The sequence below is a fragment of the Microbacterium sp. NPDC056569 genome (assembly GCF_042793475.1).
GTDB lineage: Bacteria > Actinomycetota > Actinomycetes > Actinomycetales > Microbacteriaceae > Microbacterium.
This window is the reverse complement of the sequence record NZ_JBHTUV010000004.1, coordinates 221599-276305: the sequence shown is the minus strand read 5'-3', so window position 1 is coordinate 276305 and position 54707 is coordinate 221599. Positions and strand designations below refer to the sequence as shown.

The 54707-nt window shown below is 72.2% G+C and carries 56 protein-coding genes and 1 pseudogene (2 of these 57 only partly in view); 28 read left to right on the top strand and 29 right to left on the bottom strand.

Annotated features, from left to right (window positions below; all coding sequences use genetic code 11):
• Positions 1-373 carry the 5' portion of a DUF427 domain-containing protein gene (locus ACFQ7C_RS07320; RefSeq protein WP_378898845.1) on the bottom strand. 122 nt of this gene lie to the left of the window's left edge, so 373 of the gene's 495 nt are visible here — the first part of the coding sequence; its start codon is at positions 371-373; its stop codon lies off the left edge, out of view.
• 127 nt (positions 374-500) lie between these two features.
• Here ACFQ7C_RS07320 and ACFQ7C_RS07315 point away from each other — a divergent pair, with 127 nt between their 5' ends.
• Positions 501-1109 carry a flavodoxin family protein gene (locus ACFQ7C_RS07315; protein WP_378898844.1) on the top strand — a complete coding sequence of 203 codons (609 nt, stop codon included), beginning with the start codon at positions 501-503 and terminating at the stop codon, positions 1107-1109.
• 13 nt (positions 1110-1122) lie between these two features.
• On the opposite strand, the gene ACFQ7C_RS07310 is transcribed toward ACFQ7C_RS07315, so the two are convergent.
• Positions 1123-2541, bottom strand: coding sequence for a dihydrolipoyl dehydrogenase family protein (locus ACFQ7C_RS07310; protein WP_378898843.1), 1419 nt, complete (start codon positions 2539-2541; stop codon positions 1123-1125).
• 152 nt (positions 2542-2693) lie between these two features.
• Here ACFQ7C_RS07310 and ACFQ7C_RS07305 point away from each other — a divergent pair, with 152 nt between their 5' ends.
• From ACFQ7C_RS07305 to ACFQ7C_RS07280, 6 genes are all read left to right on the top strand, one after another.
• Positions 2694-3518: an ABC transporter ATP-binding protein gene (locus tag ACFQ7C_RS07305; RefSeq protein WP_378898842.1), complete on the top strand. Its 825-nt coding sequence runs from the start codon at positions 2694-2696 to the stop codon at positions 3516-3518.
• Positions 3515-4186: an ABC transporter permease gene (locus ACFQ7C_RS07300; protein ID WP_378898841.1), complete on the top strand. Its 672-nt coding sequence runs from the start codon at positions 3515-3517 to the stop codon at positions 4184-4186. The genes ACFQ7C_RS07305 and ACFQ7C_RS07300 overlap by 4 nt, the downstream gene beginning before the upstream one ends.
• On the top strand, positions 4183-4908 hold the full coding sequence (locus ACFQ7C_RS07295) for an ABC transporter permease (protein ID WP_378898840.1): 726 nt from the start codon (positions 4183-4185) through the stop codon (positions 4906-4908). Before ACFQ7C_RS07300 ends, ACFQ7C_RS07295 begins: the two co-directional genes overlap by 4 nt.
• A gap of 27 nt (positions 4909-4935) precedes the next feature.
• Positions 4936-5847, top strand: coding sequence for an ABC transporter substrate-binding protein (locus ACFQ7C_RS07290; RefSeq protein WP_378898839.1), 912 nt, complete (start codon positions 4936-4938; stop codon positions 5845-5847).
• A gap of 156 nt (positions 5848-6003) precedes the next feature.
• Positions 6004-7443, top strand: coding sequence for a hypothetical protein (locus tag ACFQ7C_RS07285; RefSeq protein WP_378898838.1), 1440 nt, complete (start codon positions 6004-6006; stop codon positions 7441-7443).
• Positions 7444-7484: 41 nt separating this feature from the next.
• Positions 7485-7784 carry a hypothetical protein gene (locus ACFQ7C_RS07280; protein ID WP_378898837.1) on the top strand — a complete coding sequence of 100 codons (300 nt, stop codon included), beginning with the start codon at positions 7485-7487 and terminating at the stop codon, positions 7782-7784.
• A 12-nt stretch (positions 7785-7796) separates the two neighbouring features.
• Here ACFQ7C_RS07280 and ACFQ7C_RS07275 read toward each other — a convergent pair whose 3' ends face one another.
• Positions 7797-8198, bottom strand: coding sequence for a DUF3054 domain-containing protein (locus ACFQ7C_RS07275; protein ID WP_378898836.1), 402 nt, complete (start codon positions 8196-8198; stop codon positions 7797-7799).
• On the bottom strand, positions 8195-8938 hold the full coding sequence (locus ACFQ7C_RS07270; protein ID WP_378898835.1) for a sulfurtransferase: 744 nt from the start codon (positions 8936-8938) through the stop codon (positions 8195-8197). Before ACFQ7C_RS07270 ends, ACFQ7C_RS07275 begins: the two co-directional genes overlap by 4 nt.
• A gap of 193 nt (positions 8939-9131) precedes the next feature.
• Here ACFQ7C_RS07270 and ACFQ7C_RS07265 point away from each other — a divergent pair, with 193 nt between their 5' ends.
• Positions 9132-9356 (top strand): hypothetical protein, encoded by a 225-nt coding sequence (locus tag ACFQ7C_RS07265; protein WP_378898834.1) that lies wholly within the window; start codon positions 9132-9134, stop codon positions 9354-9356.
• Between the two features lie 54 nt (positions 9357-9410).
• Here the strand turns inward: ACFQ7C_RS07265 and ACFQ7C_RS07260 are convergent, their stop codons facing one another.
• Together ACFQ7C_RS07260 and ACFQ7C_RS07255 are read right to left on the bottom strand one after the other, a co-directional pair.
• The gene (locus ACFQ7C_RS07260; protein ID WP_378898833.1) at positions 9411-10346 is read right to left on the bottom strand and encodes an SDR family oxidoreductase; all 936 of its coding nucleotides are present in this window, start codon (positions 10344-10346) and stop codon (positions 9411-9413) included.
• A gap of 144 nt (positions 10347-10490) precedes the next feature.
• Complete coding sequence (locus ACFQ7C_RS07255; RefSeq protein WP_378898832.1) at positions 10491-11894, bottom strand: amidase; 1404 nt, start codon at positions 11892-11894, stop codon at positions 10491-10493.
• Positions 11895-12211: 317 nt separating this feature from the next.
• Between ACFQ7C_RS07255 and ACFQ7C_RS07250 the strand changes: the two genes are divergently transcribed.
• Together ACFQ7C_RS07250 and ACFQ7C_RS07245 are read left to right on the top strand one after the other, a co-directional pair.
• A complete protein-coding gene (locus ACFQ7C_RS07250) occupies positions 12212-12583 on the top strand; it encodes a hypothetical protein (RefSeq protein ID WP_378898831.1) in 372 nt (123 codons plus the stop codon).
• Positions 12584-12642: 59 nt separating this feature from the next.
• The gene (locus ACFQ7C_RS07245; RefSeq protein WP_378898830.1) at positions 12643-13251 is read left to right on the top strand and encodes an ArsR family transcriptional regulator; all 609 of its coding nucleotides are present in this window, start codon (positions 12643-12645) and stop codon (positions 13249-13251) included.
• A gap of 21 nt (positions 13252-13272) precedes the next feature.
• Here ACFQ7C_RS07245 and fdhD read toward each other — a convergent pair whose 3' ends face one another.
• Both fdhD and moaA read right to left on the bottom strand, forming a co-directional pair.
• On the bottom strand, positions 13273-14187 hold the full coding sequence (gene fdhD / locus ACFQ7C_RS07240; RefSeq protein ID WP_378898829.1) for a formate dehydrogenase accessory sulfurtransferase FdhD: 915 nt from the start codon (positions 14185-14187) through the stop codon (positions 13273-13275).
• A 1-nt stretch (position 14188) separates the two neighbouring features.
• Positions 14189-15283 (bottom strand): GTP 3',8-cyclase MoaA, encoded by a 1095-nt coding sequence (moaA, locus tag ACFQ7C_RS07235; RefSeq protein WP_378898828.1) that lies wholly within the window; start codon positions 15281-15283, stop codon positions 14189-14191.
• A gap of 227 nt (positions 15284-15510) precedes the next feature.
• Here moaA and ACFQ7C_RS07230 point away from each other — a divergent pair, with 227 nt between their 5' ends.
• Positions 15511-16956, top strand: a complete 1446-nt coding sequence (locus tag ACFQ7C_RS07230) for a cytochrome ubiquinol oxidase subunit I (protein ID WP_378898827.1) — start codon at positions 15511-15513, stop codon at positions 16954-16956.
• A gap of 18 nt (positions 16957-16974) precedes the next feature.
• Entirely contained in the window at positions 16975-18009 is a 1035-nt protein-coding gene (cydB, locus tag ACFQ7C_RS07225; protein ID WP_378898826.1) for a cytochrome d ubiquinol oxidase subunit II, read from the top strand.
• Positions 18010-18057: 48 nt separating this feature from the next.
• Here cydB and ACFQ7C_RS07220 read toward each other — a convergent pair whose 3' ends face one another.
• Positions 18058-18759: an alpha/beta fold hydrolase gene (locus ACFQ7C_RS07220; RefSeq protein ID WP_378898825.1), complete on the bottom strand. Its 702-nt coding sequence runs from the start codon at positions 18757-18759 to the stop codon at positions 18058-18060.
• Positions 18760-18777: 18 nt separating this feature from the next.
• Positions 18778-19347 carry a hypothetical protein gene (locus ACFQ7C_RS07215; RefSeq protein WP_378898824.1) on the bottom strand — a complete coding sequence of 190 codons (570 nt, stop codon included), beginning with the start codon at positions 19345-19347 and terminating at the stop codon, positions 18778-18780.
• Between the two features lie 89 nt (positions 19348-19436).
• Here ACFQ7C_RS07215 and cydD point away from each other — a divergent pair, with 89 nt between their 5' ends.
• From cydD to ACFQ7C_RS07200, 3 genes are all read left to right on the top strand, one after another.
• Positions 19437-21140 (top strand): thiol reductant ABC exporter subunit CydD, encoded by a 1704-nt coding sequence (gene cydD, locus ACFQ7C_RS07210; protein WP_378898823.1) that lies wholly within the window; start codon positions 19437-19439, stop codon positions 21138-21140.
• Positions 21141-21253: 113 nt separating this feature from the next.
• Positions 21254-22885, top strand: a complete 1632-nt coding sequence (cydC, locus tag ACFQ7C_RS07205) for a thiol reductant ABC exporter subunit CydC (RefSeq protein WP_378898869.1) — start codon at positions 21254-21256, stop codon at positions 22883-22885.
• A gap of 37 nt (positions 22886-22922) precedes the next feature.
• A complete protein-coding gene (locus ACFQ7C_RS07200) occupies positions 22923-23867 on the top strand; it encodes a capsular polysaccharide synthesis protein (RefSeq protein ID WP_378898822.1) in 945 nt (314 codons plus the stop codon).
• 6 nt (positions 23868-23873) lie between these two features.
• Here ACFQ7C_RS07200 and ACFQ7C_RS07195 read toward each other — a convergent pair whose 3' ends face one another.
• The 6 genes from ACFQ7C_RS07195 to ACFQ7C_RS07170 all read right to left on the bottom strand — a co-directional run bounded on the left by ACFQ7C_RS07195 (position 23874) and on the right by ACFQ7C_RS07170 (position 29382).
• Positions 23874-25433: an SDR family oxidoreductase gene (locus tag ACFQ7C_RS07195; protein WP_378898821.1), complete on the bottom strand. Its 1560-nt coding sequence runs from the start codon at positions 25431-25433 to the stop codon at positions 23874-23876.
• A gap of 77 nt (positions 25434-25510) precedes the next feature.
• Positions 25511-26122 (bottom strand): GNAT family N-acetyltransferase, encoded by a 612-nt coding sequence (locus tag ACFQ7C_RS07190; RefSeq protein ID WP_378898820.1) that lies wholly within the window; start codon positions 26120-26122, stop codon positions 25511-25513.
• A gap of 147 nt (positions 26123-26269) precedes the next feature.
• Positions 26270-27358, bottom strand: a complete 1089-nt coding sequence (locus ACFQ7C_RS07185) for a sulfate/molybdate ABC transporter ATP-binding protein (protein ID WP_378898819.1) — start codon at positions 27356-27358, stop codon at positions 26270-26272.
• Entirely contained in the window at positions 27355-28185 is an 831-nt protein-coding gene (locus ACFQ7C_RS07180; RefSeq protein WP_378898818.1) for an ABC transporter permease, read from the bottom strand. Before ACFQ7C_RS07180 ends, ACFQ7C_RS07185 begins: the two co-directional genes overlap by 4 nt.
• Positions 28182-28988, bottom strand: a complete 807-nt coding sequence (gene modA, locus ACFQ7C_RS07175; protein ID WP_378898817.1) for a molybdate ABC transporter substrate-binding protein — start codon at positions 28986-28988, stop codon at positions 28182-28184. Before modA ends, ACFQ7C_RS07180 begins: the two co-directional genes overlap by 4 nt.
• 1 nt (position 28989) lies before the next feature.
• Positions 28990-29382: a molybdopterin-binding protein gene (locus ACFQ7C_RS07170; RefSeq protein ID WP_378898816.1), complete on the bottom strand. Its 393-nt coding sequence runs from the start codon at positions 29380-29382 to the stop codon at positions 28990-28992.
• A gap of 178 nt (positions 29383-29560) precedes the next feature.
• Between ACFQ7C_RS07170 and ACFQ7C_RS07165 the strand changes: the two genes are divergently transcribed.
• Positions 29561-30418, top strand: a complete 858-nt coding sequence (locus tag ACFQ7C_RS07165) for an NmrA/HSCARG family protein (RefSeq protein WP_378898815.1) — start codon at positions 29561-29563, stop codon at positions 30416-30418.
• Positions 30419-30555: 137 nt separating this feature from the next.
• Here the strand turns inward: ACFQ7C_RS07165 and ACFQ7C_RS07160 are convergent, their stop codons facing one another.
• Complete coding sequence (locus ACFQ7C_RS07160) at positions 30556-31470, bottom strand: alpha/beta hydrolase (protein WP_378898814.1); 915 nt, start codon at positions 31468-31470, stop codon at positions 30556-30558.
• Positions 31471-31647: 177 nt separating this feature from the next.
• Between ACFQ7C_RS07160 and ACFQ7C_RS07155 the strand changes: the two genes are divergently transcribed.
• From ACFQ7C_RS07155 to ACFQ7C_RS07130, 6 genes are read left to right on the top strand one after another with little or no spacing between them, the layout of a single operon-like run.
• On the top strand, positions 31648-32790 hold the full coding sequence (locus ACFQ7C_RS07155) for a ThiF family adenylyltransferase (protein WP_378898813.1): 1143 nt from the start codon (positions 31648-31650) through the stop codon (positions 32788-32790).
• Positions 32787-34031, top strand: a complete 1245-nt coding sequence (gene glp, locus ACFQ7C_RS07150) for a gephyrin-like molybdotransferase Glp (RefSeq protein ID WP_378898812.1) — start codon at positions 32787-32789, stop codon at positions 34029-34031. The genes ACFQ7C_RS07155 and glp overlap by 4 nt, the downstream gene beginning before the upstream one ends.
• Positions 34028-34519 (top strand): cyclic pyranopterin monophosphate synthase MoaC, encoded by a 492-nt coding sequence (gene moaC / locus ACFQ7C_RS07145; protein WP_378898811.1) that lies wholly within the window; start codon positions 34028-34030, stop codon positions 34517-34519. The genes glp and moaC overlap by 4 nt, the downstream gene beginning before the upstream one ends.
• A complete protein-coding gene (locus ACFQ7C_RS07140; RefSeq protein WP_378898810.1) occupies positions 34516-35151 on the top strand; it encodes a molybdenum cofactor guanylyltransferase in 636 nt (211 codons plus the stop codon). The genes moaC and ACFQ7C_RS07140 overlap by 4 nt, the downstream gene beginning before the upstream one ends.
• A complete protein-coding gene (locus tag ACFQ7C_RS07135) occupies positions 35148-35417 on the top strand; it encodes a DUF6457 domain-containing protein (protein ID WP_378898809.1) in 270 nt (89 codons plus the stop codon). The genes ACFQ7C_RS07140 and ACFQ7C_RS07135 overlap by 4 nt, the downstream gene beginning before the upstream one ends.
• Positions 35417-35650 carry a MoaD/ThiS family protein gene (locus ACFQ7C_RS07130; RefSeq protein ID WP_378898808.1) on the top strand — a complete coding sequence of 78 codons (234 nt, stop codon included), beginning with the start codon at positions 35417-35419 and terminating at the stop codon, positions 35648-35650. Before ACFQ7C_RS07135 ends, ACFQ7C_RS07130 begins: the two co-directional genes overlap by 1 nt.
• Positions 35651-35867: 217 nt before the next feature.
• On the opposite strand, the gene ACFQ7C_RS07125 is transcribed toward ACFQ7C_RS07130, so the two are convergent.
• The 7 genes from ACFQ7C_RS07125 to ACFQ7C_RS07095 form a co-directional block, all read right to left on the bottom strand.
• Positions 35868-36308, bottom strand: a complete 441-nt coding sequence (locus ACFQ7C_RS07125; RefSeq protein ID WP_378898807.1) for a molybdenum cofactor biosynthesis protein MoaE — start codon at positions 36306-36308, stop codon at positions 35868-35870.
• Positions 36308-36787 (bottom strand): molybdenum cofactor biosynthesis protein B, encoded by a 480-nt coding sequence (locus ACFQ7C_RS07120; RefSeq protein ID WP_378898806.1) that lies wholly within the window; start codon positions 36785-36787, stop codon positions 36308-36310. The genes ACFQ7C_RS07125 and ACFQ7C_RS07120 overlap by 1 nt, the downstream gene beginning before the upstream one ends.
• Before the next feature lie 28 nt (positions 36788-36815).
• Positions 36816-39284 carry an FdhF/YdeP family oxidoreductase gene (locus tag ACFQ7C_RS07115; protein ID WP_378898805.1) on the bottom strand — a complete coding sequence of 823 codons (2469 nt, stop codon included), beginning with the start codon at positions 39282-39284 and terminating at the stop codon, positions 36816-36818.
• A 170-nt stretch (positions 39285-39454) separates the two neighbouring features.
• Positions 39455-39982: a signal peptidase I gene (lepB, locus tag ACFQ7C_RS07110; protein WP_378898804.1), complete on the bottom strand. Its 528-nt coding sequence runs from the start codon at positions 39980-39982 to the stop codon at positions 39455-39457.
• A gap of 119 nt (positions 39983-40101) precedes the next feature.
• A complete protein-coding gene (locus tag ACFQ7C_RS07105) occupies positions 40102-40788 on the bottom strand; it encodes a DUF305 domain-containing protein (protein WP_378898803.1) in 687 nt (228 codons plus the stop codon).
• A gap of 96 nt (positions 40789-40884) precedes the next feature.
• Complete coding sequence (locus tag ACFQ7C_RS07100) at positions 40885-42786, bottom strand: hypothetical protein (RefSeq protein ID WP_378898802.1); 1902 nt, start codon at positions 42784-42786, stop codon at positions 40885-40887.
• A 17-nt stretch (positions 42787-42803) separates the two neighbouring features.
• On the bottom strand, positions 42804-43646 hold the full coding sequence (locus ACFQ7C_RS07095) for a hypothetical protein (protein WP_378898801.1): 843 nt from the start codon (positions 43644-43646) through the stop codon (positions 42804-42806).
• Between the two features lie 251 nt (positions 43647-43897).
• On the opposite strand from ACFQ7C_RS07095, the gene ACFQ7C_RS07090 reads away from it, so the two are divergent.
• Both ACFQ7C_RS07090 and ACFQ7C_RS07085 read left to right on the top strand, forming a co-directional pair.
• Positions 43898-45337 carry an APC family permease gene (locus ACFQ7C_RS07090; protein ID WP_378898800.1) on the top strand — a complete coding sequence of 480 codons (1440 nt, stop codon included), beginning with the start codon at positions 43898-43900 and terminating at the stop codon, positions 45335-45337.
• Positions 45334-46080 (top strand): IclR family transcriptional regulator, encoded by a 747-nt coding sequence (locus ACFQ7C_RS07085; RefSeq protein WP_378898799.1) that lies wholly within the window; start codon positions 45334-45336, stop codon positions 46078-46080. The genes ACFQ7C_RS07090 and ACFQ7C_RS07085 overlap by 4 nt, the downstream gene beginning before the upstream one ends.
• 145 nt (positions 46081-46225) lie before the next feature.
• On the opposite strand, the gene ACFQ7C_RS07080 is transcribed toward ACFQ7C_RS07085, so the two are convergent.
• From ACFQ7C_RS07080 to ACFQ7C_RS07070, 3 genes are read right to left on the bottom strand one after another with little or no spacing between them, the layout of a single operon-like run.
• Positions 46226-46864, bottom strand: a complete 639-nt coding sequence (locus tag ACFQ7C_RS07080) for a DUF305 domain-containing protein (RefSeq protein WP_378898798.1) — start codon at positions 46862-46864, stop codon at positions 46226-46228.
• Between the two features lie 44 nt (positions 46865-46908).
• Positions 46909-48933, bottom strand: a complete 2025-nt coding sequence (locus ACFQ7C_RS07075) for a helicase HerA-like domain-containing protein (RefSeq protein ID WP_378898797.1) — start codon at positions 48931-48933, stop codon at positions 46909-46911.
• Positions 48934-48937: 4 nt separating this feature from the next.
• Complete coding sequence (locus ACFQ7C_RS07070; protein ID WP_378898796.1) at positions 48938-49603, bottom strand: phosphatase PAP2 family protein; 666 nt, start codon at positions 49601-49603, stop codon at positions 48938-48940.
• 165 nt (positions 49604-49768) lie between these two features.
• Between ACFQ7C_RS07070 and ACFQ7C_RS07065 the strand changes: the two genes are divergently transcribed.
• Positions 49769-50272: a nitroreductase family deazaflavin-dependent oxidoreductase gene (locus tag ACFQ7C_RS07065; protein WP_378898795.1), complete on the top strand. Its 504-nt coding sequence runs from the start codon at positions 49769-49771 to the stop codon at positions 50270-50272.
• A 7-nt stretch (positions 50273-50279) separates the two neighbouring features.
• Here the strand turns inward: ACFQ7C_RS07065 and ACFQ7C_RS07060 are convergent, their stop codons facing one another.
• Positions 50280-51650 carry a multidrug effflux MFS transporter gene (locus ACFQ7C_RS07060; RefSeq protein WP_378898794.1) on the bottom strand — a complete coding sequence of 457 codons (1371 nt, stop codon included), beginning with the start codon at positions 51648-51650 and terminating at the stop codon, positions 50280-50282.
• A 390-nt stretch (positions 51651-52040) separates the two neighbouring features.
• Here ACFQ7C_RS07060 and ACFQ7C_RS07055 point away from each other — a divergent pair, with 390 nt between their 5' ends.
• From ACFQ7C_RS07055 to ACFQ7C_RS07045, 3 genes are read left to right on the top strand one after another with little or no spacing between them, the layout of a single operon-like run.
• Positions 52041-52751: a DUF3105 domain-containing protein gene (locus ACFQ7C_RS07055; protein ID WP_378898793.1), complete on the top strand. Its 711-nt coding sequence runs from the start codon at positions 52041-52043 to the stop codon at positions 52749-52751.
• Between the two features lie 8 nt (positions 52752-52759).
• Complete coding sequence (locus tag ACFQ7C_RS07050) at positions 52760-53434, top strand: DUF305 domain-containing protein (protein ID WP_378898792.1); 675 nt, start codon at positions 52760-52762, stop codon at positions 53432-53434.
• A 28-nt stretch (positions 53435-53462) separates the two neighbouring features.
• Positions 53463-53924, top strand: a complete 462-nt coding sequence (locus tag ACFQ7C_RS07045; RefSeq protein WP_378898791.1) for a hypothetical protein — start codon at positions 53463-53465, stop codon at positions 53922-53924.
• Here ACFQ7C_RS07045 and ACFQ7C_RS07040 read toward each other — a convergent pair.
• Positions 53894-54707 (bottom strand): annotated as a pseudogene (locus ACFQ7C_RS07040) (HAD-IC family P-type ATPase) (it continues 1606 nt past the right edge of the window). The gene ACFQ7C_RS07045 and the pseudogene ACFQ7C_RS07040 sit on opposite strands and share 31 nt — an antisense overlap.

Below are 54707 nucleotides of genomic sequence, written 5' to 3'. Positions count from 1 at the left end.
TCTCTCGCGCGTACACCGCCACCCGCCCCACGAGGGGCTCGAAGCCCGCGGACGGACGCGGGTACGTCCACGCCGCGCGCGGGCGCACCGCGCCTCCTCCGCGCACGTCGAAGTAGGCGGCGCCGCCCTTGAACTCGCAGTACGACGCCCCCTCACCAGGTGCGAGGGCCCCGTCGGCGAATGCGTGGATCGGCAGGTAGTACACCGGTGGATGGCTCGTCTCGAGGATGCGGACGACGTCATCGGTGTCGACGATGACCTCGCCGCCCAGCCGGATCCGCGCTGTGCGCTCGACCCGCTCGAGGCGCGGCGGGCGAGGGTAGTCCCACACCGATTCCTGGCCGGGACCGACCGGCATCGGCTCAGGTCGCATGACGGTCCTCCTCACGGCGGCGGTGCGAGGTCAGCGTACCTCGCGGCACTCCGGGGATGCTGTGTCAACCCCCGGGCCGAGAGCACGCCGGGTCCGTAGCCTGCCCGAGGACGTGAAAGGAACCCTCATGCTCCGCGCACTCGCACTGAACTGCACACTCAAGCCGTCTCCCGGGAAGTCGAGCGGCGAGCTGCTCGCGCAGCAGGTCCTCGACGCGCTCTCCCAGCACGACGTCGAAGGCGAGCAGGTGCGCGTCGTCGACTTCGACGTCCGGCCGGGTGTCGACGCCGACATGGGCGACGGCGACGAGTGGCCGCGGATCCGTGAGAAGGTCATGGCCGCCGACATCCTCGTCTTCGCGACGCCGACCTGGATGGGGCACATGTCCAGTGTCGCTCAGCGTGTGCTCGAGCGGCTCGACGCCGAACTGGCCGAGACCGACGACGAGGGCCGTGCGATCCTCGCCGGCAAGGTCGCCGTGACGGTCGTCGTCGGCAACGAGGACGGCGCCCACGCCATCACCGCCGACGCGTATCAGGCACTCGGCGACGTCGGCTTCAGCATCCCGTCGCAAGGCGGCGTGTACTGGAACGGCGAGGCGATGCAGACGACCGACTACAAGGATCTGCCGGCGACGCCCGAGAAGGTCGCCACGGCGACGGCCACGCTCGCCCGCAACGCCGCCCACCTGGCGAGGATCCTCACGGAGCGCCCGTACCCCGCGCCCCCGGCATAACGGCGGGTGCGGGTCAGCGCCCGTACTCCTCGAGCCACCGCAGCCACACCTCGCTGATCGTCGGATACGACGGCACCGCGTGCCACAGCCGCTCGATCGGCACCTCGCCGACGATCGCGATCGTGGCGGCGTGAAGCATCTCGCCCACGTCCTGCCCGACGAACGTCGCACCGACGAGCACGCGGCGCTCCTCGTCCACGATCGCCCGCGCTCGCCCCTGGTAGTCGTCGGCGACCTCGCTCGCCCCCGCGATCCAGTACAGGTCGTAGTCGATGACACGGATGCTGAGTCCCGCGTCGCGGGCCGACTTCTCGGTGTGCCCGACCGCCGCGATCTCAGGATCGGTGAAGACCACCTGCGGCACCGCCGAGTGATCGGCGGTGGCGACGTGCCTGCCCCACGGCGCGTCGTCGACCTCGGCGGCCTTCGCCCGTGCGGCGATGACGTCGCCCGCGGCGCGACCCTGGTACTTGCCCTGGTGGGTGAGCAGGGCGCGGTGGTTGACATCGCCGACGGCGTACAGCCAGTCCACCCCCCGCACCCGCAGCGTGTCGTCGACGTCGAGCCAGGAGCCGGGCTCGAGCCCGACCGTCTCCAGGCCGAGGTCCTCGGTGCGCGGCACGCGGCCCGTCGCCACCAGCACCTCGGCGGCCCGCACCTCCGACCCGTCCGACAGCGACAGCACGACCTCGCCGTCGTCGTCGCGCGAGACCCCCTCGACCTCGACCCCGGTCCTGACGGTCGCCCCGGCATCCGTCAGCGCCTTCTGGACGGCCTCGCCGGCGAAGGGCTCCACGCCCCGCAGCAGCCCGGAGCGGGCGATCAGGGTCACGGTGGAACCGAACGACGTGTACAGCGTCGCCATCTCACTGCCGACCGTGCCGCCGCCGAGCACCGCGAGCGACGTCGGCACGTCGCGCACGCCCGTGGCCTCGCGACTGGTCCAGGGCTCGACCTCGCGCAGGCCCGGGATGTCGGGCAGGAGCGCCGCCGAGCCGGTCGACACCACGACGGCGTGGCGTGCGACGAGGACCTTCTCGACACCGTCGGCAGCGGTGACGGTGACCTCGCGCTCGCCCGTGAGGCGCCCGTGGCCGCGGACGAGATCGATGCCCGCGCCCTGGAGCCAGTCCACCTGCGACGTGTCGTCCCAGTTGTGCACGAGCTCGTCGCGGCGCACCAGGGTCCTGGCTACGTCGACGGTTCCGGTGACCGCCTCGGCGGCCCCCTTCACCCGGCGGGCCGCCTGCACCGCCGCGCTCGCGCGCAGCATCGCCTTCGAGGGGATGCACGCCCAGTACGAGCACTCGCCTCCGACGAGCTCGCTCTCCACGACGACGACCGACAGGCCGCCCTGGGTGGCCCTGTCGGCGACGTTCTCGCCCACGGGGCCGCCGCCGATGACGATGAGGTCGTACTCGCGAGCAGTCATGGGCCCTAACGTAGCGGCCGGCGATGACACGGCGAAGCGGTTGCCAGGGGCGTCCGCAGGGGGAAGGATGGCCCAGGTTACGGCGTCTGTCCAGCCTCGGCCGTCATGTCTGCGGCCTGTGGTTATGTGGGAACCCCGGCCGAAAGGGCAGCATGGCGATCGAATTCCGTGGGGTCTCGAAGCGATATCCCGATGGCACGGCCGCCGTCGAGGATTTCAGCGTGCTCATCCCCGCGCGCAAGACGACCGTCCTGGTCGGCTCGTCGGGCAGCGGCAAGACGACCCTGCTGCGCATGATCAACCGACTCGTCGATCCGACCGGCGGCGTCATCACGATCGACGACGAGCCGATCTCGGAGCGCGACCCCGTCACCCTGCGGCGGGGCATCGGCTACGTGCTGCAGAACGCCGGCCTGCTCCCCCACTTCTCCGTCGTCGACAACATCGCCACGGTCCCCGTGCTGAGCGGCGTCCCCAAGGCGAAGGCGCGCGAGCGCGCGCTCGAACTCATGGACGTCGTGGGCCTCGAGCGCGGACTCGCCAAGCGATACCCGAGCCAGCTGTCCGGCGGCCAGCAGCAGCGCGTCGGCGTCGCGCGCGCCCTCGCGGTCGACCCGAACATCCTCCTGATGGACGAGCCGTTCGGCGCGGTCGACCCGATCGTGCGCCGCGAGCTGCAGACCGAGACGCTCCGCCTGCAGAAGGAGCTCGACAAGACGATCGTCTTCGTCACGCACGACATCGACGAGGCGTTCCTCCTCGGCGACCAGGTCGTGATCCTCGAGAAAGGCGCCCGCATCGCCCAGATCGGCAGCCCGAGCGAGATCATCGAGGATCCGGCGAGCGACTTCGTGGCCGACTTCATCGGGGTCGAGCGCGGCACGCGCGCACTGCGCGCGAAGCGCACCGCGCGTGGCACGGTGCTCGTGGACGCCGCCGGGCGCACACAGGGCGTGCTCGTGGAGGACGCGCCGTGAACTGGGTCGCCGACAACGTCGACCTGATCTGGGCGCTCACCCTGGATCATCTGCGGCAGAGCGCGATCGCGATCGCTGCGGGCTTCGTCCTGTCGGTTCCGCTCGGGTGGGTGGCCTTCCGGTACACCACGCTCCGCGGCACCGTGCTCACCGTGATCGGGCTGCTGTACACGATCCCGTCGTTCGCCCTCTTCGCCGTGCTCACTCTTTTCGGCATCCCCTACCTGTCCGAGCTGAACCTCGTCGTCGCACTCACGATCTACGCCGTCGCCATCATGACCCGCTCGGTGACCGACGGCCTGGCCTCCGTCGATCCGGTGACGCGCTCTGCTGCGGTCGCGGTCGGCTTCGGCCCGTGGCGGCGGTTCTGGACCGTGGACTTCCCGCTGGCGGGACCGGTGGTCCTGGCAGGACTGCGGGTCACCGCGATGTCGACGATCTCACTCGCCACCGTCGGCACGCTGATCGGCGTGCAGAACCTCGGCTACCTCTTCACGAACGGCTCGCAGCGTCGCATCATCGCCGAGGTGTTCGCGGGCGTCGTCGCCGTCGTGATCATCGCGGTGGTCGTCGACGCGCTGCTCATGCTGGCCGGCCGCGCCCTCATGCCGTGGACGCGACGCGCCCGTGCGCCGCGGACCGCACGACTTCGGGCGGTGACGGCATGAACCTTCTGGCCGAGGCCTTCGCCTGGATCTTCTCACCCGAGCGACTGACCGGAACCCTGCCGCTGCCCACCGCGATCGCGCAGCACCTCGCGTTCACCTTCGGCTCCGTCGCCATCGCGGCGGTGATCGCGATCCCGATCGGCTGGCTCATCGGCCACACCGGGCGCGGGCGCGAGGTCGCGGTGTTCCTGTCTGGCGCGGCCCGCGCGCTGCCCGCCCTCGGCCTCGTCGTGCTGCTCGTCATGCTCTTCGGTGTCAACCTCAAGACCGAGGCGGCGGTGACGGTGTTCGTCATCCTGGCGATCCCGTCGATCCTGGCCGGTGCATACGCGGGCGTCGAGTCGATCGACCGGACCGTCATCGACGCCGGCCGCGCGATGGGAATGACCGAGTGGCAGATCCTGTTCCGGATCGAGATGCCCCTCGGCCTGTCGCTCCTCATCGGCGGACTCCGCTCCGCGACGCTGCAGGTGGTCGCGACCGTGACCATCGCCGCCTACGTCGGGCTCGGGGGCCTCGGCTTCTACATCATCCAAGGACTCGGCACACGCGACTTCGCCGAGATCCTGGGCGCTTCCATCGTCATCGTCGCGCTGGCCCTCGTGCTCGACGGACTCTTCGCGCTGCTCGCCCGCTTCGCCGTCCCCCGCACGGACGCCCGCCCCGCCCGCTCCCGCGGCGGCATCCCCGCGCTCGTCCGCGCACCGCAGTTCTCTCGCTGACCCTCACCACCCATCGGAGGTACGACAATGTCCACAGCACGAACCCGCCTGGCCATCGCACTGGCCGGCACCGCGGTCGCGGCACTCGCCCTCGCCGGCTGCGCTTCGGGCGACCCGCTCGGCGGCAGCACCGACAGCGGTGACACCGCCGACGCCTCGACGATCGTCATCGGCTCGCAGGCCTACTACTCGAACGAGATCATCGCCGAGATCTACGCGCAGGCACTCGAGGGAGCCGGCTTCACCGTCGAGCGCAACTTCAACATCGGCCAGCGCGACGCGTACATGCCGTCGCTCGAGGACGGCTCGATCGATCTGTTCCCGGAGTACACCGGCAACCTGCTGCAGTTCTTCGAGCCCGACACCACCGCGACGACCGCGGACGACGTCTACGCGGCACTGCAGGATGCCCTGCCCGAAGGCCTGACCGTGCTCGAACAGTCGTCGGCGACCGACCAGGACTCGTACAACGTCACGGCCGCGTTCGCCGAGGAGAACGGACTCGCCTCGATCGGCGACCTCGCCGGCATCGACGGACTCGTGCTGGGCGGCGCGCCCGAGCTCGAGGAGCGGCCATACGGTCCGACGGGTCTGCAGGACGTCTACGGCGTCACGGTCTCGTTCCAGCCGACCGCCGACACCACCGTCGACGAACTCGTGGCCGGCAACATCCAGGTCGCGAACGTCTACAGCGCCGACCCGCGCATCGAGACCGACGATCTGGTGACCCTCGAAGACCCCGAGGGCCTCTTCCTGGCGTCGAACGTCGTCCCGCTCGTGAACGCCGACATCGCCGACGAGATCGCCGATGTGATCAACGCGGTGAGCGCCGCGCTGACGCCCGAGGGCCTCGTCGCGCTCAACGTCGAGTCGACCGTCGACCAGCGCTCGTCCGAAGACATCGCCAAGGACTGGCTCGCCGACAACGGGCTGAGCTGACCTCGCTCGTCGCCACGAGGCGCCCCCTGCACCGCCCGCTCAGGGCTGCGCAGGGGGCGCTGCCTCGTGTCGGCGCACCCGGTGCGCACCACCCCACCGCGCACAGCGCGCACCTTCGCTAGGTTGGGCACCCAGGAGACCGAGAACAGGAGCCTCATGTCCGATCCCCTGCCTCCGGACGACCCGGCCGACGCGGCGACGTCCGGCGCGTCCGCCGATGCGACAGCTCCTCACGGCACGTCCCTTCCGCGGCGCTACAGCGCGCCCGACCTCGACGCGCCGCGGTATGCGGTCCCCGCCTACGCGGCACCGGAGCCCGGCGACGCCGTCCCTTCGCCGGCGGCACACGAGGCCTCGAGCCCCTACGCCGCGCCACACGGCTACGCGCTTCCAGGCACCGACCCGGCTGGAGCCGAGCATCCGCTCCCGCCCTACGCGCGGGACCCTGCCGCCGGCGCTCGCGCCGCTTCCGGCTACCCCGGTCCCGCGGGCTACCCCGGCACCGCGGGCTACCCCGGTGCCGCGGGGTACCCCGGTCCCGCGGGCGACCCCGGCACCGCGGGCTACCCCGGTGTGCCAGGCTCACCCGCGGCGACTGCCGGAGCCCCGTACTCCGCGCCCGGTGGCCGCGATGGGCGGCCCCGGGGGCTGGCCATCGTCGCACTGGTCTTCGCCTGCGCAGGGCTGTTCATCCTCCTTCTCGGTGCCGTCATGGGCTCGGGCGCCGGCTGGTTCTCGCCGCTGCTCCTTCTCACCGCGTTCGTGCTGTCGCTCGTCGCACTCATCAGCAGGAATCAGGGCGGCAAGGGCTTCGGCGCCGGCGCGCTGGCGACCTCGATCCTCGGCGGCCTCGTGTCCATCGTGGTCGCGGCCGCGTGGGTGCTCGGGCCGCTCGGCTCCTCCTCCGGCGAAGACGTCGTCGTCGGCGGGGACGACGGCTACTACGACGACGCCACGCCGAGCAACGCCGCGCCGGGAACGGACGGGCAGCCCGACGCCGGCGCGCAATTCCCGACGCCTCAGCAACCGGTGGTGACGGAGACCGCCTTCGGGCACGACTTCGGCGACACCTGGTGGTACGTCGTCGTGGTCGACAACCCGAACGCCGACTACGTGTTCGATGCTTTCCTCGAGGCGCAGGCGTTCGCCGCAGACGGCTCCGTGATCAGTTCCGCGATGTCGGCCGCGACCCTCCTGTCGGGCCAGACCGCGATCGTCGGCTATTTCACCCTCGAGGGCGGAGGGCAGATCGACGCCATCGGGCTGACCGTTCCCGAGGCTTCGGAAGCGACCCTCTCGCCCGCGGCTGAGACAGGCTCCTTCACCGTCGACGGAGTCACCGGCACCGCCGACCGCAGCGGCCCGTCGACGCTCATTCCGCCGGGCACCGCGACAGGCACGGTGAGCGGACGCTTCGCCGATGATCAGCGGTACGTCACCGTCACGGTGCTCGCCCGGGCGAACGACGGCCGCATCCTGGGCGCCGCCACGACGTGGGTCGACGTCGTGCCCGCCGACGGGTCCCCGGTGCCGTTCGAGGCGTGGTTCGCCGAGCTGCCTCCGGAGGTCACCCTGCAGGCGTACGCTCATCGCTGACGTGGTACCGCATGCTGCGGCCGGCGACGTACGCTGTCGCCATGTCGGTCGGCGACGCGATGGTGTGGGGATTCGTCACCGCCGTCGTCGCGCTGCCCGTCTACTTCCTGTGGTTCGCTCTCGACACACACCGCCGTCGCCGGCGCGGAGAGACTCCGTCGCACTCATCCGGCGGACTCCTCGGGGTCGAGGAGTTCTTCTACCCGACCGCTGAGAACGCCCGTGCCGTGTGGGAGGCCGAGCAGGTCATCCCGGCGCCCGCGCCGCTTCCGGGCGACGGACCGGGCGTCATCGAGGGCAACCGGATCGTCATCGAGACCGGCCTCCGCAAGGCGACCTGAGCCCGCTCCGCGTCAGCGCCGGCGGACGCGGCGAACGACCACGACGATGACGCGCCATCCCACGAGCGCGATCAGCAGGGTGAGCGACGCGACGATGACGAACGGAAGGGCTGTGCCCTGACCCGACACCCAGCGCAGCAGCATCCCCCCGCCGACGGTGATCGCCCAGACGCCCAGGCCGGTGCGCACGGGCGACGAGGGCGCGCGCCACGCTCGCGTCACGAGCCAGCCGATCCCCAGCCCGGCCAGGAACGGCCAGGCGGTCTGCCCGAGGCCCGCCCAGACGTCGGAGTCATGGCTCGCACGACCGATCGCGGCGAACGCGATCACGAGGAGGACGTCGACGGTGAGCGCCGTCCACCCGCCGGCCCGTCCGGTGCGACGAGCGTCGGTCGCAGACTCCTGCGCCGTCACGCGAGTGCTCCCGCCTTCGGGGCCAGGCCCGGGGTCAGCGCCTCCCGCTCGTCGAACACGAAGCACTCGCCGCTCCAGTGGTCGCCGCCGACGTGCTCGAAGTAGCCGAGGATCCCGCCGTCCAGCTGGTAGGCGTCGACCCCCACCTCGCGCAGATAGATCGCGGCCTTCTCGCAGCGGATGCCGCCCGTGCAGTAGCTCACGACGGTCTTCCCCTCGAGATCCGCCGCGGCGGCGGCCGCAGCATCCGGGAACTGCGTGAACCGTTCGATGCGCCAGTCGAGCGCGCCGTCGAAGGAGCCGTAGTCGACCTCGAACGCGTTCCTGGTGTCGAGAAGGACGACGTCCCGGCCGTCGTCATCGTGGCCGCTGTCGAGCCAGCGCCGGAGGGTCGCGGGTGCGACGGCCGGCGCGCGGCTCGCCTCGGGGCGGATGGTGGGGTGGTCCATGCGGATGATCTCGCGCTTGACCTTGACGAGCATCCTGCCGAACGGCTGCGCGTCCGACCAGCTCTCCTTCGTCGTGAGCGCCGCGAAGCGCGGATCCGCCCGCAGCTCGTCGACGAAGCCGCGGACCGCGACCTGGTCGCCCGCGAGGAACAGGTTGATCCCCTCCTCGGCGAGCAGGATCGTGCCTTTCAGGCCCGCGGCGACCGCGCGATCGCGCAGCACCGGACGGAGCTCGGCCGCGTCGTCGAGGCGCGTGAACAGGTACGCCGAGATGTTGAGAACGGATGCCACGCCTCCAGCCTAAGGATCCTGCGACGGCCTCCTTGCACGCACGGCGACCCCGCCCGCGCCGGTGTCCCCGGGCTGTCGCGGCTAATCCCTCACGCGCGCGAGGTCAAGGCCCTGCCCGCCGAGCCGCCCCCGGAGCAGGCTGGCGACACAGGCGGAAGCGAAGTGCCCGCCCTCATCCTCCGCAGGAGACGTCATGACCGACCCTACCGTCCCCGAGCCGCTGCCGGGTCAGACCCCGCCGGGCGAGATGCCGCCCGGGCCGGGCTCTCCCGAGCGCGCCCCTTCCCCGCAGCCCGACCCCGCCCCCGGCTTTCCGACGACGCCGGACGAGCCGACCGCCCCGTGGCCCGAGGAGCCGCTGGCTCCGCATCCCGAGGAGCCGGCGTTCCCGCAGCCGCCGGAGACGCCCATCCCGTAGGGCGCGCGGCCCACCGCTGACCTCGCCGCGCCACCGCCCGTCGCCGCGGCGCGGTCAGGCGCGCACCGCGTCCGCGCGGTCCCGCAGCAGCTCTTCGGCCGCCGCCCAGAGCCGGCCGCCCGCATCGGGGTCGGCCAGCCGCCGGTACCGAGGCACGGGGCCCGCCGGTCCGCCGAAGTGCAGCACGCCGGTGGGCCCGAAGAAGCCGGGCGCAGGGTCGATCGTCACGGCAGCGAGCAGTGCCGGCTGCGCCGCCTGCGCCGGGGTGTTGCCCAGGCGCTCCGCCAGCGCACGCCCCGGACCACCGCGATCACGAGCGCGCATGGCGGGGGCGATCCCGGTGTCGGGCACGACGCCGGGGTGGCTCAGGTGCACGACGACGCCCCAGCCCTCGGCCTCCGAGCGTCGTGCGAGCTCGTAGCCGAAGAGCCCCAGCGCCACCTTCGAGGCCCCATAGGCGCGCAGCGCCGAGTAGCGCCGCGCGGTCTGCAGGTCATCCCACGCGATCCTCGAGACGCCTGCGGCAAGGCTCAACTGCACGACGATGCGCGCGCGCCGTTCGCGCAGCAGGGGCAGCAGGGCCGTCGTCAGGGCGAAGTGCCCGAGGAAGTTCGTCTGGAGATGCAGCTCGAATCCGTCGTCGCTCACATGTCGTTCGGGGTCGCCGAGCAGCACGATGCCGGCGTTGAGCACGACGAGATCCAGAGGAGCGCGCTCGGCGCGGAGCGATTCCGCAAGCGCACGCACGGAGTCCAGGCGCGCGAGGTCCAGGTCGCGCAGCGAGATCTCGGCCTCCGGCGCGGTCTCCCACACGCTCTCGGCCGCACGCGTGCCTTTGTCGCGATTGCGAACGGGCAGCACCAGGTCCGCGCCCGCGCCCGCGAGCCCTCGCGCGATCTCGACGCCGACGCCGTCGCTCGCGCCGGTGACCAGCGCCGTGCGCCCGCGCAGGTCCGGCAGGCGGATCGGCCCCGTCGGTGTGCTGGCCATCGGTCCCCCGTTCCCCGCTCCTGTCATCGAAGAGAGCCGGCGGACGCTGCTGATACGCGCCGGCCGCCGGCTCGCGTCCGCCTCCATGGTCTCGACGCGGTCGATCACGCACCTGGGTGTGCGGCCGGTCACCCGGGACGTGCGTCACAAGGGCGGCAGCGGCGGCACCCCCGCCTCCACTGCACGCCCCGCCTCGAACAGCAGCTCTTCACCGAACGCGGGCCCGATCAGCTGCACGCCCGTCGGCATGCCGTCGGCGCCGATGCCGGCGGGCAGCGCCAGCGCCGGCAGCCCGAGGAAGTTCACGACGACCGTCAGCCAGAGGTCGCGCCACGCGCGGTCCGCGGCCTCCTGACCGCCCAGGTCGTGGTCCGGCTCGCGCATCCGGGAGGTCGACACCGGTCCCAGGATGACCGGCACCTCCACCTGCAGGCGTCGCCAGTCCGCCGCGATCACCGCGCGGCGCGCCCACGCCTCCGCGTACTCGCGCGCCGACTCGTACGGGCGCGCGGCGGCGGTGCTGTCGCGCAGGAACTCGGTGGCCGACCGCCCCAGGGGCTGCCCCAGTGCGGCCGGATCGAGCGAGATCAGCATGTCGGTGCACGACAGTCGCCGCCACAGCACCGCCGCCTCCTCGAGCCGCGGAGCATCGACGTCGACGACCTCCCACCCGGCGCGGGTGAGGGATGCTGCCGCCCGGTCGATTCCGGCGGCCACCTCGGGATCCGCCTCGACGCCCGCGGACCCGCGCACGACGCCCACGCGCCGTGGCGCCTCTTCGGGGCGCAGCGCGGACGCGGCGAGCGACATCGGGTCTGCAGCATCCCATCCCTGCATCACCCCGAGCGCGAGGACGACGTCGTCGACGCCACGCGCCATCGGCCCGTTCACCGAGAACTGCTGGAGCGTGAGTGCGACCGGCTGCCCCTGCACGGCAGCGCGCGGCACCCGCCCCTGCGAGGGGCGCAGGCCCACCACGCCCGCGGCATAGGCGGGCAGCCGGAGCGAGCCACCGAAGTCGTTGCCGAGGCCGAGCGCACTCATGCCGGTCGCGACGGCGACGGCGTCGCCCCCGCTGGATCCGCCGGCGCTGCGTTCGCGGTTCCACGGGTTGAGCGTGCGGCCGAACACGTCGTTGTCGGTGTCCCACCGCATGCCGAAGTCGGGCATGTTGCCGCGTGCCACGGGCACCGCCCCGGCAGCCCGCACCCGGTGCACGATGGTGGCGTCGCGTGCCGGTACGGCGTCCGCGAGTCCGCGCCAGCCGTTGGTCGTCGCCGACCAGGTGAGGTCGATGTTCTCCTTCACGGAGATCGGCACCCCGGCGAGGGGCCCGGGATCGCGGCCTGCGGCGAGCGCGGCGTCGACCTCGGAAGCCGCGGTGCGAGCGAGGTCGGCGAACACGACGGTGAGCGCGTTGACGCCGGGATCGACCCGCGCGATGCGGGCGAGATGCTCCTCGACGACGTCGCGGGCGGTCACCGCGCGACCCCGCACCGCAGCGGCGATCTCGGCAGCAGAGGCGGGGGAAGGAAGCGGCTGGCTCATGTCGGTCCCATCCCACCACGAGAGCACACGAACACGGTCGATCGGCGCGACCTGCTAGCACTCAGGAGACCCACAGGCAATACCCCTTGTGACGACCGCCGACGGGCGTACCTTGATCTCAGACCCCGCGATCGCGCGCCCCGAAGCTCCACCCCCTGACGGACGGCGAGCGTGGATGGTGAGCGCGGAGACCGCTCCCCCAGTGGCGGCTCTCCCTGGCGCCCCGACGCTGTCCGCCCGTCCCCGCCGGCGGACAGCGCCATGTCGGGGCCAGATCGTGCGACGCAGCGCCACCCCGCGCCACTAGAGTCATGCCCATGGCATCAGGCAAGCAGCAGCAGAAGCCCGAACCCGAACTCCACGGCGGCGTCCTCTCGGGCGGCGGAAGCGCCACCCTCTGGGGCTGGCTCATCGGACTCGTCGTCTTCGTGTTCGTGGCGGTCCCCATCTCCATCGCCGTGCGCTTCGCGACCCACCCGGCGACGCAGCAGCTCTTCGGCGGACGCCTCGAGGACGCCACGAGCGGCGCCTACTCGGCGTTCTGGTGGATCGTCGCGCTGTTCCTGTTCGCCATCCCCGTGCTGGTCGGCTGGGGCGTCGCCAAGCTGTCCGGCCGCACGCTCGCGATCATCGTCGGCATCGTCGCGGTCTTCTTCATCGCGATCCTCATCTTCGGTCAGCTCTTCTGATCCGACGCGGGTGAGCCTGCGCGCACCCGGTCGCCCTGGCGTCCCGCGATAATGGGACCATGACGACCGGGTACAGCGCGATCTCGAGCTACTCCCGCGTCGAGATCATGCACCTGCTGCAAGAACGCCCGCAGCGGGCGGTCTCCGAACTCGTCGAGGCCACCGGCCTGCACGCCAACACGGTGCGAGAGCACGTGCAGCGCCTCATCGACGCCGGCTATGTGATCGCCGAGACCGAGCGACGAACGACGCGCGGGCGGCCGCGGGTGCTGTACTCCGCCGCCACCGGTGCCGACGAGGCCTCCAGCCCGGTCGCGATCCGACGTGCGGAAGCTGCCGCGCGCCGCGGGGATCTCCTGCGTCGCGTCTACGGCTCTGACACGGATGCCGAGCTCGGCGCCGACGCACTCCACCAGCTCGATGCGCTGGTGGAAGACCTCGGCGACGCCGGCTTCGAGCCGCTCGTCGACGAGCGCGACCTCACCGTCGATCTGACGCCGTGCCCGCACGTGCCGTCTGCCGAGCACCGCGGCGTGCTGTGCAGCGTGCACATCGGACTGATGGACAGCGTGCTGGCGCAGGCCGGCGGACCTCTGCGCGTCGAGGGCATCGCCGCCTCCTGCGACCCGACGCAGTGCGTCGTGCAGCTCGCCAGCGCCCGCGACTGAGGCCGACCGCGTCTCCGCGCTTCAGCGCACCACGGCGGCGACCCGAACGCGGTCAGGGCGCGAGTACACGTTCATCGACGACCCGCGCACGAACCCCACAAGGGTGAGCCCGGAGGCCGCGGCCAGCTCGACGGCCAGCGACGACGGCGCCGAGACCGCGGACAGGATCGGGATGCCGGCCATCACGGCTTTCTGCACCAGCTCGAAGCTGGCACGGCCCGACACCTGCAGCACTGTTCCGCTCAGCGGCAGCCGGTCCTCGAGCACCGCCCAGCCGACCACCTTGTCGACCGCGTTGTGGCGGCCGACGTCCTCGCGCAGCACGAGGAGCTCCCCCGTCGCGGCGTCGAACAGGGCGGCGGCGTGGAGGCCGCCGGTCTTGTCGAACACCGTCTGCCCCGCCCGCAGCGCGTCGGGAAGACCCGTGATCAGCGTCGCGTCGACGGGGGCAGCATCCGTCTCCACGTCGTAGCGCGACTGCTTCTCGATCGCCTCGATCGAGGCGGTGCCGCACACGCCGCAGGAGCTCGTGGTGTAGAAGTTGCGCGCGATGTCGGTCACGAGCGGCTCGAGACCGGGGGCAAGGGCGACATCGAGCACGTTGTACGTGTTCTCGGTCGACCCCGCCGACGCAGACGGGCCGACGCCGATCGTCAGCAGCGGTGTCGGCGGCACCGCCCCCGTCCCCGGTCCGCCGCAGTGGATCGCCGAACGCAGATCGCCGGCCGCGGCGATCACGCCCTCGGACACCAGGAACCCGGCGGCGAGCTCGAGGTCGTTCCCCGGGGTGCGCATGGTCACGGTGAGCGGCTCGCCCGCGACGCGGATCTCGAGCGGCTCCTCCACGACGAGCGTGTCCGCCCGGCGGCGCACCGAGGTGTCTCCGGCGCCGAGCGCGATGCGGGTGACGGGCGTGCGCGTCGTGATGCGGCCCATGTCAGCCCCCGATGGCGTTCATGCCGCGCGCCGGCTGCAGGAATGCCGGGTCGTTGATCGCGTGGCCCGGGAGCTTGCCGTGAACGCAGGAACGCAGCATCCCGTCGATCTCGCCGTCGTCGCCACCGGCGCGCAGGATCGGCAGCAGGTCGTACTCGGTGGTGGAGAACAGGCAGTTGCGCAGCTGCCCGTCGGCGGTGAGCCGCAGCCGGTCGCAGTCGCCGCAGAACGGCGCCGTCACCGACGCGATCACGCCGACGGTGTGCGGCCCGCCGTCGAGGGTCCACCGCGCTGCCGGCGCGCCGCCCCGGCCGGGCACCGGGGTGAGATTCCAGCGGCGGCCCAGCGCGCCCAGGATCTCGTCCTGCGTCACCATCCGCGTCCGGTCCCAGGTGTGGCCGGCGTCCAGCGGCATCTGCTCGATGAAGCGCATCTGCGCGTCGTGCGCGATGGCGAACTCCACCAGATCGACGAGCTCGTCGTCGTTGACGTCGCGCATCGCCACCGCATTCAGCTTGAGGGGACGCAGAGCGGATGCTGCGGCCGCCGCGATCCCGTCGAGCACATCGTCCAGGCGGTCGCGGCGCGTGAGGTCGTGGAAGCGGTCGCGGCGCAGCGTGTCGATGGAGATGTTGAGCCGGTTCAGCCCGGCGTCGACGAGGCCAGGAAGAAGCTCCGGCAGCCGGATCCCGTTCGTCGTCATCGCGATCTCGACGGGGCGCCCGTCCGGACGGGTGATCGCGGACAGCCGGCGCACCACCTCGACGATGTCGGTGCGCAGCAGGGGCTCGCCGCCGGTGAGGCGGAACGTCGTGATCCCGTCGGCCGCGGCCACCCGCGCGATGCGCACGATCTCGTCGAGCGTGAGGATGCTCGTCTTCGCGAGCCACTCGTTGCCCTGCTCCGGCATGCAGTACGTGCATCGCAGGGAGCACCGGTCCGTCAGCGAGATCCGCAGGTCGCGGTGCACGCGCCCGTGCGTGTCGACGAGCGGGGCGCCGATCGCCGGCGGAGCCGAGGTCGCGAACGCGCCGGGATCCGCGGATGCCGCGGGGTGCAGCATCCGTCGTCCGATCGTGACCGGGATCGCACTCACGCGCCCGGCTCCGATCGCTCTGCCCGGCTCGCCATGATTCCGAGGGTAGTCGCGCGGCGGACGGCGGGCGCCGGTGCAACCTCATTATTCACGGCGGGGATGCTCGCCCCGACGACGGGTTCCTGGGAATCTGGGTCCACCGGGCGCCCCTGGGGATTCGTCGCCCGTGTGGTCTGACCACATGTTACGGTGGTCGCACCAGACCGGAACGATCGGAGAGACGCATCGTGGATCTGCTGGACCCTCTGCTGCTGGCGCGCTGGCAGTTCGGCCTCACGACGCTGTACCACTTCCTCTTCGTGCCCCTCACGCTCGGCATGGCGCTGACGGTCGCGATCTTCCAGACCGCGTGGTTCCGCACCGGCAACCTGAAGTGGCTCCACCTGACCCGGTTCTTCGGGAAGATCTTCCTCATCAACTTCGCGATGGGCGTGGTCACGGGCATCGTGCAGGAGTTCCAGTTCGGCATGAACTGGTCGTCGTACTCGCGCTTCGTCGGCGACGTGTTCGGCGCCCCGCTCGCCTTCGAAGGGCTGATGGCCTTCTTCTTCGAGGCGACGTTCATCGGCCTGTGGATCTTCGGCTGGGACAAGCTGCCCAGGGCCCTGCACCTCGCGAGCATCTGGATCGCGACGATCGGCGCGTGGTTCTCGGCGTACTTCATCCTCGCGGCGAACGCGTTCATGCAGAACCCCGTCGGCTTCAAGATGGCCGAGGACGGCTCGCGCGCCGAGATGACCGACTTCTTCGCGGTGCTGACGAACCCCGTCGCGCTCGCGGCGCTCCCCCATACCCTCTTCGCGGCCTTCATGATGACCGCGGGCGTGATCGTCTCGATCTCCGCCTGGCACCTGCTGCGCAAGCAGAACGTCGACATGATGCGCTCGTCGCTCAAGTTCGGCCTGTGGGGCCTCATCGCCGCCTTCGCGGGCGTCGCGATCTCGGGCGACCAGCTGAGCCTCGTCATGGTGGCGACGCAGCCGATGAAGATGGCCGCGGCCGAGGCCATGTTCGACAGCGCGTGCGGAGCGGACGCCTCTTTCTCGGTCTTCACACTGGGCACGCCAGACGGCACCAGCGAGCTGTTCTCGATCCGTGTTCCGTACCTCCTGGCGCTGCTGTCGACGCACTCCTTCGACGGCTGCGTCGAAGGCATCAACGACCTGAACAACCTGTACACGACCGAGCTGTTCCCGCAGTTCGCCGACCAGGTCGACGGCAACTTCGCGCCGATCCTGTGGGTCACCTATTGGTCGTTCCGCTGGATGATCGGCCTCGGCAGCATCGCCGCGCTCGTCGGGGTCGTCGGCCTGTGGCTCACCCGCAAGAAGGCGAAGCGCGAGGTTCCGGCGTGGGCCTGGCGGCTCGCGATCTGGGCGTGGCCGGCCTCGCTCCTGGCGATCCTCGTGGGCTGGGTCTTCACCGAGATGGGCCGCCAGCCCTGGATCGTGTTCAGCCTCATGCTGACCGAGGACGGCGTCTCGCCCTCCGTGCCCGGATGGACCGTGCTCATCTCGCTGACCGCGTTCACGCTCATCTACGCGGCGCTGGCGGTGGTCGAGTTCGGCCTCATCCTGAAGACGACCAAGAAGGGTCCTGACCCCCTTCCCGAGCCCGGGGCGCCCGATGCGCGCACCCAGGCGGTCGAAGACACCCCGACGACGGTCTACTAAGGGCTGCAGGAGCACATCATGGATCTCGCGTACCTCTGGTTCTGGATCGTCGGCTTCCTCTTCGTCGGCTACTTCGTGCTCGACGGGTTCGACTTCGGCGTCGGTATGTCGCTGCCGTTCCTCGGCAAGAACGACATCAGCCGCCGCCAGGTCATCAACACGATCGGCCCCGTGTGGGACCTCAACGAGACCTGGGTCATCGTCGCCGGCGCGTGTCTGTTCGCCGCATTCCCGGAGTGGTACGCGACGCTCTTCAGCGGCTTCTACCTCGCCCTGCTGCTGATCCTGCTGGCGCTGATCCTGCGCGGCGTCTCGTTCGAGTACCGCCACCAGCGCGACTCGCCGCGGTGGAAGGCGGGCTTCGACCGGATGATCGTCATCGGCTCGGCCGTGCCGGCGTTCCTCTGGGGCGTCGCCGTCGCCAACATCGTGCAGGGCGTGCCTCTGGATGCGGACCACGAGTTCACCGGCTCGCTGCTGACCCTCCTCAACCCCTACGGCCTCCTGGGCGGCCTGACCACGCTGCTGCTGTTCTTCACGCACGGCGTGTACTTCGTCGCGCTGAAGACCGACGGCCAGGTCGCCGCCGACGCGCGCCGGCTCGCCGGCCGCGCGGGACTCCTCACGATCGCGGTCGCCGCCGCGTTCCTCGCCTGGACCGTCGTCATGGCGTTCGGCGAGGGCCGCGATTTCGCGCTCGTCACCGCGATCCTGTCGGCGGTGGCGGCCGTCCTCCTCATCGCCTCGTGGATCTCGAACGCCCGCGGGCGCGAAGGCTGGGCCTTCGGGTTCGGCGCCTTCACGATCGTGACGGCCGTGCTCGCGGTGTGGTTCGCCCTGTTCCCCTACGTGATGCCGTCGACCGGCGACCCGGCCGGATCGCTCACGATCGAGAACGCGTCGAGCACCGACTACACCTTGACGATCATGTCGTGGGCCGCCCTCGTGTTCCTGCCCCTGGTGCTCGCCTACCAGGGCTGGACGTACTGGATCTTCCGCAAGCGCATCACCCGCTCGCGGATCGAGCAGGCCGCTGCGGCTCCCGCGCACTGACGTGTCGGGTGACGGATGCTGCGGGCCGCAGCATCCGTCACCCCTCGGTCATCTCGCCGACAGCCCCAGAACCGGATACATCACGGTGAACCCCTCCTGCAGTCCTCCGGTCAGCGCGTCACCGACATGACCGGCGCCGGGCACCTCGTAGTACGTGACCGTGATGCCGACGGCCTGCGCTTCGGACGAGACGTCCGTCGCGGCCTGGATGTAGGTCGGGTCCTCAGAGCCGGCGGTGAACACCGCCGTCATGCCGTCGTACGTGCCGGAGGGTGCGGCCTTCATGATGTTGATCGGCTTGGCCGCTTCGAACGCCGCCGTGTCGCCGCCGTAGATCGTCGTCGTGACGCTGCCGGGGTCCTCAGAGCCGGGGAACGGCTCCCCCGAGACGTCGATGAGGTTCTTCCACTGGTCGGGGTACTTCGCGAGGTACTTCACGGCGCAGCCGCCGCCGTTGGAGTAGCCGGCGATGACCCAGTACTCCGGGTCCTGGAGGATGTGGAGGTTCTGCTTCGCCCAGTCGACGACGTCCTTCGTGACGTAGGTCTCGGCGTTGCCGTACGCCTGAGAGTCGGCGCAGGCAGGATCGTTCCCGTCGGGTCCGAGTTGGTCGGGGACGATGACGATCGGCGCGAGGCCGTTGTTCTTCGAGGCGAAGTCGTCGAGCACTCCGGCGATGTAACTCGGGTCGGGGTTGCCGGGGTGTCCCATCATCATGATGACGAGGGGCAGCGCCGGTGCGTCCGCCACCAGCGCCGCCGGCGGCAGCTAGATCCCGGCCGGCCGGGCATCGAAGCCCGAGGTGGTCGCGGGGATGACCTGGGTGCCCTGCTGCCCCTTGGCGGGCATGTCGGCGGGCGGCGTGAACGTCGCGTACAGCGGACCGGCATCGGGGTCGGCGGACGCGGTGCTCGTCGGCACGACGATGGGTTCGTCGCCGGAGATGCCGAACAGGCTGCCGAGCGTCGGGTTGAGACCGTAGACGGCGTTGATGCCGATCGTCCCGGCGATCGTGAAGACCACGATGCCGGCGATCGCGACGATCTTGCGCCACAGCGGCGAACTCCACAGGTTGGCCACCGCGAGGCTTATCGCGGCGAACGTGACCGCCGCCCACCACAGCACGGGCGTGGGCAGCGGGTCGCTGCCGAAGGCGTCGGTCGCGTCGATGAGGAGCCCGACGCCCAGTCCGACCAGCGCTCCCGCCAGGAGCGCCAGCAGCGCGGTGAGCACCCATCGCCCGGTCGGCCTGCGGATGAGCAGCACCAGGAAGAAAGCGACGGCGAGGCCGTACACGATCCATGGCACCGGGCCGTCGATGATCGGAATGCTCCACATGCGCCTCAGCCCCTTCGCGCGGTGCGACACAGAGTAGCGGTCAAGCCGTGGACGGCGACAGAGCGAGGGATGGGTAGGGTCGAAGTGGAATGAGTGAGACGGATGCCCCGCCTCGCGTGAACGGCAAGCCCGTCGACCCGCGGCTGCTGAGGTACGCGAGCGCCTCTCGCGGTTTCTTCGTCGCCATCGCCGCGATCGCGGCGGCGCAGACCGCGGTGGTCGTCGCGTTCGCGTGGCTGCTGACGCGGGCGATCACCGGGGCGATCGACGGGATGCCGTGGGCCGACCTCGCGCCCACCCTCGGCGCCCTCGCGATCGTGGTCGCGCTGCGTGCGGTGCTGCTGTGGGCGCGCGAAGCCGTGGCCGCCCGCGCCGCCGCCCGCGTGCAGGGGCAGCTGCGCGCGGCGCTCAACGAGGCCATCGGCGTGCTCGGTCCGGAGTGGCTGGGCGCCCGCAACTCGGCCGCGCTCGCCGTGACCGCCGGACGCGGGCTCGACGCCCTCGAGGCGTACTTCGGCCGGTACCTGCCGCAGCTGGTGCAGACCGTCGTCGCGACACCGCTGATCCTCGCGGTGATGTGGTGGCAGGACTGGCTGTCGGGGCTGACCGTGCTGCTCACGCTCCCCCTCATTCCCATCTTCATGGTGCTGATCGGCCTGGCCACCCGCTCGGTGCAGCAACGGCAGTGGCGCACCCTCCAGCGCCTCGCCTCGCGGTTCGCCGACACCGTTCAGGGGCTGTCGACGCTCAAGGTGTTCGGGCGGCAGCATCGGGCCGCGGCATCCATCGAACGGGTCACCGGCGAGTACCGCCGCGAGACGATGCGCGTGCTGCGGGTGTCGTTCCTGTCGGGCTTCGCGCTCGAGTTCCTCGCCTCGATCGCCGTCGCGATCGTGGCGGTCTCGATCGGCTTCCGGCTCATCGATGGCGCGCTCACCCTTGCCGTCGGTCTGTTCGTGCTGCTGCTCGCGCCCGAGGCGTACCTGCCGCTGCGCCAGGTCGGCGTGCAGTTCCACGCCGCGGCCGAGGGGGTCGCGGCGACCGACGACGTGTTCGACGTGCTCGACGCGGCGCGGGGCTCCGACGTCGCCGTCGCCTTTCCCCGCTCACCTGGCACGAACGGTCGTGGGGAGCGGCAGAATGCGACAGGTGAGCAGAAGGAGAGACTCGTTCTGGACGGCTTGCGGGTGCGGCGCGGGGAACGGATGCTGCCGCCCGTCGACCTGACGGCAGACCCGGGCACCGTCACCCTCATCGAGGGGCCGAGCGGGGCCGGCAAGTCGAGCCTCTTCGCGGCGCTGCGGGGAGCAGCCGCGTTCGACGGGGACGCCTCGTGGGACGGCGCCGTCCTGCGCACCCTCGCGCCGTCGGAGTGGCTGGCGTGGGCGGGTCAGCGCCCCGGGCTCCTCACCGGCAGCATCGCCGACAACGTCACCCTCGGCGACCCGGCCCCCGACCTGCCGACGGTGCGGCGTGCGCTCGAGCTCGCCTGCGCCGATGCGCTCGACCCGGCGCAGGAGCTCGGCGCGCAGGGCGCCGGACTCTCCGGCGGCCAGGCGCAGCGTGTCGCGGTCGCCCGCGCGTTCTACCGCCACCTGCGCGGGAACGCCCCGGTGATCGCGCTCGACGAGCCCAGCTCGGCACTCGACCCCGAGACGGAAGGTCGGCTGTGGCGCAGCATCCGTCTCCTCGCCGACGAGGGCGCGACCGTGCTGCTGATCTCGCACCGCACGTCCGCGCGCGCCGTCGCCGACCAGGTCGTGCGACTCGAGCCGAGCGAGGTGCTCGCATGACCGCGCCGCGGGAGCCCGAACACCCCCGCTCACCTGTCGCAAACGGCCGCGCCGAGCAGCACAATGCGACAGGCGAGCAGCCCTCGACGCCGGCCGGCGTGCTGCGCGGGGCGATGCCACCGGTGCGGCGGTTCTGGTGGAGCCTGGCCGCAGGGTTCGCCTCGGAAGCCTCCGCCGTCGCGCTGCTCGCCGTCAGCGCGTGGCTCATCGTCCGGGCGAGCGAGCAGCCGCCCGTGCTGTACCTTTCGGCTGCGGTCGTCGGCGTGCGGTTCTTCGCGATCTCGCGGGCGTCGTTCCGCTACCTCGAACGGCTCACCGGCCACGACGCCGCCCTGCGGCAGCTCGCATCGACGCGCGCCGACCTCGTCCGCCGGCTGGTGCCGCTGGCACCGGACGGGCTGGCCCGCACGCGCCGCGGTTCGGTGCTGGGCGCGCTCGTCGACGACGTCGACGAGCTGCAGAACCTCCCGCTGCGAGTCGTGCAGCCGCTGGTCTCGTCGGCGCTGGTCGCCCTCGGCGCCGTCGTGCTGGTGGCGTTCGTGTGGTGGCCCGCTGCGCTGACCCTGCTGGCGTGCCTCCTGGTCGCCGCCGCGGTCGCCACACTGTGGGGATGGATGTCGGGGGCCCGCGCCGAGCGCGCCATCGCGCCGTTGCGCGCCCGCCTCGCCGACGCGGTGCTCGATCACATCGGCAGCCTCGACGTGCTCGCCGCCTTCGGGGCCGAGGCGGAGAGCCGCGAGCGCATCGCCCGCGCGGACGCCGACCTTCGCCGCGCCGTCGTGCGCCGCTCCGGGGCCCAGGCCGGCACCACCGCCCTCGTGTCGCTCCTCGCCGGCGCCGCGTCGATCGCGGCCGTGCTGGTCGCGGCGCCGGGTGCCGCGTCCGGCTCCATGACCGGCCCGTCCCTCGCGGTCGCGGTGCTCGTGCCGATGGCGGTGTTCGAGGTGTTCGCCTCGGTGCCGATGGCGGCGTCCGCGTGGCGCCAGGTGCGGGCGTCGGCCGAGCGCATCGCCGACTCCCTCCCCGCGACGCTGCCGCCGGAGCTCGCCCCCGAGTCGATCGAGCCGACGGGGAACGCCCCGGCGCTCGGCGACGGCATCCGCCTGCACGCGGCCAGCGTGCGCTGGCCCGGCGCCGTGCACCCGGCCCTGCACGGGGTCGACCTCGCGATCCGCCCCGGCGAGCGCGTGCTCGTGATGGGCTCGAGCGGCGCGGGCAAGAGCACCCTCGCGCACGCGCTCGTGCGGTTCCTCGAGACCGACGGCGGCTATGACATCGGCGCGCGCTCCGTGCACGAGCTCTCCCCCGACGACGTGCGGCTCTCGGTCGGCCTGTGCGAGCAGCATCCGATGCTCTTCGACGAGGACATCCGGCAGAACCTGCTCTTCGCACGCGACACCGCGACGGATGCCGAGCTCGAGGCCGCGCTCGACCGCGTCGGCCTCGGCTCCTGGCTGCGCGAGCGCGGCGGCCTCGGTGGGCGCGTCGGCGAGCGCGGCGCGCTCGTGTCGGGCGGACAGGCGCAGCGCATCGCGCTTGCACGGGCGCTGCTGCGGGGCTTCCCGGTGCTCGTGCTCGACGAGCCGACCGCGGGCGTCGACCCAGAGGCATCCGATCGCCTGCTCGCCGACCTGCTGGGCGCGGTGCAGGACGATCAGGCCGTCGTGCTGATCTCGCATGTCGCCGTGCCCGACGACCTCGTCGACCGCGTCGTGCGCATCGAAGACGGACGCCTGGTCGCGTGATCCCGGCGCCGTCGCGACCAGAGCATAAGCTCGCACCGTGAGCGACGGCATCCCGAACCCGCTTCCGGGGCTCGAGGCGCAGCTGCGGCGTGCGGACAGATTCCGCGACTCGGTCGACCCCGTCGCCGCGATCGCGGCGTACCGCACGTTCGCCGACTTCCTCCGGCCGCGTCTGCCCGAGCTGCGGGTGGCGGCGGGGCTCCCCGAGCAGCCGGGCACCCGCCGGGACGGCCGCCTGATCGCTGACCGCGACGGCGCGCGCGTCGACCCGTCGGCGCTCAATCTCTACACGTTCTGGAACACGCCCCTCGATTCCGCACCGCCGCTGGTGCGGGCCTGCGTCGGTGGGATGACGCGCCTGCACGCCGATCTGCCGACGCCGCTCACCGTGCTGGACGGCGAGTCGGCGCGCGGTCTGGTGGAGATCCCGGACGCGGTCGCCGCCGCCCTCGAGAAGGACCACCCCGCTCACTTCTCCGACTTCGTGCGCATCAGCGTGCTCGATCGGCTCGGCGGCATCTGGGTCGACGCGACCTGCTGGGCGCCGGCGCCGCTGCCCGGGGCCGTGGCCCCTCTCCTCACCGCGGGGGCGCTGTACCCGCGCTGGACCCATCGCCAGATCGGCAACTGGTTCATCGCCGCCGTGCCCGCGACGCCGCTGATCCGGCTGCAGCGTCTCGCGCTCGAGGCGTGGTGGGGGTCCGGCGGCGGGATCCCCGACTACTTCCTCTACCACCGCATCTTCGAGGCGCTCCTCGATCTCGTGCCCGAGTTCCACGGGCAGTGGGATGCTGCGCCCACACTGTCCAGCGCCGCGAGCCACCTCCTGCAGCTCGGAATGATGCAGCCGTGGGATCCCGACCCGCTCCGTTTCGTCGCGGGCGCGTCGATCGTGCAGAAGCTCAGCTACAAGTACGACGAGGTGCCGCCGGGTTCGGTGCTCGATCGGCTGGTGTCGGGCGCGCCGCTCCTCGGCGGCTGATCCCGGTCAGGGCGACGTCGGCGGAGGCTCCGCCACGACGGCCTCCGCCGTCGCGGTGATGCGCCGCGCCATGCCCGCGAAGATGAACCCGTGGAACGGCAGCACCGCAAGCCAGTACAGCCGCCCGGCGAGCCCGCGCGGGAAGAAGACCGCCCGCTGGTCGTAGCGTGAGCCACCGCCGTCGCCATCCGGCGACGCCTGCAGCTCGAGCCACGCGAGCCCCGGCACCTTCATCTCGGCCCGGAGGCGCAGCATCCGTCCCGGCTCGAGAGCCTCGACCCGCCAGAAGTCGAGCGCGTCGCCGACGGCGAGCCGCCCCTTGCTGCGCCGCCCGCGGGCGAGCCCGATGCCGCCGACGAGCCGGTCCATCCACCCGCGCACGGCCCACAGCAGCGGCGACGAATACCACCCGTTCTCGCCGCCGATCCCGACGATCACGCCCCACAGCGCCGCGGGCGAGGCCGCGGTGTGCGCGGTGCGCACGTCGGTGAAGGCCACCCTGCCCGCCCAGTCGGGATCGTTCGGCAGCGGGTCGCTGGGCGCGTCCAGCACCTCGGCATCCTGCCAGCTGGTCTCGACCGCATCCGCCTCGACGCGGCCGAGCGCCAACCGCACCGCCCTCCGGTAGGGCGTGAGGCCTCCGTCGGGCGGCGGGATCAGGTCATCGATCGCGTGGTCCTTCACGATGCACTCGTTCTGCAGCGACTCGACGAGCGGACGCGCGATCGAGCGCGGAATGGGCGTCACGAGGTTCACCCAGTGCGAGGCGAGGCGCGGCGTGAGCACCGGCAGCGCCGCGATGGGCCGCTGCGGCAGCCCCGCCTCGACCGCGTAGCCGTTCATCATCTGCCCGTAGCGCAGCACGTCCGGCCCGCCGATGTCGACCGCGCGATTCACGTCGGCGGGCAGCCGCGCGGCGCCCAGCAGGTAGTGCAGCACGTCGCGCACGGCGATCGGCTGGATGCGGTTTCGCACCCACTTCGGCGCCGGCATGTACGGCAGCACCTCGGTGAGGTGGCGCACCATCTCGAACGACGCCGACCCGGATCCGATCACGACGCCCGCCTGCAGCACGATCGTCGGAACCCCGCTCGCGAGCAATGTCTCGCCGACCTCGACGCGCGATCGCAGGTGCGGCGACAGCGCCACGTCGTCCGGGTGCAGGCCGCCGAGATAGACGATGCGGTCGACGGATGCCGTCGCCGCCGCCCGCGCGACGGTCTGCGCCGCGCGACGGTCGGCATCGGCGAACTTCGCGCCGCGCGACATCGAGTGGACGAGGTAATAGAGGACGTCGACATCGCGCACGGCTTCGCCGACGGATGCTGCGTCCTCGGCGTCTCCGCGGACGATCTCGACGCGGTCGCCCCACGGGAACGCCGACGCCCGCGCCGGATCGCGCGCCAGCACGCGGACCTCGTACCCGGCGTTCAGCAGCCGCGGCACCAGGCGCCCGCCGATGTACCCCGTGGCGCCGAGCACGAGGGCTCGCGGCGCGGAGCCGTCCTCACGCGGCTGGGCGGTGAGTGCCGGTTCGCGGCCGGTCGGCGCCGAGACATCCTCCACGCCCGCAGACTACGCGAGCCGCCGGATGCCGGCACGGGGTTGACGTCCGGCCGCGGATGCGCTCGCGGGCGCGTCGGTCAGAGGCGCGTCGCGAAGACCTGCGTGCCCTCGGGCGACGGCAGCGGCTCGAACCCGACGCGCGGATAGAACGCGATCGCACCCGTGTTGTCGGACGACGCGACGAGGTGGAGGCCGGGCACGCCCGCGTCGCGCAGGGCGTCCTCGAGCGTCTCGATGAGGCGGCGGCCCAGCCCCTGCCCCTGGGTCTCGGGCAGCAGGTCGATGTGCAGGTGCGCGGGGTATTCGTCGCCGAACGGCTGCGCACCTCCGTGGCGCGCGTACGCGTAGCGGACGATGCCGTCCTGGCGCGAGACGCTCACCGGAAGCGGGTCACCCTGCGGTTTCGGCCAGCGCTCGGCGAAGCGCGGCCACCACTCGGTGGCGAACCAGTCCTCGAACGCGGCCGAGTCCGGCGCGCCCACGACGTAGCCCACGACCCGGTCGTCGGCGGTCTCGACGACGAAGGCGAACTCCGGATGACGCGCCGCGTACGGGAGCACGAAGATCTCGGCCCAGAGGTCGTCGTCGTCGAGGAGGCCCGTGGCGTCGGCTCCGGCATCCGCGGTCTTGAGGCAGATCTCGGCGAGGGCGGCTTCGTCGCCGGGCCGGAAGGGGCGGATTCGCATCACCGGCCGAGTCTACGGCTCCGCCGTTCGCAGTGATCGCCGCCCCCGGTCTCGACCAACCCGCCCCGGACCCCGTGCCGGAATCTCACCCACGGGTCGGTGAGCGAGCGAGGAACGAGCGAGACGAAACGCGCCGAGCCTGCCACAGGCTCAGGGCTCGGCGACGAACCGCACATCGGTGGGGTCCACCCGCAGCGTGATCGCTGCACCGGGCGCGAGCCCGGCGGCGCGGTCCGCGGCGACGTCCACCGCGACATCGGGATCCCCGGTGCGCACCCGCACCCCCGCCGGAGTCTGCTCGAGCCGCACGACCGGCGCGGTCCACTCCCCCAGCCCGCGCGGTGGCCCGTCGACGACCCGGACGTCGCTCGGGCGGAACACGGCCGCGGGCGACGGATGCTGCGCACCCGCCGGCACGGGAAGCACGAGGCTCCCGGCACGCCAGGTGGCAGCATCCGTCCGCCCCTCCACCCGATTGAGACCCGCCACCGCCGCGGCGAACCGCGTCGCCGGGGAGGCGAGCACCTCGCGGACCGGGCCGGACTGCGTGACGCGGCCGTCCTCGAGCACGACGAGGCGGTTCGCGAGCGCCACGGCGTCGACGGCGTCGTGGGTCGCGACGACCGCCGTCGTTCCGGTGGCCGCCAGCTGCTGGTGCAGAAGCGCCCGCACGTCGCCGGCCGTCTCGGTGTCGAGCGACGTGAGCGGTTCGTCGAGGAGGATCGCGGCAGGGGTCGTCGCGAGCGCACGCGCCAGCGCGACGCGCTGCTGCTGGCCCCCCGACAGCTGCGCGGGACGACGCCCGCCGAGGCCCTCGAGACCGACGCGCCGGAGCCAGTCCGCGGCTCCGACCGACGCGGCGGCTCTCGTCGCGCCGTGCACGCGCAGTCCGAACGCGACGTTGTCGAGCGCGCTGAGGTGCGGGAACAGTCGCGGGTCCTGCCCGAGCAGGACCACCCCGCGCGACGCGGGCGGGGTGCGGCGGGCCGGTGACGCGTCGAGCACGCGACCGCCGAGGTGCACGTGCCCGTCGTCGAACGCCGTCAGGCCCGCGAGCACGCCGAGCAGCGTCGACTTGCCGGCGCCACTCGGTCCCATGAGCGCGACGACCGATCCCGCCGGCACGTGCAGCACTGCTTCGAGCGCGAACCCGCCGCGACGCACCACCACGCGGGCGTCGATCCCGGCTGCGGCGCGGGACGCAGCATCCGTCCCGGCGTGCGTGGCGACCGCGCTCATCGGGGCGCCTCCGCCCGCCACGCGCGCACGAGCAGCAGCACGCCGACAGCGGTGACGAGCAGCAGCAGCGACAGCGCGACCGCCGTCCCCTGGGAGACGCCTGCCCCGTTGAACGCCGTATAGATCGCGAGCGGCATGGTCTGGGTCACGCCCGGCGCGTTGCCCGCGAACAGTGCCGTCGCGCCGAACTCGCCGATCGCGCGGGCGAAGCAGAGCACGATGCCGGCGATCAGCCCCGGGGCGGCGAGCGGCAGCGTCACGCGGGCGAGGATCGTCCAGCGCCCCGCACCGAGGCCCGCCGCCGCCTGCTCGTACCCGATGCCGGTCGCCCGCAGCGCCCCCTCGAGCGCGAGCACGAGGAACGGCAGCGCCACGAAGGTCTGCGCCAGCACGACGGCGGTCGTCGTGAACGGGATACGGATGCCCCATTCCGCGAGGATGCCGCCCACCCAGCTGGTGCGGCCGAAGAGGAACAGCATCGCCACGCCTCCGACCATCGGCGGCAGCACGAGCGGCACGGTCACGAGGGCGCGCAGCACGGCGGCGGTGCGGACCGTGCTGCGGGCGATGAGGAGCGCCAGCGGCACCCCGAGCACGACGCACACCCCCGTGGCCGCAGCGCCGGTCGCGATCGAGAGCCCCAGGGCCGACAGCGCCTGCGGCGAGGTGACGTCGCTCCACAGCGTCGCCCACTCGACCCGCAGCACGAGCGCCCCGAGCGGCAGGACCAGAAGCGCGAGCCCGATCACCGCCGGCACAGCGAGCACGCGGGGCACGAACCCCGTGCGGTCCTCCCGTGCGGAGAGCTGCACTGGTCGGGTTGTCATGATGCTCCGAAGCCGAGGGTCTCGAGCACCTCCTGGCCCTCGTCGCCGAGCACGAACGCGACGAACGCCTCGGCGACGTCGGGGCTCGCGGCGGCGGACAGCGCCACGATCGGGTAGCGGTTGACGACCTCCTCGGCGCCGTCGACCTCGATCGCGTCGATGTCGTCCGTGGTCGCAGCATCCGTCACGTACACGAGTCCCGCGTCCGCCTCGCCGGCGGCCACCTTCGTGAGCACCGCGGTCACGTTCTGCTCGTAGCTGTCGACGCTGGCCACCACGCCCGCGTTCGACAGCAGCGTCGCCGACGCCGCGCCGCACGGCACCTCGGCCGCGCACAGCACGACGGCGAGGTCGGTGTCGGCGAGGTCGTCGAGGCTCCTGACACCGCCCGGATTGCCGGCGGGCACGACCAGCACGAGGGTGTTGGTCGCGAACAGCTCGGGGCCGGATGCGAGGCCTTCGTCGACGAGCTTCTGCATGTTCTTCTCGTCGGCCGACGCGAACACGTCGACGGGGGCGCCCTCGATGATCTGCGTGGCGAGCGTCGACGACCCGTCGTACGTGATCGGCTGGACCTCGACGGACGGATGCTGCGCCTCGAACCGCATCGCCAGCTCGTCGAACGCCGCCTTCAGCGAGGCCGCGGCGTACACCGTGAGCTCGCCGTCGAGCTCGGGCGCGGACGAGCTCGACGGCGCGGATGTCGCGACCGGATCCTGGTCGGCGCCGGTCGCGCAGCCGGCGAGAGCCAGTGCGAGGGCGCCGAGGACGACGGATGTGCACAGAAGCGCGGAGCGCGGCATTTCAGCCCTTCGGGGTCTCGACGATCACGTTCGTGGCCTTCACCACCGCGACGGCGAGGGAGCCCGGCTCGAGGCCGAGCTCGCGCACCGCCTCGCTCGACATGAGCGAGACCACGCGATGCGGGCCCGACTGGATGTCGACCTGCGCCATGACGCCGTCGGCCTGCACGCGTGTGACGAGTCCGACGAACCGGTTGCGCGCGCTCGACAGCACATCCGCGGGGTCTCTCGGCGTCGCCGCCAGCTCGACCGCGTGCGCCGCGAGGGCATCGCCCGGGATCTCGATCGGCGACGCCCCGGTCGTCGGCAGGGCGCCCGCGTCGACCCACCGGCGCACGGTGTCGTCGCTGACGCCGAGCAGACGCGCCGCTTCGGCGATCTTGTAGCTGGCCATGAACTCACGCTAGCACCGCAGATGCGACTTAATTACTGGTGTTCCTCCGCTGATGCGGATAAATGCAGCGGTCGCAGGAATCCGCACCGTCTCATCGCACGACCTCCCACGCGGCAGGCCGCCGCCGTAGAATCGGCGCAGGCGCGACGGTGCGCCGCGATCCTCAGGGAGCGACATCGTGTCGACGACGAGGCGTACGGTTGCCGTCCTCGGTGCCACGGGTCGCCAGGGCGGTCAGGTCGCGCGCCACCTGCTCGCGGACGGATGGATTGTCCGAGCACTCACGCGCACCCCGGATGGCGAGAAGGCGGCCGAGCTGCGCCGGCTCGGAGCGGAGATCGTGGGCGCCGATCTGGAGGATCAGGGGTCGCTCGACGCCGCGTTCGCCGGCGCCTACGGGCTCTACAGTGTGCAGCTGCCGCACTCCGGCTTCATCGAGATCGAGATCCGGCAGGGGCTGAACGCCGGCAGGGCGGCGGCGCGCGCCGGGGTCCGTCACGTTGTGTACGGATCCGCGGGGCTGGACGATCGCACGCGGGGCATCGAGCAGTGGGATGCGAAGATCGAAGTCGCCCGCGGGTTCAGGGAGCTGGGCCTCCCGCTGACCGTTCTGCGTCCCATGGCGTTCATGGAGCTCATGACCGACCCCGCCTACTTCCCGCAGAGCTCGACCTGGTACACGATGCCGAAGCTCTTGGGCGACGGCTATCGCGTGGCATGGATCAGCGTCCAGGACCTGGGGGCGATCGCGGCCAGGGTCTTCGCTGAGCCGGAGCGTTTCGCCGGGCGAGATCTGAACCTCGTGGCCGATGTCAAGTCGATCGCGGAGTGCCGGGAGATCTACCGGGAGATCACAGGGAGGAAGCCACCGCGTCTCCCCATGCCGCTGTTCCTATTCCGCAGATTCGCCGGCGACGACCTGATCACCATGTGGCGATGGCTGCACGACAATCCGGTGGATGCGGACCCCGCCGAGACACGGCAGATCCAACCCGGAGCGATGGACGTGCGCGCATGGCTGGCGGGTACGACGTGAGGCATGGTGAGCGGAGTACCCGCGATCCGGCTGCCACCCTGCGCTGTTCCTGCTCACCCGTGTGGCGTCGACGCCCGCGGCACGGCAGCCCACCCCGCACCGACTCCCGCCACCGCAAGCCGCCGAGGCATCGGGCATCAGCGCCCGAGGCGCTCCCCGAGCCAGCCGCGCGCGGTGGCGAAGAGCCGGCGTGCCATGGGGTGATCGGGCGCCCACGCCTCGAATCCGTGCGGTGCACCGTCGACGACCTCGAGGGTGACGTCCGCGCCCGCCGCGCGGAGCCGGTTCGCGTACTCCACGTCCTCGTCGTGGAACAGCTCGATGTCGGAGGTGTAGATCCAGGTCGGCGGCATTCCGTCGAGGTCGTCGCGGCGTGCCGGAGCCGCGTACGGCGGGAGCGACTCCGCGCCCACGGCCGCGCCGAGATACGACGACCATCCGACGCGGTTCGAGCGGTTGCTCCAGATGAAGTGGTCGGCGGCGTCGTGGTCGCGGTCCGCGGCGGTGCGGTCGTCGAGCATCGGGCAGAACAGCCACTGCGCAGCGACCGGGTCGCCCGCGTCGAGCGCTCGCTGGACGAGGCTGGCGGCGAGCCCGCCGCCCGCGCTCTGGCCGCCGATCGCAAGCCGCGCGGTGTCGAGCCCGAGCGCCTGGGCCTCAGCGCGCAACCACTGCCACCCGGTGAAGCAGTCGTCGATCGCCGCCGGGAAGGGATGCTTCGGCGCGAGGCGGTAGTCGACCGAGACGATCGTCACCCCGGTGTCGCGTGCCGTCTCGCCGCAGTGCACGTCGTCCATCGCGGCGGCGCCCAGCACGAGCCCGCCGCCGTGGATCCACAGCAGGCCTGCTCCGGAGGGTCGGGCAGGGATGTAGACCCGCAGCTTCACGCCGTCGTGCCGCAGCGTGCGGCGCTCCACCCCGTCCACGCGCTTGCCGGGGATGAGCGACGACGCCGTCGCCGCGAACCAGCGCATCGCCCCGTTCTCGATGTTCACCACGGGGGCCTTCTCGGTCGCGGTGCGCAGCGCCGGGTTCACTGCCGAGATGTCCATTCGTGCTCCGTCCTCGCCGGTCATCGTCGACCCGCCGCTTCATCGTAGAGCGTAACCGGACAGAGCTGTCCAGTACGGCTTCACGCCGTCGCGCGACGCGCGACGCGTCAGCGCATCCCGGCTCAGCTGAACCAGCCGAGCGGCCCCGGCCGTGACGCGCGCGGCTAGCCTGAGGGCATGGCCTTTCCCCCGCTCGTGGAGCCGGTCGCCGAACTGACCGACGCCGAACGCACGCGCACCGCCCGCCACCGGGTGCTGGCGGGCTTCGGCGACATCGCCCAGCGCCGGCTCGCCGCCGCGCACGTCGCCGTCGTCGGCGCCGGCGGTCTCGGCTCCCCGGTCGTGCTCGCGCTCGCGGCGGCGGGCGTCGGCACCATCACGGTGATCGACGACGACCTGGTGGAGGCGTCCAATCTCCAGCGTCAGGTCATGCACCGCGTGACCGATGTGGGGGCCCCGAAGACCAAATCGGCGGTGCGCGTCGCCGCCGACCTGTCGCCCACGACCGTCGTCCGCCCGGTGCAGGCGCAGCTCACGCCCGACAATGCGGCGGAGCTCCTCGCCGGCGCCCACGTCGTGGTCGACGGCACCGACACGTTCGAGACCCGCGAGGCCGTCGCCGTCGCGTGCGAGCAGCTCGATGTGCCGCTGGTGTGGGGGGTCGTCCAGGAGTTCCACGCGCAGGCGACCGTCTTCTGGTCGGCGCCGCCGGCGGGCGAGACGCCCGTCCGACTCGCGGACCTGTACCCGCCCGACGCCGGGCGCGAAGCCCCGTCCTGCGCGCAGGTGGGCGTGCTCGGCGCGCTGTGCCTGCAGGTCGGCGCGCTTCTCGCGACCGAGGCCGTGAAGCTCATCACCGGCGTCGGCGAGCCCCTGCTCGGCCGCGTGCTCGTGATCGACGCGCTCCGTGGCCGCACCGCCGAGGTGCCGCTGCGCCCGGCTGCCGATGGGCGGACGGATGCTGCGCCCTCCGCGCCCGCCCAGGAGTCCGCGTCCGCCCCGCCCCGGCAGGCGCCCCCGATCCCCCAGCTCTCGCCCGCCGAGGCCCTGGCGGCGCAGCGCGCGGGGACGATGCTGCTCGACGTGCGCGAGCCCTTCGAGACGGAGCGGGGCGTCATCCCCGGCTCCGCTCTGATGCCGCTCGGTGAGGTGCTCGCCGACCCTTCGCGACTGGAGGCGCGGACCGTCGTCGTCGTGTGCCAGGTGGGCATGCGCGCGCAGCGCGCGGCGGCGGCCCTGCGCGAAGCCGGGGTCGAGGCATCCGTCCTCGCCGGAGGCATCGATGCGTGGAACCGCGACATCAGGGCGGTGCACGCGTGAGCGGGCTCCGCACGGTCGAAGAGCACCTGGCCGACGTGCTCGCCGCCGCCGTGCCGCTGCCCGGCGAGCGGGTCGCTCTCGCCGCCGCGCACAGCCGCACCCTCCAGGAGCCGGTGCGTGCGGCCGTCGACATCCCGGTCTTCGACAACTCCGCGATGGACGGGTTCGCCGTGCGCTTCGCGGATGTCACGGATGCTGCCGCCGACGCTCCCGCGACGCTGCGGGTCGTGGCGGATCTGCCTGCGGGGACCGCCGCGGACCCCGCCCTGGGCCCCGGTGACGCCGCGCGCATCATGACGGGTTCGCCGGTCCCCTCCGCCGCCGACGCGATCGTTCCCTTCGAAGACACGGCCGGCGGTCTCGCGGACTCGCTCGGGTCGGTCTCGGTGCTGCGCGCTCCACGCGCGTCCGGCGCGCACATCCGCCGCGCCGGCGAGGACGCGCGCGCCGGCGACGAGGTGCTCCCCGCAGGCGTCGTGCTCGGCGCGCTGCAGGTCGCGGCCGTCGCGGCATCCGGAGTCGCGGAGGTCGTGGTGTCGCGCCGACCGCGGGTCGCCGTCATCTCGACGGGCAGCGAACTGGTCGAGCCCGGGGCGCCGCTGCGACGCGGGCAGATCCCCGAGTCGAACAGCGTGCTGCTCGCCGCACTCGCTCACGACGCCGGCGCCGAGGTGATGCGCCGCGCGAGCGTGCCCGACGAACCTGGCGAGCTCGATGCGCTGCTCGCCGAGGTGACCGATCCGGCGTCGGCGCAGCGCGCCGACGTGGTCGTCTTCTCGGGGGGCGTGAGCGCGGGCGCATACGAGGTGGTCAAGACGACGCTGGCGAGCACGATGACGTTCTCGAAGGTCGCGATGCAGCCCGGCAAGCCGCAGGGCTTCGGCCGCCTTCCCTCCGGCGCGCTGCTGTTCGGCCTTCCGGGCAACCCCGTCAGCGCCGCCGTGTCGTTCGAGGTGTTCGTGCGGCCCGCCCTGCTGCGCCTGCAGGGCCGGGACGTGCTCGAGCGCCCCGTGCTCACGCTGCCCGCGGCCACGGGCTGGCGCACGCCGCCGGCGCGCCGGCAGTACCTGCCCGTCACCATCGACCGCACCGATCCGCGGGCCTGGCGGGTGATCCCCGCGACATCGGGCGGATCGCACCTCGCGGGCGGACTGGGCCGCGCCGAGGCCTACGCGGTCGTGCCCGCCGAAGTCGACGCGGTCGCAGCCGGCGACCTCGTCGATGTCATGCTGATCTCATGAGCACCGACCAGCCGACGTTCACGCACCTCGACGAGGCGGGCCACGCGCGCATGGTCGACGTGACCCTCAAGCAGCCGACGGTGCGCTCGGCCACTGCGCGCGGCTTCGTGCGCTGCGCCCCGGACGTCGTCGCGGCGCTCCGCGACGGCTCGGTGCCGAAGGGCGACGTGCTCGCCGTCGCCCGCATCTCGGGCATCCAGGCCGCCAAGCGCACACCCGAGCTGCTCCCGCTCGCGCACGTCATCGGCGTGCACGGCGCCACGGTCGACCTCACGATCGACGACGACGGCGTGAGCGTCGAGGCGACCGTCCGGACCGCCGACCGCACGGGCGTCGAGATGGAGGCGCTCACCGCGGTGTCGGTCGCGGCGCTCGCGGTCGTCGACATGGTGAAGGGCCTCGACAAGGGCACCTCGATCGAGAGCGTGCGCATCGTGACCAAGACCGGCGGCAAGAGCGGCGATTGGCACCGGCCGGGCGAGGCATGACCGCCGCCCACGCCGGGATCGGCGCGATCCTCCTCGCCGGCGGCCGCGCCTCCCGCGTCGACGGCGCGGCGAAGCCCCTGTTCGACGTCGGCGGGCGCACGCTGCTCGCGGCGGCCGTGTCGGCGGCGACGGATGCTGCCGCCCAGCCGATCACGGTCGTCGCACCCCTCCTCGACGAGACGCTGCCCGTCGCCTGGGTGCGCGAGGATCCGCCGTTCAGCGGCCCGGCGGCCGCCGTCATCGCCGCGCTGGACTCGTGGCCCGAGACCGACGACCCCGCCTGGACGCTCCTCCTCGCGTGCGACCTGCCCGGCGTGGGCGCCGCCGTGCGGCGCCTGGTGGCCGACCTCGCCCTGCTGCCCGCGGACACCGAGGGACTCTGCCTCGCCGACGCGTCGAGCCGGCCCCAATGGCTGATCGGCGCGTATCGCACGCGCGCGCTGCGGGCGGCAGCATCCGTCCTCCCGGATGCCGGGCGGGACGCGTCGATGCGCGCGCTGCTCGACGATCTGGCGATCGCGGTCGTCGCCGTGCCCGACGACCTGACCCGCGACGTCGACACGTGGGAGGATCTTGAGGAGGCCCGGCGACGGGCCGAGCACGCCCCGCGCACCCCGGAGGAGCCGTCATGAGCGAGCAGTCCCGCACCCTTCCACCCGAGGCCCTCGACGCCTGGGCCGCGGCGCTGCGCGAGCGGTTCGGGCTCGCTCCCGAGGAGCTTCCGGTGTCGCTGATCCTCGACCTCGCCCGCGACGTCGCCCTCGGCGTCGCCCGGCCGGCTGCGCCCTTCAGCGCGTTCGCCGCCGGCCTCGTCGCGGGCCGCGCCGGCGGCTCGCCCGAAGACATCGCGGCGGCCGCGGCCACGATCACCGCGATGGCGAACGAGTGGGAGGTCTAGTGGCCGTCGTCCGCTACTTCGCCGCCGCCCAGGAGGCCACCGGCCTCGACACCGAGCGCCGCCCCGAGACCACTCTGGGCGCGCTGCGCGAGGCCGTGTCGGCGGCCTACCCCGGCCTCGGCGGCATCCTCCCCCGCTGCGCCGTGCTCGTCGGCGGCGCACGCGTCGCCGACGACACGCCTCTCGCCGCCGACGACCTCGTCGACGTGCTGCCGCCCTTCGCCGGCGGCTGATCGCCCGCACAGCATCGGAGATCTTCGGCGGCACGCCGAGAGCGGATGCTGCGCCCCGGCGCGTCGGCACGGACCTCCGATTCTGCGCATGCCGTCCGTGCCTGTGCCGCGGCACAGCATCGGAGACTTTCGGCGACAGGCCGGTGACGGATGCCTCGACCCGGCGTGTCGCGCAGAATCTCCGATTCTGTGCGCGGCGTCGCTGGGAGCGAGCAGCTCAGCCGCCGAGGCCGAGCCAGGTGGCGGTGCCGTCGGATTCGACCTGACGCTTCCACACCGGCAGGTCGGTCTTGATCGTCTCGATGAGCACGCGGCACACCTCGAAGGCCGCCGCCCGATGGGCGGAGGCGACCGCGATCACGACGGCGTCATCGCCGACGTGCAGCGTGCCGACCCGGTGCGAGACCGCGACCAGCGCCCCGGTCGATCCGACGGCAGCCGCCGCCAGTCGCGCGAGCGTCGCCTCGGCGTCGGGGTGGGCGGAGTATTCGAGCGCGACGACGGCGGTGGCGGCATCCGGATCGTGATCCCGCACGCGCCCCACGAACGTCGTGACCGCCCCCATGTGCGGGTCGTCGACGGCACGCAGGTGGGCGTCCAGGTCGAGCGGCTCGGCGCTGATCGCCGCGACGCGCACGGCGTCCGTCGACGCGGCCATCAGTGGTCGCTCCCGCCGAGCTGGTCGAGCACGTGGCGCGCGACCGAGAGAACGATCGGCATGCCGGATGCCACGCCCCCCGGCGAGCCCGGAAGGTTCACGACGAGCACCCCATGCGGGTCGACGACGCCGGCGAGCCCTCGCGTGAGCATGCCCGCGGGCTTCTCGGCGGCGCCGCGGCGGCGCAGTTCCTCGGAGATGCCGGGGATCTGGCGCGTGACGACGCGCGCGGTCCCCTCGGGGGTCTGATCCCGCGGGGAGACGCCCGTGCCGCCGGTCGTGACGATGAGCTTCACCCCGGCGACGACCTCGGCGGTGAGTGCGCGCTCGACGCTGTCGGCGCCGTCGGGGACGACGACGGCATCGGCGCAGTCGAAGCCCGCTTCGCGCAGGGCGGCGACGGCGATCGGCCCGCTCTCGTCGGTCCGCGCTCGCGCGGACGACCGGTCCGACACGGTGACGACGGCGGCTCGGGTCATGCCTCCAGCCTAGGCGCGGACGCGCCGCTCATGCGCGGCGCTCGAGCCGCACGATGACCGACTTCGATGTCGGGGTGCCCGAGACGTCGGCGACGGAGTCCAGCGGCACGAGGACGTTCGTCTCGGGGTAGTAGGCGGCGGCGTTGCCCCGCGGCGTGCGATAGGCGACGATGCGGAACTCCTCGGCGCGACGCTCCTCGATCGCGCCGTCGGGGCGCGTCCACTCCGACACCAGGTCGACGACATCGTTCTCGGCGAAGCCGAGCGCGACGATGTCCTTGGCGTTCACGAGCACCACGCGGCGGCCGCCGTGGATGCCCCGGTACCGGTCGTCCTTGCCGTAGATCGTGGTGTTGTACTGGTCGTGCGATCGCAGCGTCTGCAGCAGCAGCCGCCCGCGCGGGATCACCGGGTACTCGAGCGGATTCACGGTGAACCGCGCCTTGCCGTCGACGGTGGCGAACCGGCGCGCGTCGCGAGGACCGTTCGGCAGGTGCAGCGTGCGTCCCTTGTCGATGCGCTCCTCGTAGTCGTCGAAGCCGGGCACGACCCGCTCGATGTGCGCGCGGATGAGCGCGTAGTCGGCTTCGAGCGCCGCCCAGTCCGCCTGGGGAGCGTTGGACGGATGTTGCAGCCCTGCCGGATCCCGACGCTCGCGCTCTGCGGCGCCGTGCTCGGGAAGGCCGTGATCGGAGGCGGGGTCAGGGTGTGCGCCGCGTCCGGGGCGTTTCGTCTCACTCGTTCCTCGCTCGCTCAACGACCGCGGGGCGGCGTCCGGCGACTCGGCCCCGAACACGAGCGCGCTCAGGCGCGCGACGATCGCGACCTCGCTGAGCAGTTCCTCGGACGGCGGTGCCAGCCGGCCGCGCGAGGAATGGACGGCACCCATCGAGTCCTCGACGGTGACCCGCTGCTCCCGCCCGCCACGCCGGTCGCGGTCGGTGCGGCCCAGCGTCGGCAGGATCAGCGCGCGCCGCCCGGTCACGACGTGCGACCGGTTGAGCTTCGTCGACACGTGGACGGTGAGCCCTACCTGCGCCATCCCCGCCTCGACCACCGCCGTGTCGGGGGTGGCCGACACGAAGTTGCCGCCCATGCTCATGAAGAACCGCACGAGGCCGTCGCGCATCGCGCGGATCGCCTGCACCGTGTCGTACCCGTGCTCGCGCGGCGCCGCGAACCCGAACTCCGCGTCGAGCGCGTCGAGGAACGCCGTCGAGGGCTTCTCGTAGATGCCCACGGTCCGGTCGCCCTGCACGTTGGAATGCCCGCGCACGGGGCAGACTCCGGCGCCCGGCCGCCCGATGTTGCCCTGCAGGAGGAGGACGTTCACGATGTCGCGCAGCGTGGCGACCGAGTGCTTGTGCTGCGTCAGCCCCATCGCCCAGCAGACGATGGTCGCCTTCGAGGTGCGCACGGCTTCGCCCACGCGGCGCAGCGCCTTCTCGGGCAGCCCGGTGGCGGCGACGAGGTCGCGCCACGCAGCATCCGTCCTCGCCTGACGATAGGCGTCGAAACCGCTCGTGTGCTCCGTGATGAAGGCGTGGTCGAGAACGCCGCCCTCGGCGGCCTCCGCCTCGAGCAGGTGCTTGCCGATCGCCTGGAACAGCGCCTGGTCGCCGCCGAGCCGGATCTGCACGAATTCGTCGGCGAGCTTCGTGCCGCCGAACGCGACGCCGCGCACCGTCTGCGGGTTCTCGAACCGCATGAGCCCCGCCTCGGGGAGCGGGTTCACGGCGATGATCGTCGCGCCGCGCTGCTTGGCCTTCTCGAGCGCGGACAGCATGCGGGGGTGGTTGGTGCCGGGGTTCTGCCCGGCCACGATGAGCAGGTCGGCCTCGTGGATGTCCTCGATCGACACCGTGCCCTTGCCGATGCCGATCGTCTCGGTGAGCGCAGAGCCCGACGACTCGTGGCACATGTTCGAGCAGTCCGGCAGGTTGTTGGTGCCGATGCCGCGCACGAGCAGCTGGTACAGGAACGCGGCCTCGTTCGAGGTGCGGCCGGAGGTGTAGAAGACGGCCTCGTCGGGATCGTCGAGGGCGGTGAGCTCGTCGGCGACGAGGGCGATCGCGGCGTCCCACGAGATCGGGCGGTAGTGCGTCGCGCCCTCTTCGAGCACCATCGGGTGCGTCAGACGCCCCTGTTGTCCGAGCCACCAGTCGTCGTGGCCGCGGAGCTCGTCGAGGGAGTGCGCGGCGAAGAACTCCGGCCCGACACGGCGCAGGGTCGCCTCTTCGGCCACCGCCTTCGCGCCGTTCTCGCAGAACTCCGCGATGTGCCGCTTGTCCTCCTCCGGCCAGGCACAGCCCGGGCAGTCGAACCCGTCCTTCTGGTTGACGCGCAGCAGCGTCTGCACCGAGCGGGTGACGCCCATCTGCTCGTTCGCGATCTCGAGCGCGTGCAGCACCGCCGGCACGCCCACTGCGACCTTCTTGGGTCGCGAGACGTGCACGCGGGTCTCGTCGATATCGGCTCTCGGGGGCTTCGTCGCCATGCCCCCAGGCTATGCCTCGCGCGGCCCCTGAGGGCCGCTCCCACCCCCCGGCGTTCGTTCGCCACAGATGTACGGCAGAGAGGCATCCCCGCGTACATCCGTGGCGAACGAACGCGAAGGGGACGGATGCTGCGGCCCACAGCATCCGTCATGGGACAGCGAGGAAGCGCTCAGCCCCACCAGAGCCGCACGGTGCCGCGGAGATCGGCGAGGGGCACGGCGCCGTGACCGGGCTGCGAGACCGAGAGGCGCGAGTCGGCGGAACCGGCGCGATTGTCCCCCATGACCCAGACAGCTTCTTCGGGGACGGTGACGCGGAACGGGATGTCGCCGCCCGGGCGCACCTCGCCCGCGTACGGCTCCTCGAGGGGCACGCCATTCACGACGAGGCGACCGCTGCCCGCCTCGCAGCAGACCACGACGTCTCCTGCGATGCCGACGACCCGCTTCACGAGGAGCGTGTCGGGCGCACCGGACCAGCCCGCCCGGTCGACGAGGAGGACGACGTCGCCCCGCGCGGGCGCCGTCCAGCGGTCGAACACCACACTGTCGCCCGAGTGCAGGGTCGGGCTCATCGAGTCGTTGCGCACCGTCGCGACGCCGAAGGCCGCGGCGATCAGGAGCGCGGCGGCCACGGGAGCCAGGACGGCCGCCGCCGACAGGAGCCTGCGGCGACGCCGGCCGACCGCGACGAGCATGCCTCGCCCGCGTGCGCGCCGCCCGCCACCCGGCTTCAACAGGTCAACCGCGGTATCGCAGGAGCCAATGCGACGCGAATCTCCTGGAGAAGCCCGGTTGACCTGTTGAGCGAGGGGAGTCACGGCACCTCGGCGAGGAGCGCCGTCATCGCGGCGATCTCGCGCTCCTGTTCGACGAGCACGTGCTTGCCCGAGGTGCGGACGAAGGCGTTCGAGCCCTCGCGCACAGCGCTCTCGGCCATCTCGAGTGCGCCTTCGTGGTGCGCGATCATCAGCTCGAGGAACATCCGGTCGGCGGCGGCTCCGTCTGCGGCATCCAGCGCGGCGAGCTGCTCGGCGGTCGCCATGCCCTTCATGCTCGTGTGCGCGTGCTCGTCGCAGCCGGTCGCGATCGTGCCGGCGACGGCCTGCACGCTGCCGTGACCCTGGTGCCCGCCGGCGGAGCCGGCGGCCGGGGTGGCGCCGTGCCACGCGGTCTGCCACGCTCGCATCGTGTCGATCTCCGCCGCCTGGTCGGCGACGATGAACTCCGCGAGTGCGCGCGTGCGGTCTCGCACACCGGTGGCTTCGAGCACCAGTCCGCTGAGCTCGAGCGCCTGCTCGTGGTGCGGGATCATGCCCTCGATGTAGCAGTGGTCCTGGGCCGTCGGGTAGGCGGCGGTGGCAGCATCCGTCATCGCTCCTGCTGCCGCGGCCTGCGGTGCCGAGTCTGCCGGCGTGGTCAGCGCGAGAACCACCGCGGCGCCACCGGCCGCGACGGTCGACACGGCCAGCACGACGCCCAGGGCGGCGATGCGGTTGCGCATGTGGGTGTCCCTTCGGATCCGGATGCCTCGGCCCGGCGGGATCCGCCGGGAGAGGGTCCTGCGGGACGGCGCCGGGCGCCGCCCCGCAGGAGCGGGTCAGGCGTGAGCCTTCAGGCTCTGCTGACGCCGCAGGTACCACGAGGTGCCGGCGAGTCCCGCACCGGCGACCAGGAGCACCAGGCCCGACAGCGCCCAGCGGTTCGCGTCGGTGCCGGTGGTGGCGAGGGCCCCGAACACCGCCGCGGGCGACGCGGACGCCACCGTGAAGGTGCCTTCGGCCACCGTCGACGAGGTCTGGCCGGTCAGGACGAGCGTGTGCTCGCCGGCCGGCGTGCTCGACGGCACGATGAACTGCGCGCTCACGACGCCCTCGCCGTCGGCGACGAACGTGCCGACGTCGACGGGGTCGGAGTGCATCACGGCGCTCACCGTCTCACCGGGCGCGAACCCGCTCGCGGTCGCCGTCTGCGCGGCTCCCGGGGCGACCTCGCTGGAGCCGAACGTCACCGGGGCGGCGGCCGGCGTGGCCGCGTTCCCGTTCCCGTTGCCGTTGCCGTTGCCGTTGCCGTTGCCGTTGCCGTTGCCGTTGCCGTTGCCGTTGCCGTTGCCCGGCGTAGTCGGCGTCGCCGTCGGGGTCGGCTCCGCCGTGGCGGTCGGAGTGGGCGTGGGCGACGCGGTCGGCGTCGGCGTGATGTTGGGGTTCGGAACGCCGCGCATGTCGCCGTTGACCCACTTGCGGCCCTCGGGGATGTTGGGGTTCTGCGCGGCGAAGTCGCGCGGGTAGAGGGTGAATCCCTGCCAGTGGATCGGCATGGGGCTCTGGTCCTCGTCGCGGTTGATGTGGTGGAAGCCCACGTTCACCCAGGCCACCGGGTCCTCGAGCGTCTCCCCGTCCGCGATGTAGTCCGTCACCATCTGGCCCGCCTTCGACGGGATCAGGTTGTGGCTCGCGTGCACCTCGTCGGACTTCGCCGACGTGAACGCGATGTCGAAGTCGGTCTCGGGGTTGAGGTTGTACGCCTGGTCGCGCGGCACGATGATCTCGTACGAGCGGGCGTGGCCGTCCGCGTTGAGGCTCTGCGGGTTGACGACCCGGTACGCCTCGCGGTTGGAGCCCATCGTCTTCGTCTCGTTCGTGATCTGGCTGAGCTGCGTCTCGAGGATCGCGGTGTGGCCGGTGTCGCCGGTCGTGCCGTACTCGCCCGTCGGGGTGGTGGCGAACTTCTCGACGACCTGGTTCGCGCCCGCGTCGATGCCGAAGTCCACGCGCCAGAAGGCCGAGTGGTAGTGGTTGACCGCGAAGTCCTCCTGCCCCGGCGCGATCGGCCAGCCCTGGTTGACGACGTTGACGTAGTCGTTCGGCGACAGGTCGCCGGTGGCGCCGAGGCGCACCGAGATCTCGCCGTCGTCGTGGAACCGGTACTCGGTCTGGTACTCGTACCAGCCGATGCGCGAGACCGTGTGCAGCACGAGGTCGGTGCCCTGCGCCGCATACAGCGCGTCGCGCGCGATGTTCGACCGGTACGCGAGACCCGAGTCCTCTTCGCCGATGCACAGGGCGGGGATCGCGCCGCGGGTCGCGTCGACCCACGCGTTGAACACCTCGCCGACCGGGCAGTCGACCGCCTCGATCGCCTGCAGACGGCGACCGCCGACCTGGTACGTGGTCACGTCGTTGTACTCGGTGGCGCCCGTGTCGTACGGCACGTTGAGCTGGGCGAGCGCGATCGAGTCGAGCACGAGTGTCGGCGCGGCGTCGTCACGCGGCTGGTACGCGACCTTGTCGAGCACGAGCCCGCGGTAGGTGTCGAGGCGCCAGCACATCTGCCAGCTGGAGCCGGACTCGAGGGTCTCCGAGACGAGGGATTCGCCGGAGCAGGATGCCTCGGTGATGGTCTGCGCGGAGGCGGCGGCCGGCGCCGACAGCACGAGGCCGCCCGCGAGGAGGGCCATCGCGGTGCCCGCGCCGAGCACCCGGCGGAGGGAGGTTCGTTTCATCGGGAGTGTCTCCATGGTCATGAGATGGACAGGACGGCACGCGTCGACAGGTTGACGACGTACGTGCTGGTGGTGAGGAAGGCGCCGCCGTCGACCTGGGCGAGCACCTGCACGCACCGGTCGACGCCGCACGATTCGGCGCCGAAGGATCCGGCATCCGTCACGAACGAGTGGGCGGTGAGGAGCACCTCGGCGGAGGTCGGCGTCAGGGCCGAGCCGCCCGTGAGGGCCGCGAATTCGTCGACCACGGGCTGCGCCGAGTCGTCGTCGAGCAGGAGCTCCCACGCGAACGAGGTCTCGGCGTCGGTCGGCGCGGGCTGCGTGCCGGTGGCGCGATCGACCGACTCGACAGCGCCGTTGGTGACGTTGACGATCATGCTGACCGTCTCGTTCGTGGCGTAGTCGTAGTACAGCGAGAGCAGCCGGCGGTGTCCGTCCGTGTACGCCTGCGGGTCGGCGACGTCGGTCGAGAGGAACTGCAGGCCGGGCTCGCCGAACAGGTCTTTGCCGGCGGCGAAGGCGGGGTCCTGGGCGCCGACGAAGCGCACGTACTCGACCTCGGTGCCGGTCAGTCCGTCGTACGCGGCGGCGACGGTGGCCGGCTTCGGGACCTCCGTCGCCTTCTCGGGGGCGTCCTCGTCGGTGCTGTCGGCGGCGATGGGAGTGGACGCCGGCGACTCGGGTGAGGAGGTCGCCTGCACGGCGGTCTGGGTCGCGAAGACGAGGGCGACGGCGGCGGCCGTCGCGGCGAGCGCGGAGCCGATGCCGAGCGTGCGGGGCGTGAGGAGGCGGCCCCGCCTCGAGGGCCGCGGGTCCGAGGGCGGCGAGTCCCCCTCGGTGGAGAGCTGTTGTTCGGTCACAGGAGTCCTTTCGACGGCGGAGACGCGGCTCGCACCCGCGTCGGGGCCGATTCTTCGACGTCGCCGTTTCCCGATGGTTCGGGGCCGCGAACGCCGAGCGAAATCCTCGTGAGACGGCGGAGCGGACTCGGCGCGGTGCGTTCTCAGAGCGCGTCACGAGGTGGAAACATGCGCCGCCGCTACCGGCAACGCGAGCCCGGTAGCGTCAGGCCGAGCCGCAGGGCGGCGGGCGGCGGGAGCGAGGAGGACGCGTGAGCAGTGCACTCGCGGACGCGATCGAGAAGGCCCGGCCGCGCACCGACCTCGGCGCGACCTCGCCTTTCGCGGGCCTCCGTCGCCGCCACGCGCACACCGTCGACGTCGTCGCGCAGTCCGTGGCCGCCACGGCGCCCGCGGGTGTGCTGTTGATCCACCCCGCCGCCGCCTACGCGCGCAGCGGCTCCTTCGCGTTCCTCGACATCGCCATCACGATCACCCTCGTCGTCGGGGTCGGCCTCGTGATCGGGATGTTCGCGCGCCGCATCGCCAGCACCGGATCCCTCTACACGTTCGCCGTGCGGGGGCTGGGTTCGCACGTCGGTCTCATCACGGGTGCGGCGCTCGGCATCGGCTACCTCGCCGTGGGGATGAACACGCTCGCGTCAGGGTCGACGCGGCTGGCGAACCTCCTGAGCGGCGGCGATGCTCCCCCGTGGCTCGTGATCGCCCTCATCGCCGGGTTCGGAGCCGTCATCGCCTTCGTCGTCGCGCGCGGGCTGCGGATGTCGACGCGCGTGCTCCTCGTGCTGGAGTCCATCGCGGTCGTGACGGTGCTGGGACTGTCCATCGCCGCGCTCAGCCTCACCCGTTGGGACGTCGGACTCCTTCTCCCCCGTGCCCCCGACGTGTCGCTCGAGGCGATCATCACCGGCGTCGCCTTCGCGCTCATCGGGTTCGTGGGATTCGAGAGCGGGGCAGCGCTCGGCCCCGAGACCCGTCGTCCGTTCGCCGCCGTCCCGCGCGCCATCATGGTGAGCGTCGGCGCGACGGGCCTCGTCATGCTCGTCGGGACCGCCGCGCAGCTGTCGATCGTGGCGGAGCGGCCGGGGGCCGCATCCCTCGCATCGGTCACCGGCCTGGCGAACCTCATCGACGTGATCGTCGCGACCTCGTTCCTCGCCTGCGCGCTCGCGATGACCAATGCCGCGACCCGACTGCTCTTCGCGATGAGCCGCGAGGGGCTGATGCCCGCGGCGTTCGGCCGTGTCTCGCGCCGGGGCGTGCCCGCCCTCGGCGGCATGCTGCTGGCGTGCGCCGTCACCCTCGTCCCGGTGGTCATCCTCGCGGGGGGCGGCAGCCGGCAGGACATGCGCATCGTCACGTCCCCCGCGTCGATCCTCGGCTTCGTGCTCGCATACGCGCTGGTCTGCGGAGCGGCTCCGGTGTTCCTCGCCCGGATCGGCGAGCTCACCGCGCGCGCCGCCGTGCTCAGCGCGCTCCCCCTGGCCGGGCTGCTGTGCGTGCTGGGGTTCTACCTCGCCGCGACGCTGCGCGACAACCCGTCCGGACTGCTGTGGGCCGCGGGCGTCCTCGCTGCGGTCGTCGTTGCCGGGTCCGTCCGCATGGCGCGCCATCCGCGCGTCGCTGCCCGCGTCGGCGTGCACGACTGGCCGACCGATGCGGACTGCATCGAAGGGCCGGCGCGGACGTGAGCGGAGCGGGCGTCGCGGGCGACACCCGCCTGCCGGAGAAGGGTCTCGGCCTCGCGCTGGAGATCCTCGAGCAGGTCGCGCGCGACGACCGCGGCGCCTCGGCGGCCGAGATCGCCCGCGCCGTCGGCGCGCCCCGCGCGACGGTGTACCGGGTGGTGAACTCGCTGGTGCGCGACGAGTACCTCGTGCGGCGCGGCGACTTCTCGGGCTTCCTCCTCGGCACCCGGGTGCTCGAGCTCGCCGCGGTCGTAGGCGCGCGCTCCCGGCCGGACCATGCGCCGGTGGTCGAGCGGCTGCGCAGCGCCACCGGCGAGGCCGTTCACCTGTTCGCGTTCCACCGCTCCGGGCTGATGGTGCTCGACGAGGATGAAACGCAGCCGCTGTCTGATCGTGACGCGCTCCTGGCCGATCCCACGCGCTCCGCGATCGGCCACCTCTGGCTCGTCGCGCATCCCGACCGGCGGATCCCGCAGGCACCGAGCTGGCGCGTCGCCCCTCCCCCCGACGACGTGCGGGCGATCCACGAGGCGTTCGCCGTCCGCGGGTACACCGAGCAGGTCGCGCTGCTCACCTCCGACCGAGGTTGCCTCGCCGTCCCGATCCTCGATGACGCAGCCCGCCCCGTCGGCGCCGTGACGCTGTCGACGTCGATCTCGCGTCTCTCGGTCGCGGCGCGCCACGTCGGCGTCCTTCGCGATGCCGCCCGCACGCTCGCCCCGCTGGGCTCGCTCAGCGGCTGGTGACTCCTCTGCCCGACCTCTTCAACAGGTCAACCGGGCTTGCCCAGGACGAAAACCTGTTCCCCGGTCATGCAGACGCCCGGTTGACCTGTCGGAGGAGGGGGAACACGGATGCTGCGGGCCGCGGCATCCATCCGCGTCCGAGCGGTCAGGGCAACGAGTCCAAGATCCCCTGCAGCGCGTCCTGGTCGGCCGCGGCCTGCTTCAGGACCCGTTCCGCGGACTCGACCACGTCCGGGTGCGGGTCGCCGTCGAGGATCAGCGTGACGAGGGCGATCATCCCCGTGTTCTGCGCCTGGAGGATCTCGGCGAAGCGGCGCTCGGCGTCGGGATGCTCGGCGTCGACGAATCCCTGCAGCGCGCTCCACGACGGCATGCCGGGCATCTGGGCGTGGTCGGAGCCGTGCCCGCCGCAGGGGCCGTCCGTCGGCGGCTCCGCCGGGCGCGCGTCCGCCCACGACAGGTACCAGGTCCGCAGATCTTCGAGCTCGTCACCGTTGCGCGCCGCCACGCCCGTCGCGAACCCGCTCGCGCCGGCGTCGACCCCTTGCGTTCGCAGCAGCGTCTCAGCGAGCTCCTGCTCCTTGACCCGGTAGTAGATCATCGCCTCGACGTAGCAGTAGTCGTCGGCCGTCACCGGGGCCGACGCAGACGCCGAGGGCGAGGCGGACGCCGGGGGCGCAGCATCCGTGTTCCCCGCCGTCGCCGCGATCGCCAGCCAGACGCCCGCCGTGGCCGTCGCCAGGGCGAACGTCAGCGCGACGACGACCACTGCTCTGCGGCGCACGCGGGACCTCCGGATCGGGAGCGACCCGCCGGGGTCGGGATGCGTCAGCGCCTGCCGGTGCCGAAGATCCCGCGGATCACCCCACCCAGTATCGTCTGGGTCGACTTCGAGTTGAGAATCTGCTCCATCGGCGACTTCTGGGCCGACCGCGATGTGCGCGTGGTGCCGGCGGTCTTCTTGAGCAGCCGCTCGTACTCCTGCTGCGCCTTCTTGTCCGCGGCCGCGCTCGCCTTCTCGGCCGCGGCCTGCTGCTTGTCGATCGCGGCCTTCTGCTTCGCGTACTCGGCATCGGCCTTCGCCTTCGCGAGCGCGGCATCCTCCGCCGCGGCCGCGTCGTCGGCGGCCTTCATCTTCGCCGCGAGGACCTCGCGCGCAGACTCGCGGTCGATCGCCGTGCCGTACTTCGCCAGCAGCGGCGACGCGTTCACCGCCGCCACGATCGCCGGCTCCGGCGTCGGCGACATGAGCCCCTGCGGCGCACGCAGCCGGGTCCACGCCACCGGCGTCGGGGCGCCCTTCTCGCTCATGACCGTGACGATCGCCTCGCCCGTGCCGAGCTCCTGCAGCACCCGCTCGAGGTCGTAGCCCGATCTCGGGTACGTGCCGACGGTCGCGCGCAGCGCCTTGGCGTCGTCGGGGGTGAAGGCGCGGAGGGCGTGCTGCACCCGCGAGCCGAGCTGGCCCAGCACGTCGGACGGCACGTCCTTCGGGGTCTGCGTCACGAAGAAGACGCCGACCCCCTTCGAGCGGATGAGGCGCACCGTCTGCACGATCGCCGCGAGGAAGTCCTTCGACGCGTCCTTGAAGAGCAGGTGCGCCTCGTCGAAGAAGAAGACGAGCTTCGGCTTGTCGGCATCCCCGACCTCGGGGAGGATCTCGAACAGCTCCGCCAGCAGGTACATCAGGAACGTCGAGAACAGCGCGGGCTTGTCGATCACACCGGGCACCTCGAGCAGGCTGATCACCCCTCGCCCGTCCGGCGCCGTGCGGATGAAGTCGGCGACGTCGAACTCGGGCTCGCCGAAGAACACGTCGGCCCCGGCATCCGCGAAGGTGATGAGCTCGCGCAGGATCACGCCCGCCGTCGCCGCCGACAGGCCGCCCAGCTCCTTGAGCTCGGCTTTGCCCTCGTCGCTCGTGAGGTGGGTGAGCACGGCGCGCAGGTCCGACAGGTCCACGAGCGCCAAGCCGTTCGCATCGGCGTAGTGGAAGACGAGGCCGAGGCTCGACTCCTGCGTGTCGTTGAGGCCGAGCACCTTGCTGAGCAGCAGCGGGCCGAACCCGGACACCGTCGCCCGCACCGGCACGCCTTTGCCGACACCGCCGAGCGCGAAGTACTCGGTGACGGACGCCGTGGGCTGCCAGTCCTGACCGATCGCCTGCGTGCGCGCGAGCAGCTTCTCGCTCGGCTCCCCCGCCGTCGCCACGCCCGACAGATCGCCCTTGATGTCGGCGGCGAACACCGGCACGCCCTTCGCGGCCAGCTGCTCGGCGAGGCCCTGCAGGGTGCGCGTCTTGCCGGTGCCGGTGGCGCCCGCGACGAGGCCGTGGCGGTTCATCATCGGCAGCGGGATGCGGATCTGCGCCGACGGGACCGGGTCGCCGTTGAGGAGGGCGCCGAGATCGAGCGTCTCCCCGTCGAAGGAGTAGCCGGCCGTGACCTTCTCGACTTCCTGCGGGGTGAGCGGGCCGTCTTGCGAATCGGGGGTAGTGGGGTCGGGATTCTGTTCCTGCGTCGCTGGGTTCGAGGCGGTCGCTCGCGCGGGCCCCTGGGCTTCCCAACCCACGGTCCGGCCGGCGTCGGCCGGCGCAGGGGCTTCGGCGGGTGCGGGTCCGGCAGGAGTGACCGCCGATTCGACGGGCCCCGGCTGTGCCGGTGCGGCGCGGGCGCCGGTCGCTCGCGCCTTCGCGGCGGCGGCCTCGGCGGCGGCGAGGGCGGCCTTGGCCTGGGCGGCCTTCAGCTGGGCCTCGGCGGCCTCGGCCTCGGCGCGCAGTCGCGCGAGCTCCGCATCGGCGGCGGCGACGGCGGGATCGGGCTGTGCGGACGCTTCGGGCGCTGAGGCAGTCATGCGCTCAGCCTAACGACGGGCGTTTCGCCGCAGCATCCGTTCCCTCCCGAGCCATCGGCACGGCGAACGCCGCCGCGACCAGCAGCGCCGCACCGGCGCCGATGAAGGCTCCGCCGACGGTGTCGCTGAGCCAGTGGGCGTGCAGGTAGGTGCGGCTGAAGGCCATGAGCAGCACCCACGCCGCGCCGACGATCGCCACCCATACGCGCGGGAAGATCACCACCACGGCGACCGCGATCGTGGCGGCGTTGGCCACATGCCCCGACGGGTATGAGCCGTAGTCCGAGATCACGAGGATGTCTTCGGGTCGCACGCGGCCGAAGAGGTGCTTGAGCACCTGCACGCCCGCCGCCGACACGGCCTCGGCGGCGAGGAAGTACGCGGCCGCCCACGGCCGGCGCAGCGCGATCAGCACGACCGCGGCGCCGATCGGCACCGCGAGGACGCTGAACCACCCGCCGCCCAGGAAGTTCATGACCTGCGAGAAGCCGGTGAGGGCGGGATGCCACAGCTCGGCCACGAGCAGGTTCCACGCCGTGTCGATCGCGAACGGCTCGTCGCCGCGCGCGAAGATCCACCAGCCGAGGAGACACGACAGCACGACGAGCCCGGACCCCACCGCGAGGTACGCGATGACCGGGACGGCGACGCGGCGTTGGACTGTCGTCATCGCCCCATTCTGCCCGGCGCTCCCGGCGACGCCACCCCCTTGCGGACCGGCGCGCCGCATGCCGAGGGCCCGGGCGGCCGTTGTGACGAGACCTCACGACAGCACCACCGTGGCGCCGCGGCCGGTGCTATCGTGCGGTCTCATCGCGAGTGCGAGGAGGTCCGGATGGCATCGGGTGTCGTCGACGTGGTGCGCAGGCTCATCGCCCCGCTCACCCGTACGAGGGTGTTCCGGCGCGCGATCGGACCCACGTTCCTGCCGCCGGTCGAGCGCTTCGTCGCGTGGGCGTCCCACGGCCGGGTCCAGGTGAGCGCGCTGCTGGTCCCCTCGCTGGTGTTGCACACGGTCGGCGCGAGGTCCGGCGAGCCACGGGACGTGCCCCTCATGTACACGCCCGACGGACACGGCCGCGCGATCGTCGCCGGCACGAACTTCGCCGGCACCCGCCACCCGGCGTGGACGGCCAACCTGCTCGCGCACCCGGACGCCGCGATCACCGTGCGCGGCCGGCGCATGCCCGTGCACGCCGCGCCGGTACCCGCGTTCGAGCGCGACGCCGTGTGGGCGCGCATCGAGTCGCAGTGGCCCGGCTACCGCGACTACGAGCGGGAGTCCGGGCGCACCGTGCGCCTCTTCCGCCTGCAGCCGGTGCGGCCGGCTGAGGCCTGACGTCCGGTCAGGGCGCGAGGCGCTCCACCGTGCGCGGGCGCACGACGAACCAGAGCGACAGCACGCCGATGACGGCGCACCCGACCATGACCGCGGCCATCGTGGTCGCCGTGATGCCGGCGTCCTTCGCGATCCAGCCCACCAGCGGCGAGATGAGGCCCGCGACGCCGAAGTTGGTCGCCCCGATGATCGACTGCGCCGTGCCCGCGGCCTTGCCGTGGCGGTCGAGCGCGAGCACCTGCACGCACGGGAACGTGAAACCGCACGCGGTCATGAAGACGAAAAGCGGCACGATCGTACCCCAGAGACCCAGGCCGAGCTGGTCCGTGACGATGATGGCGGATGCTGCGACCACGAGCACCGCGGTCGACCAGGCCATGACCCACTGGGGGCCGAACCGGGCTGCGAGTCGCGACGCCGTCTGCACACCGACGACCACGCCGAGCGAGTTGACCGCGAACATCAGCCCGTACTCCTGCGGGGTGAGGCCGTAGCTGAGCTGGAAGAGGAACGACGAGCTCGACAGGTACGAGAACAGCCCCGAGAACGTCATGCCGCCGATGATGAGCACGCCGATGAAGACGCGGTCGCTGAAGACGCTGCGGTAGCGCTGCCACACGGTGGTGGCGCCCCTCTCGTGGCGGCGCGCCGGCGGCAGCGTCTCGGGCAGGAGAACGATCGACGCCACGAGCATGACGGCGCCGTACACGGCGAGCACGACGAAGATGCCGCGCCAGGGCATGACGGCCAGGAGGGCCGAGCCGACGAGCGGCGCGAGCACGGGCGCCACGCCCGAGACGAGTGCGAGCCGCGACAGCATGACCACGAGGCGGCGGCCGCCGAAAAGGTCGCGGACGATCGCCGCCGCCACGACACCACCGGCCGCGGCGCCCGCACCCTGCAGGACGCGTGCCACCGACAGCAGCTCGAGCGTGGGCGCGAGCGCCGCGCCGACGCTGGCCACGACGTGGAGGGCCGTCACCGAGAGCAGGGGGATGCGACGGCCGACCTTGTCGCTGAGCGGTCCGACGATGAGCTGCCCCAGCGCGAAGCCGATCATGGTGCCGGTCAGGGTCAGCTGGATCATCGCGGCCGTGGTGTCGAAGTCGGCCTCGAGCACGGGGAACGCCGGCAGGTAGAGGTCGATCGTGAACGGGCCGAGCGCAGTGAGCGCGCCGAGCAGCACGATGTAGAGGACGCGGCGGCGGTGCGTGATCGAGTCGCCGGGGTGGAGCACGATCGGCGCGGTGGCCGGATTGCTCCCGAGCGTGCGGATGGCGCCGGTCGAGGGGGGATGCGGCTTGGGCGCGGCGGGGATCTCTGCGTCGGGGATCCGGGCTTCGGGCTTCTGGACGGGGATGGAGGCGGTGTCGAGCAACAGTGGACTTCGTTTCGTGGCAGGGGTCGACGGGGCGGCGGGGCGATGCGGCACGGCGTCGACACCGGCAGAGCCGGACTGGGCGCGCGCAGAGAGGAACGGACCGAGGTGGCGCGGGTCGTCCGGCGCTGCCGATCGGCACCGGGGCCCGCTCGATCGACGTCGAAGTCGAATCGATTCGAGTACCCATGATAACGGATGCCTCCACCCCGCCCGCAAGCGGATTCCGCGGCATCCGTCCTCGTCGATCCCGGCCGGCGCTGTCGGCGCCTTCCCAGGGGACGGACTCATGCGCTCGCATAAGATGAGGGCAACCCGCCATCCGCCTTCCCGCGGTCCGCGCTGCGGGCGCCCCGACCCCTGTTCCATCGATTGGCAGAGATCACGAGCATGACCCCGACCTCCGACGAGAAGCGCAAGAGCGGCAACCCCGCCACCCAGGCGAAGATCGACCTCACCGTCAAGCAGCAGCGCGAGCAGAAGCGCCAGGAGAAGCTGGCGGAGTACCAGAAGCAGCTCGCCAAGCGGAAGCGCAGCAAGCTCGTGTGGTGGATCGTCGGCTCGACCGCCGCGGTGCTGGTGGTCGGGGCGATCGTCGCCTCGATCGTCTTCGCGCCGGCCCCCGCCCCGTCGTACGCCCGCGGCGACGGCGACGGCAGCGGCATCGAAGGGGTCGAGACCTTCACCAACACCGCCAACCACGTCGACACCGAGGTCGACTACCCGCAGACTCCGCCGGCCGGCGGCGACCACAACGCGATCTGGCTGAACTGCGGGGTGTACACCGAGCCGGTGCCCAACGAGAACGCGGTGCACTCCCTCGAGCACGGCGCCGTGTGGATCACGTACGACCCCGCCCAGGTGACCGACGAGGACATCGCGGCGCTCGAGGACCTACTCCCTTCCACGTACACGCTGCTCACGCCGTATCCCGACATGGACACCCCGATCGCCGTCAGCGCATGGAACGCCCAGTTGAAGGTCGACTCCGCCGACGACCCGCGGATCGAGGAGTTCATCCAGGCGTACTGGAACAGCACCAGCGCTCCCGAGCCGGGCGCTGCCTGCACCGGCGCGTACGAAGCGCCCGGCAAGAAGTAGGTCCCGGCATGACCGACGAGCCATCGGCGGGAACCTCCCGGCGATGGTTCGTCGTCGCCGTCGCACTCATCCTCATCGCCGGCCTCGCGTTCGCGGTGGGACGTTTCTCGACGTTCGGCGCGCAGAGCGCCGCAACCGCTCCCGGGGCGAGCTCGCCCGAGGCCGGGTTCTCGCGCGACATGCAGGTGCATCACGCGCAGGCCATCGAGATGGCGATGGAGATCTACCGCAAGACCGACGACGACGAGGTGCGGGTCCTCGCCTACGACATCGCCACCGGCCAGGCCGGCCAGCGCGGTCAGATGTACGACTGGCTCGTGCAGTGGGGCCTCCCCCAGTCCGGCGGGCCCATGATGCAGTGGATGGAGGCCTCCGAGGCCGGCCACGCGCACGGCGGCACCTCGTCCGAGCCGATGACCGACGAGGAGGCCCACGCGGCGATGGGCATGGCCTCGGCCGCTGAGATCGCGGCCCTCCGGGCGGCGACCGGTCAGGAAGCGGACTGCCGGTTCCTCACGCTCATGATCCGGCACCACGAGGGCGCGATCCCGATGGCCGAGGCGCTCCTCGAGCTCGGCACCGACCCGCGCGCCCTCGAGGTCGCGACCGCGATCAAGAACGGCCAGGCCGCCGAGATCGACGCGATGACGTCGATCCGGACGCGCCTCGGCTGCACCGACTGACAGGCGCCGCGGTCGTTACAGTGGTCGCGTGACCGCCGACACGTCTGCCGAGGCCGGACCGCCCGCGCGGCGACGCCCCGTCGTGGTGACGATCTCGGTCGTCCTGGTCTACGTCAGCGCCTTCGCCGCCGTGCTGCTCGGGATCCTCGTCCTCCTCAGCCGCTACGAGGCTCCGCGTTCGGACGTCCTCCCGGTCTCGCTGCTCGGCGCCGGGATCATCCTGTTCGGGCTCCTGCTGGTGGCCGTGGCGTCCGGCATCGCTCGGGGCAGCCGGCTGTCACGCCTGCTCGCCACGGGGTACCTGGCGATCCTGATCGTGCTGAACGCGGTGACGATCGCGACGACGGACGGCTGGGACTGGAGCACTGCCGTGCAGCTCGCGATCGAGGTGCTCATCCTCGTCGCACTCTGGTTCCCTCCGGGTTCCCGGCACTTCCGGCGCACGGACGCCGACGCTGATCAGGCGGCGGCGAGCGACCGCGCGACGTAGCGACGGTGGAAGAACCGCACGATCTCGATCGCGCCGATCGTCGACGCTGTCACGACGGTCACGAGCCACGCCGCCTCCTCGCCGGGGTCCACGAGCTGGAAGAACTCGCTGAGCAACGGCACCGTGAAGACCGCGACGAGTGCGATGAACATCCCGCCGATCACGAGCGCCTTGAACCGCGTGATCGGCCGCGACAGGACGGTCAGCACCCAGATCCCCACGATCGCGAGGATGATCGTCGACCCGGTCCGCAGCTCCGGCTCGCTCACGCCGAGCTCCATCGCACCCAGCGTGTACAGGGTCAGCGCGACCGCGATGATCACGCCGGCCGGGATGGCGAACGCCAGCGAGCGGCGCAGGAACCCGGGGACGTACCGCTGCGTGTTCGGCAGCAGCGCGAGGAAGAAGGCCGGGATGCCGATCGTGAGGCCGTCGGTGATCGACAGCTGCCGCGGCAGGAAGGGGAATTCGAGGACGAGCACGCCGAACAGCACGGCGAGCACCGTCGCATAGACGGTCTTGTTGAGGAACAGCATCGAGACGCGCTCGATGTTCGCGATGACCTGACGCCCCTCGGCGACGACGTCGGGCAGGTGCGAGAACCGCCCGTCGAGCAGGACGATGCGGGCGACCGCCTTGGTGGCCGCGGCACCGGAGTTCATCGCGATCCCGAGATCCGCGGTCTTGATGGCGAGGGCGTCGTTGACCCCGTCGCCGGTCATGGCGACCGTGTGTCCCCGCGCCTGGAGCGCGACCACCATCCGCTTCTTCTGCTCGGGCGTC

Coding starts and splice junctions, on each gene's coding strand:
- ACFQ7C_RS07120 (WP_378898806.1), bottom strand. CDS start 36,787: ATGACCCGAGCCGCCGTCGTCACCGTGTCGGACCGGTCGTCCGCGCGA.
- ACFQ7C_RS07115 (WP_378898805.1), bottom strand. CDS start 39,284: ATGGCGACGAAGCCCCCGAGAGCCGATATCGACGAGACCCGCGTGCAC.
- ACFQ7C_RS07140 (WP_378898810.1), top strand. CDS start 34,516: ATGACCGCCGCCCACGCCGGGATCGGCGCGATCCTCCTCGCCGGCGGC.
- ACFQ7C_RS07125 (WP_378898807.1), bottom strand. CDS start 36,308: ATGGCCGCGTCGACGGACGCCGTGCGCGTCGCGGCGATCAGCGCCGAG.
- ACFQ7C_RS07255 (WP_378898832.1), bottom strand. CDS start 11,894: ATGAGCCAGCCGCTTCCTTCCCCCGCCTCTGCTGCCGAGATCGCCGCT.
- ACFQ7C_RS07170 (WP_378898816.1), bottom strand. CDS start 29,382: ATGGCCAGCTACAAGATCGCCGAAGCGGCGCGTCTGCTCGGCGTCAGC.
- ACFQ7C_RS07260 (WP_378898833.1), bottom strand. CDS start 10,346: ATGGCCAGCACACCGACGGGGCCGATCCGCCTGCCGGACCTGCGCGGG.
- ACFQ7C_RS07185 (WP_378898819.1), bottom strand. CDS start 27,358: ATGAGCGCGGTCGCCACGCACGCCGGGACGGATGCTGCGTCCCGCGCC.
- ACFQ7C_RS07290 (WP_378898839.1), top strand. CDS start 4,936: ATGTCCACAGCACGAACCCGCCTGGCCATCGCACTGGCCGGCACCGCG.
- ACFQ7C_RS07280 (WP_378898837.1), top strand. CDS start 7,485: ATGTCGGTCGGCGACGCGATGGTGTGGGGATTCGTCACCGCCGTCGTC.
- modA (WP_378898817.1), bottom strand. CDS start 28,988: ATGCCGCGCTCCGCGCTTCTGTGCACATCCGTCGTCCTCGGCGCCCTC.
- cydB (WP_378898826.1), top strand. CDS start 16,975: ATGGATCTCGCGTACCTCTGGTTCTGGATCGTCGGCTTCCTCTTCGTC.
- ACFQ7C_RS07100 (WP_378898802.1), bottom strand. CDS start 42,786: ATGAAACGAACCTCCCTCCGCCGGGTGCTCGGCGCGGGCACCGCGATG.
- ACFQ7C_RS07135 (WP_378898809.1), top strand. CDS start 35,148: ATGAGCGAGCAGTCCCGCACCCTTCCACCCGAGGCCCTCGACGCCTGG.
- ACFQ7C_RS07310 (WP_378898843.1), bottom strand. CDS start 2,541: ATGACTGCTCGCGAGTACGACCTCATCGTCATCGGCGGCGGCCCCGTG.
- ACFQ7C_RS07285 (WP_378898838.1), top strand. CDS start 6,004: ATGTCCGATCCCCTGCCTCCGGACGACCCGGCCGACGCGGCGACGTCC.
- ACFQ7C_RS07070 (WP_378898796.1), bottom strand. CDS start 49,603: ATGACGACAGTCCAACGCCGCGTCGCCGTCCCGGTCATCGCGTACCTC.
- ACFQ7C_RS07075 (WP_378898797.1), bottom strand. CDS start 48,933: ATGACTGCCTCAGCGCCCGAAGCGTCCGCACAGCCCGATCCCGCCGTC.
- ACFQ7C_RS07160 (WP_378898814.1), bottom strand. CDS start 31,470: ATGGACATCTCGGCAGTGAACCCGGCGCTGCGCACCGCGACCGAGAAG.
- ACFQ7C_RS07055 (WP_378898793.1), top strand. CDS start 52,041: ATGACCCCGACCTCCGACGAGAAGCGCAAGAGCGGCAACCCCGCCACC.
- ACFQ7C_RS07215 (WP_378898824.1), bottom strand. CDS start 19,347: ATGTGGAGCATTCCGATCATCGACGGCCCGGTGCCATGGATCGTGTAC.
- ACFQ7C_RS07105 (WP_378898803.1), bottom strand. CDS start 40,788: ATGCGCAACCGCATCGCCGCCCTGGGCGTCGTGCTGGCCGTGTCGACC.
- lepB (WP_378898804.1), bottom strand. CDS start 39,982: ATGCTCGTCGCGGTCGGCCGGCGTCGCCGCAGGCTCCTGTCGGCGGCG.
- ACFQ7C_RS07050 (WP_378898792.1), top strand. CDS start 52,760: ATGACCGACGAGCCATCGGCGGGAACCTCCCGGCGATGGTTCGTCGTC.
- ACFQ7C_RS07245 (WP_378898830.1), top strand. CDS start 12,643: ATGACGACCGGGTACAGCGCGATCTCGAGCTACTCCCGCGTCGAGATC.
- ACFQ7C_RS07180 (WP_378898818.1), bottom strand. CDS start 28,185: ATGACAACCCGACCAGTGCAGCTCTCCGCACGGGAGGACCGCACGGGG.
- ACFQ7C_RS07155 (WP_378898813.1), top strand. CDS start 31,648: ATGGCCTTTCCCCCGCTCGTGGAGCCGGTCGCCGAACTGACCGACGCC.
- cydC (WP_378898869.1), top strand. CDS start 21,254: ATGCCACCGGTGCGGCGGTTCTGGTGGAGCCTGGCCGCAGGGTTCGCC.
- ACFQ7C_RS07065 (WP_378898795.1), top strand. CDS start 49,769: ATGGCATCGGGTGTCGTCGACGTGGTGCGCAGGCTCATCGCCCCGCTC.
- ACFQ7C_RS07265 (WP_378898834.1), top strand. CDS start 9,132: ATGACCGACCCTACCGTCCCCGAGCCGCTGCCGGGTCAGACCCCGCCG.
- fdhD (WP_378898829.1), bottom strand. CDS start 14,187: ATGGGCCGCATCACGACGCGCACGCCCGTCACCCGCATCGCGCTCGGC.
- cydD (WP_378898823.1), top strand. CDS start 19,437: ATGAGTGAGACGGATGCCCCGCCTCGCGTGAACGGCAAGCCCGTCGAC.
- ACFQ7C_RS07315 (WP_378898844.1), top strand. CDS start 501: ATGCTCCGCGCACTCGCACTGAACTGCACACTCAAGCCGTCTCCCGGG.
- ACFQ7C_RS07295 (WP_378898840.1), top strand. CDS start 4,183: ATGAACCTTCTGGCCGAGGCCTTCGCCTGGATCTTCTCACCCGAGCGA.
- ACFQ7C_RS07305 (WP_378898842.1), top strand. CDS start 2,694: ATGGCGATCGAATTCCGTGGGGTCTCGAAGCGATATCCCGATGGCACG.
- ACFQ7C_RS07250 (WP_378898831.1), top strand. CDS start 12,212: ATGGCATCAGGCAAGCAGCAGCAGAAGCCCGAACCCGAACTCCACGGC.
- moaC (WP_378898811.1), top strand. CDS start 34,028: ATGAGCACCGACCAGCCGACGTTCACGCACCTCGACGAGGCGGGCCAC.